General features: G+C 62.7%; 49 protein-coding genes (2 of these 49 running past the window's edge). 24 read left to right on the forward strand and 25 right to left on the reverse strand.

All coding sequences use genetic code 11. From position 1 onward, the window contains the following. From BLW08_RS17900 to BLW08_RS17930, 7 genes are all read left to right on the forward strand, one after another. Window positions 1-386: the 3' portion of a PTS mannitol transporter subunit IICBA gene (locus BLW08_RS17900; protein ID WP_091326814.1), read on the forward strand. It extends 1612 nt beyond the left edge of the window; 386 of the gene's 1998 nt are visible here — the last part of the coding sequence; its start codon lies beyond the left edge, outside the window; the stop codon is at window positions 384-386. Beyond that, window positions 386-1534: a mannitol-1-phosphate 5-dehydrogenase gene (locus tag BLW08_RS17905; RefSeq protein ID WP_091326817.1), complete on the forward strand. Its 1149-nt coding sequence runs from the start codon at window positions 386-388 to the stop codon at window positions 1532-1534. Before BLW08_RS17900 ends, BLW08_RS17905 begins: the two co-directional genes overlap by 1 nt. A gap of 450 nt (window positions 1535-1984) precedes the next feature. Beyond that, window positions 1985-2935 carry a siderophore ABC transporter substrate-binding protein gene (locus BLW08_RS17910; RefSeq protein ID WP_090824320.1) on the forward strand — a complete coding sequence of 317 codons (951 nt, stop codon included), beginning with the start codon at window positions 1985-1987 and terminating at the stop codon, window positions 2933-2935. A gap of 26 nt (window positions 2936-2961) precedes the next feature. After that, window positions 2962-3969 carry an ABC transporter permease gene (locus tag BLW08_RS17915; protein ID WP_091326820.1) on the forward strand — a complete coding sequence of 336 codons (1008 nt, stop codon included), beginning with the start codon at window positions 2962-2964 and terminating at the stop codon, window positions 3967-3969. Then, window positions 3962-5029, forward strand: coding sequence for an iron chelate uptake ABC transporter family permease subunit (locus BLW08_RS17920; protein WP_254779947.1), 1068 nt, complete (start codon window positions 3962-3964; stop codon window positions 5027-5029). The genes BLW08_RS17915 and BLW08_RS17920 overlap by 8 nt, the downstream gene beginning before the upstream one ends. Before the next feature lie 25 nt (window positions 5030-5054). After that, complete coding sequence (locus tag BLW08_RS17925) at window positions 5055-5813, forward strand: iron ABC transporter ATP-binding protein (RefSeq protein WP_090824324.1); 759 nt, start codon at window positions 5055-5057, stop codon at window positions 5811-5813. A 286-nt stretch (window positions 5814-6099) separates the two neighbouring features. Continuing rightward, on the forward strand, window positions 6100-9945 hold the full coding sequence (locus BLW08_RS17930; protein ID WP_254779948.1) for an LPXTG cell wall anchor domain-containing protein: 3846 nt from the start codon (window positions 6100-6102) through the stop codon (window positions 9943-9945). A gap of 183 nt (window positions 9946-10128) precedes the next feature. Here BLW08_RS17930 and cycA read toward each other — a convergent pair whose 3' ends face one another. From cycA to BLW08_RS17955, 5 genes are all read right to left on the reverse strand, one after another. Continuing rightward, on the reverse strand, window positions 10129-11589 hold the full coding sequence (gene cycA, locus BLW08_RS17935) for a D-serine/D-alanine/glycine transporter (protein WP_175538752.1): 1461 nt from the start codon (window positions 11587-11589) through the stop codon (window positions 10129-10131). Window positions 11590-11753: 164 nt separating this feature from the next. Further along, window positions 11754-12515 (reverse strand): ABC transporter permease, encoded by a 762-nt coding sequence (locus BLW08_RS17940; RefSeq protein ID WP_091326828.1) that lies wholly within the window; start codon window positions 12513-12515, stop codon window positions 11754-11756. Then, window positions 12512-13291 carry an ABC transporter ATP-binding protein gene (locus BLW08_RS17945; protein WP_091326831.1) on the reverse strand — a complete coding sequence of 260 codons (780 nt, stop codon included), beginning with the start codon at window positions 13289-13291 and terminating at the stop codon, window positions 12512-12514. The genes BLW08_RS17940 and BLW08_RS17945 overlap by 4 nt, the downstream gene beginning before the upstream one ends. Next, window positions 13288-13653, reverse strand: a complete 366-nt coding sequence (locus tag BLW08_RS17950) for a DUF1048 domain-containing protein (RefSeq protein WP_091326834.1) — start codon at window positions 13651-13653, stop codon at window positions 13288-13290. Before BLW08_RS17950 ends, BLW08_RS17945 begins: the two co-directional genes overlap by 4 nt. Before the next feature lies 1 nt (window position 13654). Next, window positions 13655-13984, reverse strand: coding sequence for a PadR family transcriptional regulator (locus BLW08_RS17955; RefSeq protein WP_090824336.1), 330 nt, complete (start codon window positions 13982-13984; stop codon window positions 13655-13657). Between the two features lie 139 nt (window positions 13985-14123). On the opposite strand from BLW08_RS17955, the gene BLW08_RS17960 reads away from it, so the two are divergent. The 3 genes from BLW08_RS17960 to BLW08_RS17970 all read left to right on the forward strand — a co-directional run bounded on the left by BLW08_RS17960 (window position 14124) and on the right by BLW08_RS17970 (window position 16382). Continuing rightward, window positions 14124-14594 carry a GNAT family N-acetyltransferase gene (locus BLW08_RS17960; RefSeq protein WP_091326836.1) on the forward strand — a complete coding sequence of 157 codons (471 nt, stop codon included), beginning with the start codon at window positions 14124-14126 and terminating at the stop codon, window positions 14592-14594. A gap of 72 nt (window positions 14595-14666) precedes the next feature. Next, the gene (locus tag BLW08_RS17965; protein ID WP_091326838.1) at window positions 14667-15110 is read left to right on the forward strand and encodes a MarR family winged helix-turn-helix transcriptional regulator; all 444 of its coding nucleotides are present in this window, start codon (window positions 14667-14669) and stop codon (window positions 15108-15110) included. 33 nt (window positions 15111-15143) lie between these two features. Next, window positions 15144-16382 (forward strand): MFS transporter, encoded by a 1239-nt coding sequence (locus tag BLW08_RS17970; RefSeq protein WP_091326840.1) that lies wholly within the window; start codon window positions 15144-15146, stop codon window positions 16380-16382. A 55-nt stretch (window positions 16383-16437) separates the two neighbouring features. Here the strand turns inward: BLW08_RS17970 and BLW08_RS17975 are convergent, their stop codons facing one another. Beyond that, window positions 16438-17907: a sugar porter family MFS transporter gene (locus BLW08_RS17975; protein ID WP_090824344.1), complete on the reverse strand. Its 1470-nt coding sequence runs from the start codon at window positions 17905-17907 to the stop codon at window positions 16438-16440. Window positions 17908-18321: 414 nt separating this feature from the next. Here BLW08_RS17975 and BLW08_RS17980 point away from each other — a divergent pair, with 414 nt between their 5' ends. From BLW08_RS17980 to BLW08_RS18010, 7 genes are all read left to right on the forward strand, one after another. Next, window positions 18322-19005, forward strand: coding sequence for an IclR family transcriptional regulator (locus BLW08_RS17980; RefSeq protein ID WP_090824346.1), 684 nt, complete (start codon window positions 18322-18324; stop codon window positions 19003-19005). Continuing rightward, complete coding sequence (locus BLW08_RS17985; protein ID WP_090824348.1) at window positions 19002-20108, forward strand: ATP-binding cassette domain-containing protein; 1107 nt, start codon at window positions 19002-19004, stop codon at window positions 20106-20108. The genes BLW08_RS17980 and BLW08_RS17985 overlap by 4 nt, the downstream gene beginning before the upstream one ends. Further along, window positions 20105-20755, forward strand: a complete 651-nt coding sequence (locus tag BLW08_RS17990; RefSeq protein ID WP_014923069.1) for an ABC transporter permease — start codon at window positions 20105-20107, stop codon at window positions 20753-20755. Before BLW08_RS17985 ends, BLW08_RS17990 begins: the two co-directional genes overlap by 4 nt. Beyond that, the gene (locus tag BLW08_RS17995; protein WP_254779949.1) at window positions 20716-21468 is read left to right on the forward strand and encodes an ABC transporter permease; all 753 of its coding nucleotides are present in this window, start codon (window positions 20716-20718) and stop codon (window positions 21466-21468) included. Before BLW08_RS17990 ends, BLW08_RS17995 begins: the two co-directional genes overlap by 40 nt. Window positions 21469-21545: 77 nt before the next feature. Further along, window positions 21546-22457, forward strand: coding sequence for an ABC transporter substrate-binding protein (locus BLW08_RS18000; RefSeq protein ID WP_090824350.1), 912 nt, complete (start codon window positions 21546-21548; stop codon window positions 22455-22457). Between the two features lie 41 nt (window positions 22458-22498). Beyond that, window positions 22499-24247 (forward strand): urocanate hydratase, encoded by a 1749-nt coding sequence (locus BLW08_RS18005; protein WP_091326843.1) that lies wholly within the window; start codon window positions 22499-22501, stop codon window positions 24245-24247. A gap of 305 nt (window positions 24248-24552) precedes the next feature. After that, complete coding sequence (locus BLW08_RS18010; RefSeq protein ID WP_091326846.1) at window positions 24553-26001, forward strand: aromatic amino acid lyase; 1449 nt, start codon at window positions 24553-24555, stop codon at window positions 25999-26001. A gap of 84 nt (window positions 26002-26085) precedes the next feature. Here BLW08_RS18010 and BLW08_RS18015 read toward each other — a convergent pair whose 3' ends face one another. Continuing rightward, window positions 26086-27738, reverse strand: a complete 1653-nt coding sequence (locus tag BLW08_RS18015) for an MDR family MFS transporter (protein ID WP_090824356.1) — start codon at window positions 27736-27738, stop codon at window positions 26086-26088. A gap of 132 nt (window positions 27739-27870) precedes the next feature. Then, complete coding sequence (gene rraA / locus BLW08_RS18020) at window positions 27871-28344, reverse strand: ribonuclease E activity regulator RraA (RefSeq protein ID WP_090824357.1); 474 nt, start codon at window positions 28342-28344, stop codon at window positions 27871-27873. A gap of 158 nt (window positions 28345-28502) precedes the next feature. Here rraA and BLW08_RS18025 point away from each other — a divergent pair, with 158 nt between their 5' ends. Further along, window positions 28503-29807, forward strand: coding sequence for an MFS transporter (locus BLW08_RS18025; protein WP_090824359.1), 1305 nt, complete (start codon window positions 28503-28505; stop codon window positions 29805-29807). A gap of 2 nt (window positions 29808-29809) precedes the next feature. Here the strand turns inward: BLW08_RS18025 and BLW08_RS18030 are convergent, their stop codons facing one another. From BLW08_RS18030 to BLW08_RS18045, 4 genes are all read right to left on the reverse strand, one after another. Beyond that, window positions 29810-30997, reverse strand: a complete 1188-nt coding sequence (locus BLW08_RS18030; RefSeq protein ID WP_139244930.1) for an FG-GAP repeat domain-containing protein — start codon at window positions 30995-30997, stop codon at window positions 29810-29812. A gap of 711 nt (window positions 30998-31708) precedes the next feature. Further along, window positions 31709-32899 (reverse strand): FG-GAP-like repeat-containing protein, encoded by a 1191-nt coding sequence (locus tag BLW08_RS18035; protein WP_254779951.1) that lies wholly within the window; start codon window positions 32897-32899, stop codon window positions 31709-31711. A gap of 167 nt (window positions 32900-33066) precedes the next feature. Further along, on the reverse strand, window positions 33067-34350 hold the full coding sequence (locus tag BLW08_RS18040; RefSeq protein WP_090824362.1) for an FG-GAP repeat domain-containing protein: 1284 nt from the start codon (window positions 34348-34350) through the stop codon (window positions 33067-33069). Window positions 34351-34493: 143 nt separating this feature from the next. After that, on the reverse strand, window positions 34494-36149 hold the full coding sequence (locus tag BLW08_RS18045; protein WP_175538753.1) for an FG-GAP-like repeat-containing protein: 1656 nt from the start codon (window positions 36147-36149) through the stop codon (window positions 34494-34496). 10 nt (window positions 36150-36159) lie between these two features. Here BLW08_RS18045 and BLW08_RS23940 point away from each other — a divergent pair, with 10 nt between their 5' ends. Then, on the forward strand, window positions 36160-36357 hold the full coding sequence (locus BLW08_RS23940) for a hypothetical protein (protein WP_091326855.1): 198 nt from the start codon (window positions 36160-36162) through the stop codon (window positions 36355-36357). Here BLW08_RS23940 and BLW08_RS18055 read toward each other — a convergent pair. After that, the gene (locus BLW08_RS18055) at window positions 36354-37502 is read right to left on the reverse strand and encodes an FG-GAP repeat domain-containing protein (RefSeq protein WP_090824365.1); all 1149 of its coding nucleotides are present in this window, start codon (window positions 37500-37502) and stop codon (window positions 36354-36356) included. The genes BLW08_RS23940 and BLW08_RS18055 overlap by 4 nt on opposite strands. A gap of 51 nt (window positions 37503-37553) precedes the next feature. Further along, complete coding sequence (locus tag BLW08_RS18060) at window positions 37554-38681, reverse strand: FG-GAP repeat domain-containing protein (protein ID WP_090824368.1); 1128 nt, start codon at window positions 38679-38681, stop codon at window positions 37554-37556. A gap of 205 nt (window positions 38682-38886) precedes the next feature. Here BLW08_RS18060 and BLW08_RS18065 point away from each other — a divergent pair, with 205 nt between their 5' ends. Further along, window positions 38887-39495, forward strand: a complete 609-nt coding sequence (locus BLW08_RS18065) for a TetR/AcrR family transcriptional regulator (protein WP_090824370.1) — start codon at window positions 38887-38889, stop codon at window positions 39493-39495. A 282-nt stretch (window positions 39496-39777) separates the two neighbouring features. Then, window positions 39778-40968: an NAD(P)-dependent malic enzyme gene (locus tag BLW08_RS18070; RefSeq protein ID WP_090824372.1), complete on the forward strand. Its 1191-nt coding sequence runs from the start codon at window positions 39778-39780 to the stop codon at window positions 40966-40968. An 82-nt stretch (window positions 40969-41050) separates the two neighbouring features. Here the strand turns inward: BLW08_RS18070 and BLW08_RS18075 are convergent, their stop codons facing one another. Next, complete coding sequence (locus BLW08_RS18075; RefSeq protein ID WP_091326859.1) at window positions 41051-41947, reverse strand: LysR family transcriptional regulator; 897 nt, start codon at window positions 41945-41947, stop codon at window positions 41051-41053. Window positions 41948-42065: 118 nt separating this feature from the next. Here BLW08_RS18075 and BLW08_RS18080 point away from each other — a divergent pair, with 118 nt between their 5' ends. Beyond that, a complete protein-coding gene (locus BLW08_RS18080; protein ID WP_091326862.1) occupies window positions 42066-42767 on the forward strand; it encodes a type 1 glutamine amidotransferase domain-containing protein in 702 nt (233 codons plus the stop codon). An 85-nt stretch (window positions 42768-42852) separates the two neighbouring features. On the opposite strand, the gene BLW08_RS18085 is transcribed toward BLW08_RS18080, so the two are convergent. After that, window positions 42853-44457 carry an alkaline phosphatase family protein gene (locus tag BLW08_RS18085; protein WP_254779952.1) on the reverse strand — a complete coding sequence of 535 codons (1605 nt, stop codon included), beginning with the start codon at window positions 44455-44457 and terminating at the stop codon, window positions 42853-42855. Between the two features lie 278 nt (window positions 44458-44735). Here BLW08_RS18085 and BLW08_RS18090 point away from each other — a divergent pair, with 278 nt between their 5' ends. Continuing rightward, window positions 44736-45239, forward strand: a complete 504-nt coding sequence (locus tag BLW08_RS18090; RefSeq protein WP_090824380.1) for a DUF456 domain-containing protein — start codon at window positions 44736-44738, stop codon at window positions 45237-45239. A 78-nt stretch (window positions 45240-45317) separates the two neighbouring features. Here BLW08_RS18090 and BLW08_RS18095 read toward each other — a convergent pair whose 3' ends face one another. Together BLW08_RS18095 and BLW08_RS18100 are read right to left on the reverse strand one after the other, a co-directional pair. Continuing rightward, a complete protein-coding gene (locus tag BLW08_RS18095; RefSeq protein WP_091326869.1) occupies window positions 45318-46274 on the reverse strand; it encodes a polysaccharide deacetylase family protein in 957 nt (318 codons plus the stop codon). After that, window positions 46271-47830, reverse strand: a complete 1560-nt coding sequence (locus tag BLW08_RS18100) for a purine-cytosine permease family protein (RefSeq protein ID WP_090824384.1) — start codon at window positions 47828-47830, stop codon at window positions 46271-46273. Before BLW08_RS18100 ends, BLW08_RS18095 begins: the two co-directional genes overlap by 4 nt. A gap of 108 nt (window positions 47831-47938) precedes the next feature. Between BLW08_RS18100 and BLW08_RS18105 the strand changes: the two genes are divergently transcribed. Beyond that, window positions 47939-49498 carry a PucR family transcriptional regulator gene (locus BLW08_RS18105; RefSeq protein ID WP_091326872.1) on the forward strand — a complete coding sequence of 520 codons (1560 nt, stop codon included), beginning with the start codon at window positions 47939-47941 and terminating at the stop codon, window positions 49496-49498. A 95-nt stretch (window positions 49499-49593) separates the two neighbouring features. Here BLW08_RS18105 and purU read toward each other — a convergent pair whose 3' ends face one another. The 7 genes in view from purU to glyA are tightly spaced (at most 17 nt apart) and all read right to left on the reverse strand, a layout consistent with a single transcriptional unit that may run on beyond the window. Continuing rightward, the gene (gene purU, locus BLW08_RS18110; RefSeq protein ID WP_090824388.1) at window positions 49594-50493 is read right to left on the reverse strand and encodes a formyltetrahydrofolate deformylase; all 900 of its coding nucleotides are present in this window, start codon (window positions 50491-50493) and stop codon (window positions 49594-49596) included. 2 nt (window positions 50494-50495) lie between these two features. Next, on the reverse strand, window positions 50496-51887 hold the full coding sequence (locus BLW08_RS18115; protein WP_090824390.1) for an L-serine ammonia-lyase: 1392 nt from the start codon (window positions 51885-51887) through the stop codon (window positions 50496-50498). Continuing rightward, window positions 51887-52531 carry a sarcosine oxidase subunit gamma gene (locus BLW08_RS18120; RefSeq protein WP_091326877.1) on the reverse strand — a complete coding sequence of 215 codons (645 nt, stop codon included), beginning with the start codon at window positions 52529-52531 and terminating at the stop codon, window positions 51887-51889. Before BLW08_RS18120 ends, BLW08_RS18115 begins: the two co-directional genes overlap by 1 nt. Continuing rightward, complete coding sequence (locus BLW08_RS18125) at window positions 52524-55469, reverse strand: sarcosine oxidase subunit alpha family protein (protein WP_091326880.1); 2946 nt, start codon at window positions 55467-55469, stop codon at window positions 52524-52526. The genes BLW08_RS18120 and BLW08_RS18125 overlap by 8 nt, the downstream gene beginning before the upstream one ends. 2 nt (window positions 55470-55471) lie before the next feature. After that, entirely contained in the window at window positions 55472-55924 is a 453-nt protein-coding gene (locus BLW08_RS18130) for a sarcosine oxidase subunit delta (protein ID WP_091326882.1), read from the reverse strand. Window positions 55925-55941: 17 nt separating this feature from the next. Then, the gene (locus tag BLW08_RS18135) at window positions 55942-57162 is read right to left on the reverse strand and encodes a sarcosine oxidase subunit beta family protein (protein ID WP_024818500.1); all 1221 of its coding nucleotides are present in this window, start codon (window positions 57160-57162) and stop codon (window positions 55942-55944) included. Then, window positions 57159-57671: the 3' end of a serine hydroxymethyltransferase gene (gene glyA, locus BLW08_RS18140; RefSeq protein ID WP_091326884.1), read on the reverse strand. The gene runs 891 nt beyond the window's last position; only the last 513 of its 1404 coding nucleotides appear in the window; its start codon lies off the right edge, out of view — the gene reads right to left on this strand; its stop codon occupies window positions 57159-57161. Before glyA ends, BLW08_RS18135 begins: the two co-directional genes overlap by 4 nt.

Below are 57671 nucleotides of genomic sequence, written 5' to 3' on the forward strand. Positions count from 1 at the left end.
GTGACCGTGACGCAGCGATCGACGAAGCTGGAAAGCTCCTGTTGGACCGTGGCGCCGTCGATGTCAGCTACGTCCACGCCATGCACGAGCGCGAGGAATCGGTGTCCACCTACATGGGCAGCTTCCTGGCGATCCCGCACGGCACCAACGACGCCAAGGAACACATCAACCACTCGGCAGTGTCCATCATCCGCTACCCCGAAGGCATTGACTGGGGCGGCAAGCAAGTGAAGTTCGTGGTGGGCGTGGCCGGCATCAACAACGAACACCTCCACATCCTGTCCTCGATCGCCAAGATCTTCACCAACAAGGCGCAGGTTGCCCAGTTGGAGGAAGCAACCACGGTTGATGAAGTCCTGGAGCTGTTCGGAAAGGTCAACTCATAGTGAAGGCAGTCCATTTTGGGGCAGGCAACATCGGGCGTGGCTTCGTGGGGCTGCTGCTCCACGAAGCCGGTTATGAGGTGGTGTTCGCGGACGTAGCGGACGCCCTCATCAGCCAGCTCGCCGGGGCAAGCAGCTACGACGTGCACGAGGTAGGCGAGAACCCCGCGGTGAAAACCGTGACCGGTTTCCGGGCCTTCAACTCCGCATCGCAGGAAGCCGCCGTAGTTGAGGAAATTTCGACGGCGGATGTGGTCACCACTGCTGTTGGGCCACACATCCTGAAGTTCGTGGCTCCGGTGATAGCCCGTGGTTTGGCAGCGCGCCCCGCATCGTTGCCGCCGCTCCAGGTGATGGCCTGCGAGAACGCCATCAACGCCACGGATCTTCTGCACACCGAGATTCAGGCGGCGTGGGACGACTCAGCAGGCGACCTCGACGCCGTCGCGGTTTTTGCCAACACGGCTGTGGACCGAATTGTGCCCAACCAGGCGCCAGGTCAGGGCCTGGATGTCACGGTGGAGACGTTCTTTGAGTGGGTCATTGACCGCACGCCGTTCGGCGACAACGTGCCGAACATTCCTGGTGCCACCTTTGTGGACGAGCTCGGCCCGTACATCGAACGCAAGCTGTTCACGGTGAACACCGGCCACGCGTCGGCGGCCTATTTCGGTTATCAGGCCGGACTGGAGAAGATCTCCGATGCTATGGCCGATCCCTCCGTGGCGGCGAAGGTCCGGGCTGTGCTGGAGGAAACCAAGGAGCTGTTGGTAGCCAAGCACGGGTTCGTGGAGGCGGAGCAGGAAGCGTATGTGCAGAAGATCCTGCAGCGCTTCACCAACCCGCACCTGCCGGACACCGTGAACCGTGTGGGCCGCGCGCCCTTGCGGAAACTCGGCCGGCACGAGCGTTTCGTCGGTCCCGCAGCTGAACTTGCCGAGCGTGGCATCACTCCCGTGGCGCTTCTTGAGGCAATGTCCGCAGCCCTCCGTTTCGACGACGGTGCCGACGATGAAGCCGTGGAGCTCGCCAGGATGCTGTCTGAGATGGACGCACCTGCCGCCGTCGAACGCATCACGGAACTGACGCCGGCGCACCCGCTGTTCCCGGCGCTGCAGAAGCTCGTGGAGGACCGGCAAGCCGAAGCCTAGACGCTCTCTCACCGTTCGGCCCGTTTGGTTGGACCCTCTCTCACCGTTCGGCCCGTTTGGCTGGACCCTCTCTCACCGTTCGGCCCGTTGGGCATAACCCTCTCTCACCGTTCGGCGTGTTTGGGTGGATGCTCTCTCACCGTTCGCAGGAAAGCCCGACGTCGGCACTCACCCGGGTGTCGACGTCGGGCTTTTCGCGTCGCTCGACCGCTTCGGCGGACCAGGGTGAGAGAGGGTTGGTGGGATGGGGGCGATAGGTGAGAGAGGGTCGGTGGAAAGGGGGCGATAGGTGAGAGAGGGTTTCGGTCTCCGGCGGGAGAAAAAAGGTGAGTTCGCTCACTTTTGACCACCGGAAGGCCTTTCGGTTTTGAAGTTAGCCTCACCTTACTAATAGAGTCAAAGCGCAATTAGGCAACACATCTATGACTTATTAGTGAGTGGAGTACCGGCGTGAAAAAGAGGCTGTCGAGCTACATTGGGGCACTGGCTGCAGGCGCTGCCTTGCTGACCGTTACGGCGTGTGGAGGCGGCGCCACCGCGTCCTCGCAGCCGGAAGAGGCAAGCACCATCACTATCGAGCACGCACAGGGCTCCACTTCCAACGTTCCCGTGAACCCGGCGAAGGTTGTCACGTTCGACCTCGGTGTTCTGGACACCATGAACGCGCTCGGCGTCGAGCCCACCGGTGTTCCCGAAGCCAGCTACCCGGAGGCGCTGAAGAAGTTCTCCGAAGCCAAGTACGCCAAGGTTGGCTCCCTCAAGGAGCCCGACTTCGAAGCCGTCAGCTCCGCAGCTCCGGACCTCATCATCATCTCCGGCCGCACCTCCGGCGCCTACGAAGAGTTGAGCAAGATCGCTCCCACCATCGACCTCTCCGTGGATGCCGCCAAGCCGATGGAAAGCTTCAAGGCCCAGACGGAGAAGCTCGGCAAGATCTTCAAGAAGGAAGACGAAGTCGCCTCCAAGCTCGCAGAGGTGGACAAGACGGTTGCCGACACCAAGGCCAAGGCAGCTACGGCCGGCAAGGGCTTGATCGTCCTCACCTCCGGTGGCGAAGTCACCGCGTACGGCGCCGGCTCCCGCTTCGGCATCATCCATGACGTCCTGGGCGTTCCGACGGCCGCTGAGGTCAAGTCCGAAGGCGCCCACGGCGAGGCCGTTTCCTTTGAGTACATCAAGGAAACCAACCCGGACATCCTCTACGTCATCAACCGCGACACTGCAATCGGCACTGCCGGCTCCACGGCCAACCCCATCCTGGATAACGAGCTCGTGAAGTCCACCAACGCCGCCAAGAACAACAAGATCGTCAACCTCGATCCCGCTGGCTGGTACATCGTGGGCTACGGTCTGAACAACGTCCAGGCCATGGTCACCGCAGTGGCCGACTCCGTCGCCTGACAGCCCGCATCATCTGAAATCCTGACGTGACAACTACAGCCGTGCGCCCCACGGCCGCAGCAAGCCGCAACCGGACTGGCGAAACCGCCCGCCTGGTTGCGGCTGCTGCCGTTGTGCTGGTGATCGCCGTGGGCAGCATTTTCGTAGGCGTCAGCGATGTCTCGCTGCCGGCGTTGTTGGCGAACGACGCCGGGGCCTGGGAAATCTTTTGGGTCTCCCGGGTGCCGCGCACCTTGGCTGTGGTGCTGGCCGGGATGGCCGTTGCCGTTGCCGGTCTGATCATGCAACTCATGGCCCGCAACCGCTTCGTGGAGCCCTCCACCGTGGGAACAGTGGAATCAGCGACCCTCGGAATCCTGGTAGTGACAGTGCTGGCCCCGGAGTCTCCGATCCTCACCAAGATGCTGGTGGCTTCCGTGTTCGCTGTGCTGGGAACCGCGCTCTTCCTGGCGATCCTGCGCCGCCTCCCTGCCCGCAACACCCTGCTCATCCCGCTGGTGGGCATCATGCTGGGCGGCGTGATCGCTGCCGTCACCACATTCTTTGCCTACCGCTTCGACCTCCTCCAGACGCTCAGTAACTGGATGATCGGCGACTTCTCCGGAGTGCTGCGCGGCCGGTACGAGCTCCTGTGGATCGTGGCCGTCCTGGTTCTTGTGGGCCTTCTTGCCGCGGACCGCTTCACTGTGGCCGGCATGGGACAGGACTTCACCACCAACCTCGGTCTCAATTACGCACGCACCATGCGGCTGGGTCTGATGATCGTCTCCCTGATCTCTGCCGTTGTTGTCACCACTGTGGGTGCCGTTCCGTTCCTGGGGCTGGTGGTCCCCAACATCGTGTCCCTGCTTTTCGGCGACAACCTCCGCCGGGCCGTTCCGTGGACCGCGTTGTTCGGTGCCGCGTTCGTGCTGGTCTGCGACATCATCGGCCGGACCATCCGATTCCCCTACGAGGTGCCGGTCGGCATGGTCATGTCAGTGCTGGGTGCCGTGCTGTTCCTCATCCTGCTCCTGAGGAAGCGCAATGCCTGAAACTCCTGTGACATCAACTCTGGCCTCGTCCGACACCCAGTTAACGCACGACGGCGGCAAGCCCGGCCGGCGGCTATGGTCGCCTTCACGCTGGCGCGATGCCATCCGCAGCACCCCACCGGGACTGGTGATCGGCATCCTGGCGATTGCCGCCGTCGTGCTTGTTGCTGTTTTCCTGACGATCGACCTCAAGGGAAACATCGCCTACATCCTGCCGCGCCGGGCCATCAAGGTGTCCGCCATGCTGTTGGTGGCCGTGGCGGTGGGAGTGTCCACGCTGCTGTTCCAGACCGTGACGGCCAACCGGATCCTGACACCGTCCATCATGGGCTTCGACTCGCTGTACATTCTGGTGCAGACGGCCCTGGCGTTCGTGGCCGGTGCCGCCACGCTGGCCACTGCGCCGTCAACGCTGAAGTTCGGGCTGGAGATCGTGCTGATGGTTGGCTTCAGCGCGTTCCTGTACCGCTGGATGTTCACCGGAGCCACACGCTCGCTGCACCTGCTGGTGCTCGTGGGAATCGTCCTGGGAACCCTGTTCCGTGGCTTTTCCTCTCTCCTGCAGCGGCTGATGGAACCCAGCGAATTCATTATTCTGCAGGACCTGTTCTTCGCCAGCTTCAACAATGTGGACCCGGCGCTCCTGGGTGTTTCCGCCTTGCTGGTGGCCCTGGTATGCGTCGGTGTGTGGCGCACGAGGCACACCCTGGACGTGCTGGCGCTGGGCCGCGAGGTAGCCATCAACGTTGGTGTCGACCACAAGCGCGTCGTGATGCGCGTCCTGTTGGCATGCTCGCTGCTCGTGGCCATTTCCACAGCGCTGGTGGGTCCGGTGACATTCTTCGGGCTTCTGGTGGTCAGCCTTGGCTACCAGTTATGCCGTGGATTCCGGCACGCGTGGCTGCTGCCAATCGTGGTGCTCATCGGTGCGATTGCGCTGGTGGGCGGACAGCTGCTCCTGGAGCGTGTGTTCGGCTTCGCCACCGCGCTGAGCGTCATCATCGAGTTCACCGGCGGCATCCTCTTCCTTTACCTGTTGCTGAAAGGCTCACTGAAATGACCGCTGAAATGAGCGGAGTCCGCCCATGATTACCGTCCGGAACGTCACCAAGCGCTACGGTGGCACCACCGTGCTGGACGACGTCAGCTGCGAGATCCCCCGCGGCGGCATCACGTCCATCATCGGCCCCAACGGCGCCGGCAAGTCCACACTGCTCTCCCTGATCAGCCGCCTGCAGCCCATGGACGCTGGGGGAGTATCCGTTGCCGGCTTGGACGTCACAGCGACGCCCAGCAGGGAACTGGCCAAGACGATGGCCATCCTTCGGCAGGAAAACCACCTGACCATGCGGTTGACCGTTCGCGATCTTGTGGCGTTTGGGCGTTTCCCGCACAGTGGCGGCCGGCCGACGGTTGAGGATCTAGTACATGTGGATCAAGCCATTGGTCAGCTTGATCTCACGTCCATGGCGGACAAGTTCGTGGACGAGCTATCCGGCGGGCAGCGCCAGCGCGCGTACATAGCGATGGTCCTGGCGCAGGACACCGAATACCTGCTACTCGATGAGCCACTCAACAATCTGGACATGAAGCATTCCGTGGAGATGATGCGGCTGCTGCGACGTCTGGCGGACGAGCTTGGCAAGACCATCGTTTTGGTGGTCCACGACATCAATTTTGCGTCCTGCTACTCGGATAACATCCTGGCCATGAAGGACGGCAGGCTCATACATCAGGGCGCACCCGCGGACATCATGCGCGCCGGAATGCTGCACGACGTTTACGACATCGACATCCGCATCGAGGAAATCGACGGCAACCGCATCGGTGTGTATTTCGCCTGACTGTTCACTCACTGTCGGCGCGTTTACCGTGTGCTTGCCTGAACGTCACGTTTCCGGGATCGCGCTCACTACCTAGGGGAAGGAGAGCGAAAGGGCTCTGCCTCAAAACCCCTGAATCGCCTCGTCTTTGAGAATGTCGGACGCAGCGACCCGGGACTGATCCTAGGAGCTTCACATGTTTGCTTTACAGTCATGGGGCCTTTCCGGCCCCGGGGAAAGGAGCCCCAATTCACGAAGGGACTCTCCATACGGGGGCCGCAGAACCCGATTGCGGTTGCCGTCAGCAATGCTTGCCACGGTGGTCGCAGCAGGAACACTCATGCTGGGCGTCTCCCCGGCCATGGCGTCCTCCGGGGATTTCACGATTTCGCTCTCTGCCCCTCAAACGGTCCCGCTGAGCCAAAACTACAATTACACTGCCACCATTGATTTTGACGGCGTTGATTCGTCGCATCCCGCAACTGGCGTGGCAATGACCACGACGCTTCCTGAAGGCACCACCTTCGCCGGACTCCCCACAGGTGACTCCTCGCCGGTGCTCAGCCACAACTACGAGCCCAGTACGCGGGCGCTCACCATGACTCTCAAGGACACTACAAAGGACCTTGTCAGCGTCGTGTACACGGTGTCCCAGGTGGATAACGAGCTTAAATATGAGGGCTATCCGCTTCGCACGGTGATGACTGGTACCGGCGGACCTGCCGGCCAAGTGACATCCGCGCCGGTCACCTCAACAATCACCGGTCCTCATGATTACCGGGCGCAGAAGACGGCCACCACGATCACGGGATCCACCCACCGCGAGGTGACGTACCGCTTCAACGTGTGCTCGGAGGAAAGCTACCTGAGTTTCTCCGCCTATGCCCAGAAACTTTCGGACGTCTTCCCCGCCGGCGCCGAGTTCGCGTCGGCCTCAACGGGCCTGGGCACCTGGGACACGAGCGCCTGGCCCCAAGCCACCTGGACCAATGACGAACGATACGACCACACGGGATATTGCCTGGACCGTACCAACACCGGCATTTGGCTGACCGTCCGGTACCCGGAGGCAGTTGTCGGCTGGGAAGACGGCCAGCGGCCACCGGCCAACACTGTGACGCTGGAGACCACGGACGCCCACGGTGTAGTGAGGGCAGGTACACCCGCAGCTGCACAGGGCCCTGCCTTCACTGATGCCGGTGGCGTGACAATGGCCATTGAGAAATCTTCAGGCGGCCAGACCTCCGCCGGCATGATCGCCAGAAGCACCTACGTGAATGCCTCTTACCTCGGGCCCCGGAACAGCCCCAGGGCCGACGACCTCGTTGTCACCGACAGCGGTGCAGCCGGTGGCCTGTCGGAGCAGTGGTTTCACCACAACGATGTCACCGCAATCAACGTGGCCTTTAGCCCGGTGTTGGCTACGGAAGATCTGCCATACACCATCGAGTACCAGACTGATCATTCCGATGCGTGGCAGACCTTCACAGGCGCAGGGTCCTCCACCGGTATCAATTTGGCGTTGACCGTCCAGAACACGGGTTCAAGTGGCTGGGAGACGTTCAACGGGAACAATACGCTCAACCTGCCGCCAGGCTCCGTTCTGACCGGGTGGCGCATCTCCGTTGCACCCGGCAATGAATCAGTGCCCGTCAGCTCGGAAGTGCGTGTCACTGTGGGAAGCGTGCCGGTCTTCCGCGACATCACCGAAGGTGTGCTGGCAACGAACAGCCCTGCAGGTGTTGCACCGGGACCCGTTAATAACACGGCCACACTCAAGGCAGGTGACCTGACGGGCGAGGCATCTGATGTCTTTACCCCGCTGGATTCCGTATACCTGACCACCAATGTCTCCGCTCCGTCGGTACTGAGCGTGGGTGATTCCGGCACCATCAGGGCCGGCATAGTGAACCAAAACCCATCGGAAACCTACAAGGACGCCACGATGTCTGTGGTGCTTCCCTGCGGCGTCCAGTATGACCCGGCGAAGACCATCACGCCGATCACGGACCTTGCTGTTGGAGTGGAGCCCATCCCAACCATAGGCAACGGAGTGAAGGTGGACTCCACCCAGCGGGTCACTGATGCCAGCGGTTGTGAACTGCAGGTCATCACCTTCGCTTTCGATCAGATCAGTCCAATGCGGGACTCCCTGGAAGCTTCTGACCGACGGGTTGAAAACAGTGGATGGCAGTACGACATTCCGGTCACAGTCCTTGCCAAGGCCTACCACCCTGCCGACTCTGCAATTCAGGTCGAATCCTATGCCTACGCGGGGGACGAACGATTCGTCGGCGTTGCTGACGGGGGCACTGCCGAGCAGACAGTGGCGATGACGGGCTACTACGCCTTCTTCGGCGAAGACATCTACAACTTCGATGCTGCCCGGGAAGCTGTTGCCAAAGCTACGGGCCGCGTATCGATTAATGTCGCCGGCGGTTTGCTGCTGGACAAGCTGTCCAGCTCCTCGGCAGAGGGCCCTTGGTCCCTGGATACCACCGTGGACGATGCTGCTTTCTGGCAGGTGTACGTCAGCAATGTCCTGCCCAACGCCGTGACCAGGACCACCTTCTTCGATCGTTTGCCGTCGGTGGCAACCGGTGACGATTTTGACGTCGTCCTGTCTGGTGCCGTAACCGGCGCACCGGCTGGTACAACCCTGGAATACTCGATCGATGCCACAGACGCCACGTCCGGTACCTGGTCCACGGACCCGGCCAACGCCACCGCTTTCCGTGTTGTTGTGGACACCTTGGCCTCAGGGGCTGACTTCACCCTGATGATTCCCACCCGTGTGGTGGGCGATCCGCGCTTCGGCGAGACGGCAACCAACGTCCTCACGGCGGCGGGAACGTACAACGGGCAAGCAGTACAGTTCGCCACCAACCAGGCCGCTGTGAATGTTGCTGGTTCCCCCTCGTTGGGAATCGTGAAGAAGACCAATGGAACTGCCTACACATCGGCTCCAGGTGCCATCGTCACCAAGGGTTCTGATGTTGCATGGACCTACGAAGTGACCAATACCGGCGACATTGCGCTCGCCAATGTGGCCGTCTCCGATGCGTTCACGGCAGGGGATGGAAGCAAGGGCATCTTGTCACCCACCTCGGGTGATACAGGATCGCTGGCCCCCGGAGATACCCGTATCTTCACAGCTGCTGGCTCTGCTGTTGAAGGTCAATATCACAACACGGCTACGGCAACGGCTACGGCAATTGACGCCGAAGGCACCCCGTTGGCCCAACAGCCCGCACCAGTCTCAGCCGAGTCCTGGTACCTCACCGGCCAAGCTGGGTTGTCTGTTGTAAAGACGACCAATGGTGAGGATGTTGGGTCTGCTCCGGGCCCGCAGTTGGTTCCCGGCAGTGACGTGAAGTGGGCGTACAAGGTGACCAACACCGGCAACCTTGCGTTGAAGGATGTTCTGGTTGTGGATAAGGACAGTGCCGGCAATACCGTGTTCTCCGATTCGATTCTCTCCTTGGCTCCGGGTGCCTCTGTTGAGTTGTCGGCTCAGGGGAAGGCCGTGGAGGGCCAGTACAAGAACACTGTGACGGCCTCGGCAGCGGATCCCAACGGCGGGTCCGATCTGAAGGCGTCTGATGATTCCTTCTACTTCGGTGCCGTTCCGGGATTGACGGTGGCCAAGCTCATCTCCACTACAGGAGACGGGCCGTGGAGTGAGAATGTCACCATCGGTTCCGGTGAATCCGTTTTCTGGAAAATCAGCGTGACCAACACCGGTAACACGGTGCTGACGGACGTTCGCTTCGATGACCCCGCCGTTGGGGCCATAGAGCCGGTTGCCACTCTCGCCCCGGGCGAGACAGCAAGCCGCGTCATCGAGCAGGCCGAGGTCACTGAGTCCTACGTCAACGTAGTGGCTGTCACCGCTATGGGTCCAGGCGGGAAAGCTCCTTCCAGAAGCGATTCGAGCGAGGTCATAGTCAAAGCTGTGGCGGTTTCACCTCCCGCTGCGAGCGCACCTCCGGCCCCAAGCGCACCTCCCGTCCCGAGCACACCTCCGGCCGCGAGCGAAGACTTACCGGAAACAGGGGCCACCGGGCTGATCGTCTCAGTGGTCGTTGCGTTGCTGCTTATGACCGCCGGAGGGTTGGCACTGGTAGCTGGCCGACGGCGCAAGGCGGCCTGACAAAGACCATGTCAGGCATCGCCGCTGACAGTTTCTGAGTAATGACGAAGGCCTGGTCTGCACCAGCTAAGTGCAGGCCAGGCCTTTGTCGCGCCACCAGCAGAGAGCGTGACGTTCCAAAAGCAGGGCCCGACGCCGGCACCCAAAGTGAGTGCCGGCGTCGGGCCTTACTTGCTTGAAGAGTCAGCGCGCTGCCGCGGTTTCCGCTTCCGACATCGCCTTCCATTCGGCCACGCGGGCCTGGTGCAGGGGCGACTTGCGGACAACTGCGTAGGCAATTGCGAGGATCGCGAACCAGATGGGTGTGACCAACAGGGCCGTGAGCGTATCAGGCTGGGTGGTGAGAGCCCAGACGAGGAACGCGAAGAATGCGAACACCACCCACACCATCGGAATACCACCGGGCATCTTGAACGGTGAGGCTGCGTGCTGCTCGGGCCGGCGCTTCCGGTACACCAGATAGCTGGCCAGGATGATGGACCAGACGAACATGAAGCAGACAGCGGACACTGTGGTGACCATGTCGAACGCCACCCCAACGTCTTTGCCCGCGTAGAGAAGGGCGACGCCGGCCAGCAAGAGAACGCATGAGAGGAACAGCGCGTTCTGGGGTACTTTGCGGCTGGAGAGCCTGCCGAAAAGTTTGGGTGCATCGCCGTCGTTGGCCAGGCCGTAGACCATGCGTGACGTCGAGTAGATGCCTGAGTTGGCCGAGGACATGGCCGAGGTGAGCACTACCAGGTTCACTACGGTTGCTGCCATGCCGAGGCCCGCCAAGGAGAACATGGCAATGAACGGGCTTTGCCCGGCCTTGAATTCAGTCCACGGGGTGACCGACATGAGGATGATCAAAGCGCCTACGTAGAAGAGCATCACGCGCAGGGGAATGGCATTGATGGCGCGGGGCAGGTTGTGCTCCGGATTCTTGGTTTCTGCGGCGGCGGTACCCACCAGTTCGATGCCCACGAACGCGAACACGGCAATCTGGAAGCCGGCTACGAAGCCCATGAATTCCTTGGGGAAGAAGCCGCCGTGGCTCCACAGGTTGGTGAAGCTCGCGGTGCCTGCGTTGGACTGGAAACCGGTGAAGATCATCACCAGGCCCACAACGATCAGCGCCACGATGGCGATGATCTTGATGAGGGCGAACCAGAACTCGGTTTCGCCGAAGGCCTTGACCGTGGGGAGGTTCAAGAGCAGAAGGATGATGATGGTGGCCAGGCCCGGGATCCAGAGCTGGATACCCGGCCACAGCTCATTGGCGTAGCCGGCGATCGCGATGACGTCCGCAACGCCGGTGACTACCCAGCAGAACCAGTAGGTCCAGCCGGTGAAGAAGCCAGCCCACGGGCCCAGAAGGTCGCCCGCGAAATCGCTGAAGGACTTGTAGTTCAGGTTGGACAGCAGGAGCTGCCCCATGGCCCTCATGACGAAGAAGAGCATGAAACCGATGATCATGTACACGAAGATGACGGAGGGGCCGGCAACCGAGATGGTCTTGCCGGAGCCCATGAAGAGGCCCGTTCCGATGGCGCCGCCGATGGCCAGGAGTTGGATGTGGCGGTTGCTGAGCGAGCGTGACAGGTGGGGCTCGCTGTCCCTGCTGGAGGCGCGGAGCTGCCCCTGTGTTGTCTGATCGGACATTAGTTCAAGAACCCTTCGGAAGAACCGACACAATAGTGACGGCCGTTACAAATCTGTCCGATAAAGCTATAGCTATTGTCTGACCAATGGCGAATCGGTCTGCATGGCGAAAGCTCCCCCGTGGATAAAGGGGAGCTTAGGCCTGTGTCCTTGGCTGATTGACGCTAGGCAATCTGGCGCTTGTAGGCGGCAGTGGCGAAGGCGTAGGAGACAACGAGGATCCCCAGGCACCAGGCCAGGGCCACCCAGATGTCGCTGCCCACCGGACGTTGAGCGAACAGGTCCTGGACGGTATTGACGATGGACGTGACCGGCTGATTTTCAGCAAACCAGCGAACCGGGCCCGGCATGGTCTCCGTAGGGACGAAGGCCGAGCTGATGAACGGCAGGAAGATCAGCGGGTAGGAGAACCCGCCTGCGCCGTCCACGGATTTTGCGGAGAGGCCGGCGATGATGGCGATCCAAGTGAGCGCCAGGGTGAACAGGGCCAGGATTCCCGCAACGGCGAGCCAGTCCAGCACGCTCGCGGAGGTGCGGAATCCCATCAGGAGTGCCACCAGGACGATGATCACCAAGGAAAGCCCATTGGCCACCAGGGACGTCAGGACGTGTGCCCACAACACCGATGATCGTGCGATGGGCATGGACTGGAACCGCTCGAAGATGCCGCTCTGCATGTCCGTGAACAACCGGACAGCCGTATACGCGATGCCGGAAGCGATGGCGATCAGCATGATGCCTGGGAGCAGATAGTTGACGTAGTTATCGGTATCGGTCCTGATGGCGCCGCCGAACACGTAGACGAACAGCAGCATCAGGGCGATCGGGGTGATCGCTGTGGTGATGATGGTGTCCACGCTGCGGAATATGTGCCGCATGGACCGCCCCAGCAGAACAGAGGTGTCTGCGAAGAAATGCGTGCTCATGACCTGTCCTTTACTGACTCGTTGTTACCTGTGCCAACCATGGCCAGGAAGATGTCCTCCAGGCTCGGTTGTTTCTCGACGTATTCGATCTTGGCTGGCGGCAGCAGTTGCTTGAGCTCTGCAAGAGTGCCATTGGCGATGATGCGGCCCTCATGAAGAATGGCGATGCGGTCCGCGAGTTGCTCGGCTTCGTCGAGGTACTGCGTGGTGAGGAGAACCGTGGTCCCTTCTGTGGCGAGCTTCTTGACGATGTGCCACACTTCCAGGCGGGCTTCGGGGTCCAGGCCAGTGGTGGGCTCGTCCAGGAAGATCACCTTCGGATTGCCAATCAGGCTCATGGCAATGTCCAGCCGGCGTCGCATGCCACCGGAGTAGGTGGCCACTTTTCGGGCGCCGGCATCGGTGAGGCTGAACTGTGCCAGCAACTCATCCGCGATCCGGCCCGGATTCTTGAGGTGGCGCAGCTTCGCCACCAGAATCAGGTTCTCCTTGCCGGTGAGGACCTCGTCCACTGCGGCAAACTGTCCGGTGAGGCTGATGGACTGCCGCACCTGGAGCGACTCCTTGGCAACATCAAAACCCTCGACGACGGCCGAACCGCCGTCCGCCTTGAGTAGCGTGGAGAGGATCTTCACCATGGTGGTTTTGCCAGCTCCATTGGAGCCGAGGAGGGCAAAGATGCTGCCCGATGCTACGTCGAAGTCCACCCCGCGGAGCACATGCAGGTCCTTGTAGGACTTCTCGATGCCCTGAACACGGATTGCGGTTGATGTCATGACTCTGCCTCTTTCGCCTTGTTGACCGCCTTTTCCAGGCGCTCGCGTTCCTTGTCGATCCAGCGCTTTCCGCCGTAGGCCTGTGCGAAGGCCTCGGCGAACTCCACAGGATCTTCGCCGACGATCCCGCTGACGGGTGTGCCGTCCAGGGCGGCGCGTTCCCACAGGTCTGCGAAGTCCGTGAACATCTGGACCATGGTGTCGCCCTCGGTGACGCCGCCGTAGTACATCAGGTACCTGTTGAAGGCGGTTGCCACGCTGAGGTAAGGCTCGGGCAGTGCGTCCAGCCGTGCCTTGGCCTGCTTGTACTGCTTCTTCTGTTCGAGCGATCCGGTGACCAGCTCGATCCATTTTGCTGCCATGTTATTTTCCTTCCGTGCGGAGCTGTTCGAGCCGTTCGGCCAAGAAGCTCCAAGTGGTCCAAAATTCGTCCAGTTCTGTTTTGCCCTGAGCGTTGAGCGTGTACACCTTGCGGGGCGGGCCCTTTTCGGACGGCCGCTTCTCCACGTCCACCAACCCCTTTTGTTCGATCCTGACCAGCAGCGCGTACACGGTGCCTTCAGCGATCTCGGTAAATCCCTGTGCGCGGAGCAGCGTTGTGATCTCGTATCCGTACGCCGCTTTTCCGGTCAGGAGGGCCAGAACGATGCCCTCCAATGTGCCTTTGAGCATCTCCGTCATTTGCTTGCCCATCGGACACCTCCTTCACTACTCGGTATTACTAGCTACCACTACATAGTAGAACTAAGTACCGGTACTTAGCAACACTAGGTTCCAAACAAAATGGCATGCTGGGTTGGTGACTACGGAATCTGGTGCCGCACCCGCGTTGATGACTGCCGCCGTCGAGCCTGGCACCTTCAGCCTTCGGCGCGCCCGCAAGGGTGACCTGCCGCGGATCCTCGCGTTGCTCGCGGACGACCAGTTGGGCGCCGCCCGCGAAAACGCTGACGATCTGGCGCCGTACGAGCGGGCTTTTGACGCGATCGACGGCGACCCGGCGCACCTTCTGGTGGTGGGTGAACTCGACGGCAACGTTGTGGCGACCTTTCAGCTCAGCTACATTCCAGGCTTGTCGCGCAAGGGGTCATGGCGCATGCAGATCGAGGCCGTGCGGGTTTCGAGGGTGCTGCGCGGGCAGGGCGTCGGTGCGCTGATGATCGAGTGGGCCATTGGGCAGGCGCGGGATCGCGGTTGCTCGCTGGTGCAGCTGACCACGGATAAGTCGCGGACTTCTGCGCACCGCTTTTATGAGCGGCTGGGGTTCGTCGCGAGTCACGAGGGTATGAAGCTCGTGTTATAGCGGGCTTTCCGCTGGGCATCTGCTCCAGCGCACCTTGACTATTAGGGTGCCTAACTATTAGGCTACCTAAATATGAACGATACTTTCGATCCCCGCCTCACCGGGCTTGCGCAGGAATTTCGTGAGGCATTGCGTTTGGGTGTCTACATGTTTCGTCGCCTGGACCCGGAGGGTGACCTGACGGCTGCGCAACTGAGCCTGCTCTCCATGGTGTCCGGCGGTGGCCTGCGCGTGGGGGACATCGCCAAAAACCTGGGAATCAAGGTCCCCAGCGCCACCGAGCAGATCATCAAACTCGAGCGCGCTGGCCTTGTGACGCGCCAGGCTGATCCCGACGATTCCCGCGCAGTCCAAGTAGCCATCACCCAAGCCGGGGCCGGCGCTGTCGAGTCCGCCAATCAGCGACGAAACGCCATGGTGGCCGAACTGCTTCAGGGCCTCAGCAACCAGGAGATCGAACACCTCGCCGCGGCGCTCCCCGTGATCGCCAAGCTCAACAGCTCATTCCAGAACTAACCAAGAATCAACGCACCGACAAGGAGCCATTGAATGTCACGCCAGCTGGCTGACGCTTCAGCAAGCGCCGAAACAACCATCGAAACCACCCTTGAAGCGGAGAAAGCTTCGCTGCTCAAACAACCCAAAGCAGTGTGGGCCACGGCTCTCGCAGCCGTTTTCGCCTTCATGGGCATCGGTCTGGTGGATCCGATCCTTCCGGCCATCGCCAAGAACCTGGAGGCGTCCACCAGTGAAGTGTCGCTGCTGTTCACCAGCTACTTCCTGGTGACCGCTGTGGCGATGTTGATCAGCGGTTTCGTGTCCTCAAGGATTGGCGGCAAAAAGACGCTGCTGATCGGCTTGGCGATCATCGTGGTGTTCGCCTCGTTGTCCGGTCTCTCCGGCAGTGTTGAGCAATTGGTGGGCTTCCGTGCAGGGTGGGGGCTTGGCAACGCGCTGTTCGTCGCCACCGCGTTGGCCGTGATTGTGGGTGTGGCCAGCGGTGGAACCGGTACGGCCATCATTCTCTACGAAGCAGCCCTCGGCCTGGGCATCTCTCTGGGCCCGCTGCTCGGCGCCCTGTTGGGTGGCTGGCAGTGGCGTGCGCCGTTCTTCGGAACCGCAGTCCTCATGGCCGCCGCGTTCATCGCGCTGTTGGCACTGCTTCCCAAGACACCAGCCCCGGCCAAAAAGTCCCGGCTCAGGGATCCCCTCCTTGCCCTCGGGCACAAGGGGCTCCGTACCACCGCAGCCAGCGCACTCTTCTATAACTACGGCTTCTTCACCATCCTCGCCTTCACCCCGTTCATCCTCGGCATGGATGCCTACGGAATCGGGGGAGTGTTCTTCGGCTGGGGTGTCGCCGTGGCTGTGTTCTCGGTATTCGTGGCCCCCGTGCTGCAGAAGCGTTTTGGCGCGGTGAAGGTTCTGACAGGCACGCTCGCCGTCCTCATGCTGGACTTGGTAGGGCTGGGACTGGCCGCGGGGCATTCTGTGACGGCCGTCGTCGTGCTTGTCATCGTGGCGGGCGCCCTGCTGGGCATCAACAACACGGTGTACACCGAACTGGCCATGGGCGTCTCTGATTCGCCGCGCCCGGTTGCTTCCGCCGGTTACAACTTCGTCCGGTGGATGGGTGGTGCGCTGGCTCCCTTCGCGGCAGCACAGCTCGGCGAGCACTTCGGCCCGCAGGTGCCGTTCTTCGCCGGTGCAGTGGCCATGGTGATCGCCATCCTCGTAGCCTTCGGTGGCCGCAGCTACCTTGCTTCGCACGAGCCCCACCTGGTCTAAAGCAATAGCCCAGAGAACAAACGAGCCCCGCGGTGATCCGCGGGGCTCGTTGGCGTTACTTGGGTTCGTCGGAGGTGACAGGCAGCGGAGCCACCGGTGCTCCCTTGGGGACGAACAGGGTTTCCGCCTGCTCCAGGGACATGCCGTTGGTCTCCGGAACCTTGAACATCACAAAGAAGAACGACGCCGCAGCGAACGCTGCGTACATGGCGTACGTCAACGGCAGCGAACCAGCCGCCATGATGGGGAAGCTGAGCGTGATGGCAAAGTTGGCGATCCACTGCGCAGCAGCCGCCAGGCCGAGCGCGCGGGCGCGAATGCGGGACGGGAAGATCTCGCCCAGCAGAACCCATACCAGCGGGCCCCAGGAGGCGCCGAAGCTGATGACAAACACGTTTGCTGCAACCAGGGCCACCGGACCCCATGCGCCGGGCAGTGTGATGTCCGAACCCGTTCCTGTGGCCGAGGAGAAGGCCAGTGCCATGGCGCCCAGGGAAACTGCCATGCCAATGGAGCCGGTCAGCAGGATGGGGCGGCGGCCAATGCGATCCACCAGGGCGATGGCCACAAGCGTGACCAGGATGTTGGTGACGGAGGTGGCTACGGAGATCGTCAGGGAGTCTTTTTCCTGGAAGCCGACCGCCTTCCACAATGTGGTGGAGTAGTAGAAGATCACGTTGATGCCGACGAACTGCTGCAGCACGGACAGGATGATGCCGATCCACACCACGGGCAGCAGGCCGAAGCGGTTACCGCGCAAAGAGCCCTTCTTGGTGGAGAGTTTTTCCTGCTGGATGGATTCGCGGATCTCGCGGATATGCCGTTCGATGTCGTCGCCGGGGATGAGCTTGTTGAAGATGGTGCGTGCCTGGTCCTCTTTGCCGTTGAGTACCAGGAAGTGCGGGGACTCGGGCAGGCGGAAGGCGATCCAGCCGTAGACGGCAGCGGGTACGGCGCAGGCGATGAACATCCAACGCCAGGCTTCGATGCCCAGCCACAACGTGCCATCGGCGCCGCCGGCTGAATTAGCCAGCACCGCATCGGAGAGCAGCGCTGCAAAGATACCGGTGGTGATGGCGAGTTGCTGGAGGGATGCCAAGCGGCCACGCACGTGCCTGGGGGAGATCTCGGAAATGTAGGCGGGGGCAATGACGGATGCCAGCCCGATGCCCAGGCCGCCCACCAGGCGCCAGAAGATGAGGTCCCAAACGCTGAACGCAAGGCCCGTTCCAATGGCACTCACCAGGAAGAGCAGCGCACCGATCTTCATGGCGGGGATGCGCCCGTAGCGGTCGGCCACCTTGCCCGCCAGGTAGGCGCCTGCGGCGCAACCCAGCAAGGCGACCGCGACGGCGAACCCGGTGAGGGCCTCGCTCATGACGAATTCGTCCGCCATTGCGTCCACGGCTCCGTTGACCACAGACGAATCGAAACCGAAGAGGAAGCCACCCACTGCCCCGGCAACGGCCAGGCCGATCACCTTCCGGGAGACTTGGGGTGCGCCTTCGGTGCTGGAACTGGACATGGGACTCCCTGGGGGATGGTTGTGTGGGATCGCGGTGCGGGACGTCGTCGGCTGTTCCGACGGGACGCCGGTGCACTCGCGCTACACAGTGTGGCACGTCATATCCGCCAAGTTCCAGTCAAGTGATCGACATGACATGCATTCATGTAATTAACGCAGTAAAGCCTGTCTGGGGGCTGGGAGCTGGCTGGGTGGCCGCTCCGCCAGATGCAGCACCACGAAAATCGGGGCATTTGGCGCAACAAATTGAACGCAACCTTCGACGGCGGCGGCTTGAGCCATGAGCCGTGGCCGAGTTCCGCCGTCGTCACCTTCGACGTAAAACAACGCCAGGCCATTGCCATTTAATGAAACTTGGTTTTTACTGAATGGCAAGAGAGTTGTGATCTGAACCACGGGAAGCGAAGGTGTGTGATGGCTGATTCCTCCACACGGACAGTAGAAAGGGCGCTCGCGCTCTTGGGAGCCGTTTGCGCTGAAGGAGCCATTGCACTGAGCGACGCGGCGAGGGTCGCGGACCTCTCGCCGAGCACCGCCCTTCGCCTTCTCCGCACCCTTGAAGGCAGCGGCTTTGTCTCAAGGGATGACGGTGGAAATTTCCGCCCGGGGGCCAGCATCATCCAGCTGGGTGCACTCGCGCTCGGCAAGGAGTCACTGGTCTCGTTGTGCACGCCGGCCATGAAACGCCTCGTCGCAGCAACGCGCGAATCCTGCTATCTGAGCATTCCCGGGGTTGGGGACACGGGAATCTACATCGCGATCGTTGAAGGCACTCATTCGATCAGGCACTCCAGCTGGGTCGGGCGGAGCATCCCGCTCGAAGGCACAGCTTCCGGCCAAGTACTCAAGGGTGAACAGCCCGAGCGTGGCTTTGCCGTGGTGCGCAGCGGTGTGGAGGACGACGTTACGGCCATTGCTGCACCCGTGGTGATGGGAGGACGGACGGTGGCTTCGCTCAGCGTCGTGGTTCCCAGCTACCGCGTGGATGAGCTGAAGGCCCTCAAGATCGGCCAGCAACTGGTGGAGGAAGCTGACAACATCCTCACCCTGACTACCGACAACCATGAGCTACCCCAGGAAAGCATGGAAGCAAAATGATCAAGTTTGAAAATGTCACCAAGGCCTACCCGGACGGTACTGTCGCCGTCGACGGCCTCAACCTGGAAGCCCCAACCGGAAAATTGACCATCCTGGTTGGGCCCTCGGGCTGCGGTAAGACCACCTCCCTGAGGATGATCAACCGCCTGATCGAGCCCACCAGCGGCACTATCTACCTGGACGATCAGCCCACGTCCGGCATGGACGCAGCGTTGCTCCGCCGCCGGATCGGCTACGTCATCCAGCACGCCGGACTCTTCCCGCACAAGACAATCGTGGACAACGTCTCCACCATGCCTGTTCTCCTCGGGGAAAGCCGCCAAAAGGCCCGCACCAAAGCCCTTGAGCTGATGGAGCGGGTGGGCCTCCCGGCGAGCTTCGCCAAGCGATACCCGTGGCAGCTGTCCGGTGGCCAGCAGCAGCGCGTCGGCGTGGCCCGTGCCCTTGCCTCGGATCCTGCCTTCATGCTGATGGATGAGCCCTTCAGCGCGGTGGATCCCGTGGTCCGGGCGCAGCTCCAGGAGGAATTCCTTCGCTTGCAGCGCGAGATCGGCAAAACCATCATCATGGTCACCCACGACATCGACGAGGCCCTTAAGCTCGGTGACCAAGTGGCCGTAATGCGGGTCGGTGGCAAGCTCGCGCAGATGGCCTCTCCTTCCGAGCTGCTCACGGCGCCGGCGGACGAGTTTGTGGCCGACTTTGTTGGCCGGGACCGCGGGTACCGTTCGCTCGGCTTCACCAAGACAGCAGGCACTGTTGCCATCGGCGAAGAGGCTGTGGTCCAGCTTGGTGCCTCGGTGGATGAGGCCCGCGCCAAGGCGTCGGGTGCTTGGGTGTTGGTGGTGGACGGCGGCAGGAAGCCTCTCGGCTGGGCTCAACCGGATCTTCTGGACGGTGAGGTGAAGCGCGGGAACCTGAACCTCAGCGGCATCCCGGCAGCTGCATCCGGGACCATGCGCCAACTGCTCGATGCCGCGCTTTCCTCGCCCAGCCGCCGCGGTGTGGTGGTCAACGAGCACGGCGAGCTGATCGGCACCGTGACTGCCACGGACGTGGTCAAGGCCATCGAAGCCGAACCTCACCTGGAGACGGCACGATGAACTTCGAGTGGCTCGGCCGCCAATTCGACAATATTGTCTTCCTGCTCGGCTGGCACGTCCTGTTGGCCGTCACCCCGCTGATTCTAGGGCTGCTGATCGCACTGCCCCTGGGCTGGTGGGCACACCGGAGCCGCCGTATCTACCCGCTTCTGGTGGGCGTGGCAGGGTTGCTCTACACAGTCCCGTCCCTGGCGCTCTTCGTTTTGCTGCCGCTGGTCCTGGGTACCAAAATCCTGGACCCGCTCAACATCGTTGCCGCCCTCACCATCTACACCGTTGCCCTGCTGGTCCGTGTGGTGGCGGATGCGCTGGACTCCGTTCCCGAGGACACCGTCCAAGCGGCAAAGGCCATGGGGTACCGCGGCTATCAGAGCCTCCTGAAAGTTGAACTGCCCGTGGGCGTTCCGGTGATTTGCGCCGGCTTGCGCGTTGCCGCCGTCTCCAATGTGAGTCTCGTTTCCGTCGCTGCGCTGCTGGGCATTCCGCAGCTTGGCTCGCTCTTCACGCAGGGCTTCCAGCTCCGTTTCTACACGCCGATTATCGCGGGCATCGTGCTCTGCGTAGTACTGGCCATGATCCTGGACGGGCTGATCATCCTCATCAACCGGTGGCTGACACCGTGGACCCCCAAGGTGGTGGCATCGTGAACTACTTGTTCGACCCCGCACACTGGAGCGGCGCCGACGGCATCCCAACACTGATCGCCGAGCATCTCCTGTACTCGCTCATCGCCTTGGCCGTAGCTGCCGTCATCGCCGTACCTCTGGGTATCTACATCGGAGTGACAGGCAAAGGCGTGTTCATGATCGCAGGGCTCGCCAACGCCCTCCGGGCTCTTCCCAGCGTTGGCCTCCTGATCCTGTTGGTCCTGCTCATCTCGCCGGCGTTCCCGTCACGCATGGGGTACATCCTGCCGAGCCTCATCGTGCTGGTGCTGCTGGCGGTGCCGCCCATCCTGACCAACACCTATGCCGGCGTACGCGCAGTGGATGCTGCCGCCGTCGACGCCGCCAAAGGCATGGGCTTCCGCACCATGAAGATCCTCACCGATGTTCAGCTGCCGTGCTCCCTTCCGCTGGTTTTGTCCGGTATCCGCAGCGCATTGCTGCAAATCATCTCGACGGCGACTATCGCCGCGTACATTTCGCTCGGCGGCTTGGGCCGCCTCCTGATCGACGGCAAAGCCCAGAATGACTACAGCCAAATGGTTGCTGGCGCAGTCCTCGTCGCATTGCTGGCCCTGTTCTTCGACCAGCTCCTTGCCTTCATCACCCGCCGCGTTGTCTCACCCGGACTGACACGGCGCACCATCAAGTCGGCTCCCGCAGCCGAGCCCGTGAAGACCCCCGTCACGGTCTAGTCACCACCCATTTGCACCTCCACCCACCCCCACCTGGCCGCTGCATGCCCTGCAGCGCCCGTTCCAGGAGAGTTGACATGAAGAAGTACCTCACAGGTTTCACCCTCGCGGCCGTTGCCGCCATCACCCTGAGCGCCTGCGGCGGCGGGGACCCCCTGAGCTCCTCCAACACAGCGGCCGGAGCCTCGGGCGACAGCATCATCGTCGGTTCCGCGGACTTCCCCGAAAGCCAGCTGATCGCCAAGATCTACGCCGAAGCCCTCAAAGCGAAGGGCGTCGAGGTCACCGAGAAGCCGAGCATTGGCAGCCGCGAGGTCACCATCCCGGCGCTCAAGGACGGATCGATTGACCTCATGCCTGAGTACGGCGGAGCGCTCCTGCAGTACCTCGACTCCGCCACCAAGGCTGTTTCCTCTCAGGACGTTGCCAAGGAACTGGCCACCAAGATCCCGGCTGGCCTCACGGTCCTCACGGCGTCCGAAGCGGAGGACAAGGATGTCCTGGCCGTCAAGAAGGACATCGCCGATCAGCACAACCTGAAAACCATCGAGGACCTCCAGCCCGTTGCCAAGGATCTTGTCCTCGGCGGCCCGCCGGAGTGGAAGACCCGCCTCAATGGCGTGGCCGGCCTGAAGTCCGTCTACAACCTTGAGTTCAAGGAATTCTCAGCGCTCGACGCCGGTGGGCCGCTCACGCTGAACGCCCTCCTTTCGGGCCAGGTACAGGTAGCTGACCTGTTCAGTACGGATCCAGCACTGGCGGAGAACAACCTCGTAGCGCTCGAAGACAACAAGAACCTCTTCCTGTCCGAGAACATCGTCCCCGTCATCAACCAGAAGAAGTCCACTGACGCCGTCAAGGAAACGCTGGACAAGGTCTCTGCTGCGCTGACTACAGAGGACCTGATCACGATGAACGGCCGGGTGGCCAAATTTGAGGACATCGGCCAGATCGCCAAGGAATGGCTCAAGACCAAGAACCTGGGCTAAGTCCGCTTGTCCGCGGATTCCCTGCTTTATAGGAGTAAAGAATGACTGCCGATTTCACTTCTGGTGCCCGTCCGGTTAAGGCCGCGCGGGGTACTGAGCTTACTGCCAAGTCGTGGCAGACCGAGGCGCCGTTGCGCATGTTGATGAATAACCTGGATCCGGAGGTCGCTGAGCGTCCGGATGATTTGGTGGTTTATGGTGGCACGGGCCGTGCTGTGCGTTCCTGGGCTGCGTTTGATGCGATTACCCGGACGTTGGAGTCCATGGAGAAGGACGAGACCCTGTTGGTTCAGTCGGGCAAGCCGGTGGGTGTGTTCCGCACTCATGAGTGGGCTCCCCGGGTGTTGCTGGCCAACTCGAATCTGGTGGGGGACTGGGCGACGTGGCCTGAGTTCCGCCGGCTCGAGGCTGAGGGTTTGATGATGTATGGGCAGATGACGGCCGGGTCCTGGATCTACATCGGCACCCAAGGCATCCTGCAGGGCACGTACGAGACCTTCGCCGCGGTGGGGAACAAACTCGCTGCTGAGGGCCGTCACCCGGCACCGGCTGCCGAGGGCTCCGCCGAGGGCCCGCTGGCGGGGACCCTGACGTTGACGGGTGGGTGTGGTGGCATGGGCGGGGCCCAGCCACTGGCGGTGACCCTGAATGATGGTGCGTGCTTGATTGTGGACGTCGATGAGACCCGTCTGCGCCGCCGGGCCGGGAAGCGGTACCTGGACGAGGTCGAAACCGACCTTGACGCCGCGATCGCGAAGGTCCAGAAGGCGAAGGATGAGCGTCGTGGCTGGTCCGTGGGGTATGTGGGCAACGCCGCCGAAGTGTTCCCGGAACTCCTGGCCCGCCATAAGGCTGGGGAGATCACTTTTGATGTGGTCACTGACCAGACCAGTGCGCATGATCCGTTGTCTTACCTGCCGGAGGGCATCACGGTGGCGCAGTGGCATACCGAGGCTGAGGCGGATCCGGAAGGGTTCACCAAGAAGGCCCAGGCCTCGATGGCACGCCACGTGCAGGCCATGGTGGAGTTCCAGGACGCCGGGGCTGAGGTGTTCGATTACGGCAACTCGATCCGTGATGAGGCGCGTAAGGGCGGGTACACCCGGGCGTTTGAGTTCCCCGGTTTCGTTCCGGCGTACATCCGTCCGCTGTTCTGTGAGGGTCTGGGCCCGTTCCGTTGGGTTGCCTTGTCCGGGGATCCGGAAGACATCGCCGTGACCGATGCAGCGATCAAGGAGTTGTTCCCGGAGAACAAGCACCTGCACAAGTGGCTGGACGCTGCGGCGGAGCGGGTGGAGTTCGAGGGCTTGCCGGCGCGTATTTGCTGGCTCGGGTACGGCGAACGGGCCAAGGCCGGGTTGTTGTTCAACCAGCTCGTGAAGGAGGGCAAGGTCAAGGCCCCGATCGTGATCGGTCGTGACCACCTGGATTCGGGTTCGGTCGCGTCCCCGTACCGGGAGACCGAGGCCATGGCGGATGGTTCGGATGCGATTGCTGACTGGCCGTTGCTCAACGCCCTGATTAACACTTCCTCGGGTGCTACCTGGGTGTCCATCCATCACGGCGGCGGGGTGGGTATCGGCCGGTCCCTGCACGCCGGGCAGGTCTCCGTCGCTGACGGCACCGACCTCGCCGCGGAAAAGCTCGAACGGCTGTTGACCAACGACCCCGGCATGGGCGTGATCCGCCACGTCGACGCCGGCTACGACCGCGCCGTCGAAGTCGCCAACGAACGCGGCGTCCGCATCCCCATGAACGAAACCGCAGGTTTGCAGAGGGAAACTCCGTGACTGTGTCCACGAACCCCCAGCCCTGGCACATCTCCAGAGACCCCGAGTCTGAACGGACAGGGCTTGCGCAGGTGGGAAGCGCGCAGGCGGGACGCGTGCCGGCCGGAACTGGTTCACGGGCCGAAACGGCACCGTGCCCAAGGATCCCGGTCCGGCTGCCCCAGAAAACCTGGAACCCTGTCCGCTTCGCTCCGGAAACCGACTAGTTGGCGGGTGTGGTGGTTGTGAGTCTGATGATCCGCAGCCACTACACCTTGCCGCCTGGCAGGGAACATTTAGTCGACGACGGATGAAAGGATCGGTCCATGATCGAGATCGATGGCCGGAACCTGGGCTTGGCAGATATCGCAGCGGTTGCCGACGGCGCTTCCGTCCAGCTGGTCCCCGAGGCATTGAAACGCATTGGTGCCTCGCAGGAGTCAGCGGTTGCCACAGCCTCGCGGCGGCCCGTGTACGGCAGGTCAACCGGGGTGGGCGCCAACAGGGCCGTAGCTTTGGCCGAATCCGAAGGGGCCGACACCCATGGCCTGAAACTGCTGCGGAGCCATGCCGTGGATGCCGGCAGGACGCTGGACCGAAGGACAGTCCGGGCCATGTTGGTGGTCCGCCTTTCACAGTTGGCTGCCGGTGGATCCGGGATCAGCCCAACTATTGCGGTAGCCCTCGCTGAGCTGATCAACTCGGATGTTGTTCCTGAAATCCGGGAGTTCGGCGGCACCGGCACGGCAGATCTACAGGCCCTGGCTGGTACTGCGCTGACGATGCTCGGGGAGCGCGCGCCTTTGGGAGGGGGAAGCCAGGTCCGTCTTTTGCAGAACTGGGCTACCGCCGATGCTTTGCCCTTCATCAGTTCCAGCGCCTTGACCATTGCCCAGGCTGTTCTTGCCCATCAGGATTTAACGAGGCTTCTGGACAACGCTGCGTCTGTTGCCGCGTTGTCCTTCGTGGCGATGTCCGGCAACGCCGAAGCACTCAGCCCGGCAGTGGCCGCGGCGGCGGACACCCCTGCCGTGGCAGAAGCGGCGGACACCCTGCGTGGTTTGGTGGAGGGGAGCGGAGAGCCGGCCCGGATTCAGGATCCATATTGCCTGCGTACGCTCCCACAGAATTTCGGGTCCCAAGTGGAGGAACTCGGGGCCTTGGGTGTTTTGTTGAGCCGCCTGGTGACAGCAGGCAATGAGAACCCCCTGGTCCATGGATCGATGTCCGATGGCTCCAACGACGTTTCCCATCACGGACTCTTCCAGATGACCAACCTTTCCCGCCGCGCGGATACGTTGCAGCTGGCCATTGGCGCTGCGTGCGCAACCCATCTTCGAAGGATTGATCTGCTCTGCGACCCCAATTACACGGGCTTGCATCCCTTCTTGGCTGAAGATGCCACCGGCCAGTCCGGAGTCATGATGCTGGAGTACGTGGCCGCGGCTGCAGCAGCACGAATCCGTGCGAATGGTCAGCCGGCAAGCTTGCAGACCGTCGTGTTGTCATTGGGGGCAGAGGAAGACGCAAGCTTCGCCAGCCTGGCCACCGCCCAGTTGCAGTCCACTGCCGAAGCCTTGGCGACTGTCACCGCCGTCGAACTGGTGTGTGCCTCACGTGCCCTGCGTCTCCAGGGGCGACAGCCCGGGGAGTTCAGCAGCTCTCGATTGCAGGCCATGATGGAGGCTGGATTCAGCTTGCCGTCCGGCCTTGTGGACCGCGATCTGCGTGGCGACGTTGAGCTGGCGCAAGAGCTCGTCAGGACCGCGCACTAATCTCCGCTGCAGGGCAAAAGAAACGGCAGGCAGTCCGCGGACCGCCTGCCGTTCTTGTGGTGTTCTGTTGGAGCGATTCTCTGCCTAGTGTGCCGGCACGGATTCCTTGGCAGCGGCCTTGGGATCCGTCAGCTTCTTGTTGGGCAACGCGAAGCTGATCAGGAATGCAATGATCATCAGCCCTGCAGCGGTAAGCATGACGACGTCGATCGCCTGGGCAAAGCCCTCGGTGATGGGCCTGGTCAGGGTGCTGTTGGCTGAGTGGAGCCAGCTGGTGTCATTCAAGGACTCGTTGTTGGCGCCGTTTTTGAAGAAGTCGAAGAGCTTGGCGTTGGCGGGGTCCGAAGCCACGGCGGGATCCCGCATGACAGCTTGGTAGTCCGGGCTGGCTGCGGCAGTCTTCATGCCGTCGGCGATCTTGTCAGCTGCAGTACTGAACAGCATGGAGATGAACACTGCTGTGCCCACGGCACCACCCATGGAGCGGAAGAATGCCGCCGTGGAGGTTCCCACGCCCATGTCCTTGGGAGGAACGGAAACCTGCATGGCAAGGGTCAAAGGCTGCATGCAGAAGCCCAGGCCGACGCCGAAGAACACGGCAATCAGGCCAGGAACCCACAGCCCGGTGTCGACTCCCAGCACAAGGCCCATGACCGTTGCCGCGGCAGCCAGCACAGCGGTACCCATGATGGGGAAGATCCGGTAGACGCCGGATGAGGAGATGGTGCGTCCTGCCGAGATGGAACCGAAGAGGATGCCCACGGTGAAGGTGATCATCATCAGGCCAGCCTCGGTGGGCGTAAGGCCCTTGACCAGCTGCAGGTACATGGGCAGCATGGCGATGGCGCCGAACATGCCGATGCCAATGATGAAGTTCAGCAGTGACGACAACCCGAACGTCATGTTCTTGAACAGACGCAAAGGAATCAGTGCGTAGTCTCCGGCACGCTTCTCAGCCAGCAGGAAGGCCACAATACCGATGACCCCGAGTCCGTAGCAGAGCCATGACCCGGCGGAAGACCAGCCCCACGTGCGGCCCTGTTCGGCAACCAGCAGCAACGGAACAATGGCCAAGGTGATGGCAGCGGCGCCCCAGTAGTCGATCTTCTGCTTCACGTGCCGGGCCGGAAGATGCAGGTACATAAAGACCACCACAAGGGCGGCGAGCCCGATGGGCAAGTTGATGAAGAAGACCCAGCGCCAGCCGTCGAAGCCGAGAATGTTGGCTGAACCGGCAAATGCGCCGCCAATGACCGGCCCGAGGACGGAGGAGATGCCGAATACGGACATGAAATAGCCCTGGTACTTGGCCCTGTCCTTCAGAGCCACAATGTCACCGATGATGGTGAGCGCCAACGCCAGCAAGCCACCGGCTCCGAGGCCCTGGATGCCGCGGGCAATGGCGAGTTCGGTCATGGAATGGACCGATCCGGCATACAGCGAGCCGGCCAGGAAGATCACGATGGCCACCAAGTACAGCGGGCGTCGTCCGAAGATGTCGCTGAGTTTGCCGTACAGCGGGGTGCTCACGGTCGATGTGATGAGGTAAGCGGTGGTGGCCCAGGCTTGGAGCGAAAGGCCGTCGAGGTCGTTGGCGATGGTGTAGATGGACGTGGACACAATGGTCTGGTCCAGCGAGGACAGGAACATGCCGAGCATGAGTCCCACCATGACGGTGAGGGTCTGACGATGCGTCAGAACCTCACCGGCGGCCCGAACGGGCGTGGTTTTGGACATATCTTCTCCAGAGGTGGCAGAAAAGTGAATTAAGCAGGATAGTTGCTTTCAGTAACTATCTTACTGCCCGGTTGATTCCCGGCGGGAGAATATTTCTTCCACTTTCCCTCTAAGTCGTCTCCGACGGAAGGGTCAGCGCTCCACCAGGATCCCGTCCGGGTCGCAGTAGATCATCACTCCGGGTTGGATGCGGACGCGATCGATCACCAGCTGAACGTCCACTTCGCCGACGCCGGTCTTGGCGCTCTTCTTGGGGTTGCTGCCCAGGGCCTTGACGCCCAGCGGTAGCCGGGCAATGGCCTCACGGTCCCGGATAGCTCCGTTGATCACCACGCCCGACCAGCCATTGGCCACCGCGCTTTCGGCAATCATGTCTCCCATCAGGGCAGTCCGCAGGGATGCCTGCCCGTCAATGACCAGAACGGCTCCCTCGCCGGGAGTGTTCAGGACAGTCTTCACCAGCGCGTTGTCTTCAAAGCACCGTATGGTCCGGACGGGTCCACTGAAGTGCGTAGTGCCGCCCAGGTTCTGGAATTGGACGGCTATGGACTCCAATTCATCGCCGCGTTCGTCGTAGAGATCGGCGGTGTTTATTTGCTCGCTCACAGTGCTTCTCCTCTGTCGGTTTGAGGCCACACTAACGCGTGCGTCAGGGCTACGGCAGCGTGTGCTGAGGCTTATGTGTATAAACGGTCGGACGGCGTTTCAGTGTCGCTCCGCCACGCTAGGCTGAATCCAAACAATGAAAATAGGGGGAACCTGCCATGAGCCTGTCCGACCTGCCGGGTCCGGTGCCGGATCCTGCTGTCGTCCGTGGCGGCACTGCCACGGCACTCGCCGAGCCAGTTACCCGTGTACGGCCGATCTGGGTCACCGGCGTAGTACTGGTCAACCTGGGCATCAACGCAGCTTTCTTTGGTCCCCTGCAAGTGCTGTTGGGCCAGCAGGCAGCTCATTTCGACGAAGGGCAGAAGGAAGCGATCCTGGCTTTGGTCACTGGCTGTGGCGCCGCCGTTTCCATGGTGGCAAACCCCTTGTTCGGCGCCTTCAGTGATCGCACCACCTCCCGGTTTGGACGGCGCGTTCCCTGGGTCCTGATGGGCGCAATCCTTGGAGCTGTTGCCATGGTTGCCCTGGCCGGCGCCCCCAACGTAGCCGTGATGACTGTGCTGTGGTGCCTCGTCCAGGCCGGAGCCAACGCCATGTACGCCGCTATCACGGCGGCAATCCCTGACCGCGTTCCCGTACAACAGAGGGGAACCGTGGGCGGTCTCGCAGCGATGGGCCAGACCGTCGGCATTCTCATCGGCGCAATCATCGCCGCCGTCGTTGCCGGAAATTTCGCAGCGGGTTACTGGCTGTGCGCCGCTGCGCTGCTCGCCGGCGTCGTGCTTTATCTGTTCAAGAACGACGACCAACAGCTGGTTTCCAGCGAACGTCCTCCGTTCAACTTGGCGGAGTTCCTCAAGGGTTTTTGGGTTTCGCCCAAACGGTACCCGGACTTTGCATGGGCTTGGCTGACACGGCTTTTGGTAAGTACGGGCAACCACATGGTCACTCTGTATCTACTTTTCTTCCTCAGCGACGCCGTCCGTCTAAAGGAGACTGAAGGCATCGACCCCTCGTTCGGGGTGCTCATTCTTACCGGGCTGTACGCCGTCACCGTGATCATCACCAGTGTTCTGGGCGGGCGGCTGAGCGACAAAATGGGCAAGCGAAAGCCGCTGGTGATTGCTTCGTCCGTCATCATCGCTGTGGCGTCCTTGATCCTGGCCTTTGCGCCTACGTGGATCGGTGGACTTGCCGGCGCTGTGGTGCTGGGGATCGGGTTCGGGGCCTACCTCGCCGTGGACTTCGCGCTGATCACGCAGGTTCTTCCCACCGGGCTGGATCGGGGCAGGGACTTGGGTGTCATCAATATCGCCAATTCTCTGCCGCAGGTGATCGCACCCCTGATTGCCGCCCCGTTTGTCACACTATGGGGCGGCTACGTCTCCCTGTACGTAGCCGCCGCAGTGATTGGGCTGCTGGGCGCTGTGTTCGTGGTGAAGATCAAGAGCGTCGATTAGGCCTAGAACACGGCTGTGAAGCCACCCCAGCCCCAGCCGACGACGGAGGACCCTCTCCAGCCACCGGCCCCGTTTCCGTAGTACATGTGCATTCGGCCGGAATAGTCGATGCCATAAACGTCCTGGTGACCGTCTGCGTTGAAATCGCCGGCGGCTCCAACTCTGGCCATGACCTGCCACCCAACACCGATGACCTGGCGTTGATCGATCTTGTCACCATTCAGCCGGTAGCTGTAGAGCAGTCCGGAGGGTGTTCGGCCCATCAGGTCCTCGACGCCATCGCCGTTGAAGTCGCCGGCAGGGAAGACTGTGTTGAACATGTTCCAGCCAGTTCCCACCGGGTACCCTCCGTAAGTCAGGCCACCACCGCTGTAACTGGCGAAATGCCAGAGAGTTCCGTTGGCGTCGCGGCCGTAGATGCCGCTGTGACCACCGTCGATGGTCGTGCTGGTGGCCGAGAAAACGGTGTTGAAGACATTCCAGCCAGTGCCGATTTGCCGCTGCTGCAGCCAGCCGCCTTGGCCGTTTCCCGGGTATAGGATTAGGCGGCCCGCGGCGTCCCTGGCCACGACATCGTTCTTGCCATCGCGGTCAAGATCGCCTGCCTTGAATATGGACGTCATCTCAGACCATCCCTGCCCGATCGCCCGCGGCGCCTGCCATCCGCCCTGAACTGATGTGGGGTACAGGCTTAGTATTCCGGACCGGTCGCGGGTCAGGACATCCGTCGTTCCATCGCCATCGAAACCACTGGACCAGTGGGAGTCCTTGATATTTTCCTTCCATTCGCTGGTTACCAGCCGCAAGGTGTCCCAGCCAGAGGAAACGGTGACCTCGGCGGCGACGTAGTGCTCGGAGTAGCCGTGCGCTTGGTCCTGTGGGGTTGGCCGATACGTCGCGCCGCCCGGGCGCTCCGCATACGGAGGTCCTACCCAACGGTGTTTGACAACTGCGGTAGCCCCAGACGGAACAGCAACTTCGGCAAGGCTGAAGTCAGTTCGGAGAATAGAACCAACTGCTCCTTCGCCCAGTACTTTCGGCCTACGTGGCTGAATGATGGGCCCCACCGCTTTTGAAACAATCGCTGTGGGCAGGTAGTCGGATGCATACACCACTGCTCTGAAGGAAATCAGCGAGCCAACGTCAAACGAGGAAAAGTCATAGTCATAGGTCTTTCGTTCGTGGTCCACGCCATCACGTACCCACTGATAATCAGCATGTGATACTCCCCCTTTCCACGAGCCAAGGTTGGCTCTCGCCCAAATACCGGTTTCGGGGGAACCCTCAACGTAAGCGGGGGTTAGGTTAACATTTGGCTGAAGTCTCAGGGCTGGGTTAGTGACGTCAAAAGCAGCTTTAGGAAAGTCATCCGTTGCCGGTGAGCTGGCTCCGAATTTCTTTGGCCGTATCGTGGCGTTTGAACCGTCGGCGAAGTAAACGGTGGCTTCCCGCAGTGTGTACTTTCCTTCTGCGTCGCTTGCCTGGACAGAACGCACCGCAGACCCGGACACCTGTGGTTCTCCGCCAACAGGCTGCTTCCAAGATAGGAATCTTTCAGTCACTTGCGATGCATCGACCAGCACTATTTGCACACGGGTCGCCGGACGAGCAACCGTGAAGTTCATGCGCATCTCGCCTGAGACCGGAATTGTGGCAGTGGTTGCTGCTGCCATGCTCAGGAAAGCCGGATCGGGTGGCCAAACGTAGGATTCCACGGCTAACGATTGAGCCTCTGACGGTAATGCCACAGCCGCCGGGCTGTGCAGAAGAAGGCCTGCCAGCATGGCCGTTAGTACTGCTGCCAGAATACGCAGATGGCGGCCTGGGGATAGGGTTGAATACTTCGTCATGTCCGAGTCTCCTCAAGATAAGCAAATGTTTCCGGCCCGGTAGGATTCGGCCTAGAAGACGGCGGTGAATCCGCCCCAGCCCCAGCCGACCGTTGGGGAACCCTTCCAACGGAAACCGGCGATGCCCCGCTGCCGGAAGCCTGACGTGTCGCCCAAATACATGGTGAGTCGTCCGCTACGGTCGATTCCGTAGACGTCTGAATCTCCGTCTCCGTTGAAGTCACCGGCCATGCCGAAGCGCGCCATGGAATCCCAACCCCAGCCGATGGTTCCGGCGTAGCTTCCGGGGACGCCGTACTCTTCAAAATAGCCATTGCGATTGGAGGTGCGCGCTTGAAGGTCGCCCCAGAATGACTTGGACAACGTAACAACGCTGGAATAGGCGAGGAAATGACCGGCCCCTACGGAGTCCATACCCTGCCATCCCTGGCCTATCCAGCGAGACGAGAGCCATCCGCCGCGACCGTTTCCCGGATAGAGGAACAGGTTGCCTGCGTTGTCTACGGCAAGGATGTCGTTGCTGCCGTCACCGTTGAAATCTCCGGCTGCACTTAGCTCCCTGAAGCCTTGCCACCCCTGGCCTATCTGGAGTGCCTTCTTCCAGCCACCAGAACCGTTTCCTTGGTACAGGAAGAGGCGTCCCTGACCGTCACGGGCCAGAACATCCACCGTGCCGTCGCCGTCGAAGTCACCAGGTGAGACCAACAGGGTGAAGTTGTTCCAACCCCACCCGATCACCTGGGTTGGCTGCCAGTTACCGCGCCCGTCGGTGGGGTACAGCAGGAGTCGGCCCGAGGCGTCGCGCGCAAAGATGTCCAGGGTACCGTCGCCGTTGAATCCGCGGGCGCGGGGAGCTGCCGCGATGCGCAGCGGGTGGGAGGCTTGAACCGTCGTTGTGGAGTCCGCGTCATAGGTGATCGTGACGGAAGCGGCTACGACTCGACCCAAGTCAGCTGACGTTGCGCGGTATGTAGTTCCAATTGCGCCAGGGATTACAGCTCCGTCACGTGTCCAAGCGAATGAAACGGCCGGAGTCCCTCCCTCGGGTGACACGTGGGCAAATGTGTTTGAGATGTCCATTACCAGCAGGCCTCCGACGGTTGCATCGCCGCCCAGTTGGGGTTGGCTGCTGACATAGACCAAGCGCGCAGGCACTCCAATCGCAGGCACAGAGGCCTCCGCAGGCAGCGCCGAGGCGACGAGCAGAGCTGCCACCACGGACGCGGCAAGGACTGAAAACAAGCGCCGTCGCTTGCGCGCAACGGTAGGCAAAGGAGTGCTGGTCTCCAAAGGTTTCCTCCAGGAAAGAGGCTGCCTGATTCGGGCAGCTGTAGATAAATTGGGAAATTCTCCTGCGGGCCCCGCCCGAATGGCTACGGACGAGGCCCAGCCAACAGCCGTGGACGCGGCTAGAAGACAGCGTTGAAGCCGCCCCAGCCCGAACCGACCACTGCCGAGGTCTTCCAACCGCCTGAGCCGTTGCCGTAGTACATCCGCATCTGGCTCGACGTGTCGATGCCCCAGACATCATTGGAGCCATCTCCGTCGAAGTCGCCTGCGCCGCCCAGCTTGGTGATCGCGTTCCAACCTTGGCCGATCACACCGCTGGTAGTCCATCCCCCGTGGCCGTTGCCTCCGTAGAAGCGAAGGTTTCCAGCGGCGTCGCGGGCCAAAACGTCTGGCTTGTGATCGCCGTTGAAGTCCCCGGGAGAGAAGACGGACGTCATGCCGCCCCAACCCCATCCGACTGTCGAGGCCGCCAGGAAGCCGCCATGTCCGTTGCCCGGATAGAGGACGAGCTCACCGGAAGATTTGCGTGCTAGGAGGTCGTTGTTCCCGTCGCCGCTGAAGTCGCCGGCGGCAAAGATGGAGTTGAAGATTCCCCAGCCCCAGCCGATCTGCTGCCTTGCATGCCAGCCACCGCCGCCATTGGATGGATAGAGAAAGAGCGATCCGGCGCTGTCACGGGCGATCACATCATTTTCACCGTCGTTGTTGAAGTCGCCGGCCGAGAACATGGTGTTGAAGATGTTCCAACCCGAGCCGACCTCGTAGGCCTGCTGCCAGGTGCCGTTGCCGCCTGTCGGATACAGGCCGAGCCGGCCGCCGGAGTCCCGGATGAACAAGCTCATGGTGTACGGATCCCAGTACTCGGCACGATAGAAGCCCGACGTGTGCGGACGATCAATGTCCACGGGAGTCACGTAGTTAAAATCCAAGGGCTCCAAGGACACCGCCGCTGTCCCCGACGCGGGGAGGTTGCCCGGGTTGTGGATCAACGAACCGTCACGCCAGTAGCCGATTTCCTGGCCGGCGGCAGTCTGAATCTGCATGTACTGTGCGACGTAGGTGCCGGGAGGTGTGCCCTGCGCGAAGAAGACGTCGAAGGCATACGTCGAATCGGCGGCGCTGAACGAGCCCTGCGTCATCTGCGTGTGGAGTTTTCCGGTGGCTGTGTTCCGGAACAGGACGTAAACGTTAGTGATGGGACCGGAGGCCTGGACGGTAACCCTGGATGTTGCTTGTCCTCCTGCAGCAATCGAATCCGGCGTCGTTGAGACGGCCACCGGAACAGGCGCGAAGGTGTCATCGGCATGAGCTGCCGGGGCGAAACCCAGCCCTCCGACCAAAACGATGCTGCCCACAAAAGCGGACAGCCAGCTGCGCACACGGCGCAGAGGCGTGCTCCCCATGGTTCCCCCAATTCAGGGCCGGTCCCAGATGGCCGGCGGGTGTAAGTGAATTGAGAGTACATTGGCCGAACCGCAGTCCGGGAATTTGCTGGCAAAAATTCGGGATAAAGACAAGTCAAACCCAAAACTCAACCGAAATCGGCTTAGAACACCGCCGTGAATCCGCCCCAGCCCCAGCCAACCACGCCTGCGCCTTTCCAACCGCCGCTGCCGTTGCCGTAGTACAGGTTCAGTTGGCCGGCGGAGTCGATGGCCCAGACGTCGTTGAAGCCGTCGCCGTTGAAATCGCCTGCGCCGCCGATGCGCGACATGACATTCCAACCGGTGCCGATGGCCTTGGCGGTGGTCCACCCACCCTTGCCGTTGCCGCCGTAGAGCCGGAGGTTCCCTGCACCATCGCGGCCCATGACATCGGGGTTGCCGTCGCCGTCGAAATCACCGGGCGAGAAGACCTGGCTCAGGGCATCCCAACCCTGGCCAACGGCGCCGGGGGAGCGGAAGCCGCCGGCCCCGTTGCCGGGATACAGCACCAGGGCGCCTGAGGGTGTCCGGGCCAGGAGGTCGTTGTTGCCGTCTCCTGAGAAGTCACCTGCGGCAAAGACGGAGTCGAAGACGTCCCAGCCCCAGCCGACTTCCTTGCGCGGCAGCCAGCCCCCGGTCCCGTTGCCCGGGTAGAGGAACAGAGTGCCGGCATCGTCGCGCGCCAGAACGTCGTTATAGCCGTCGCCGTTGAAGTCGCCGGCGTTGAAAACGAGATCGAAACCACCCCAGCCGAACCCGATGGTCTTTACTGCTTGCCAGCGTCCGGCGCCGTCAGTGGGGTACAGGAGGAGGTTCGCCGCCGCGTTCCGGGCGAACAAGTCCAAGGAGGTTCCGGCGTCGAACCCTGATGTGTGGGCCTTGTTCCGCACCACCGTTCGGCTGTACACGGTAAACGGCCGCGTTGCCGTGGCAGGATTGCCTGCCTGGACTATCGCACGGAAGCCGACGACGGCGCCACGGTCCGCCGTTGTCAGCGTGTAAGTTTTGGCGGTGGCCCCGTTACTCGGGGTACCGTTCCGCACCCATTCGTACTTGACGCTGACGGCGCCGCCGGCTGTGCCCGTGGCCACGCTGCCCTCGTTGAAGACACCGGTGAGCTTCTCGCCAACAGTCAGCTTGCCTTGGAGGGTGGGGGCCGTGGCTGTGATGGGCGATGTAGGAGTGAGCGGCAGCGACGATGCGGACACAGCCCGGTATCCTGCCTTCGTGGCCGTGACCCTCACAGACAGGGTCTGGTCCAGGTCCGCTTCAGCTACCCGGTAGTTATTGAGGGTGGCGCCGCTGATCGGCTGGCCGTTGCGGAGCCACTGATAGGCGAATCCGGTGGGTGGGGATGTCCACGTGCCGTTGTCCGTGGTCAACATCTGGTCATAGCGCGCCACACCGGACACGACGGGGGCCTTGGTGTTGGGGTTGTCCACCAAAGGGAAATTGGGGTTGTTGACGGCGAAATCCACGCCGTCCAGTGCCCCGGGGCGCTGCGTCGGTGCTTCCAGGCCCGGGCTGAGGAAGAGGATGTTGCCGTCGCGGCCATAGCGCACGGAGCCCTGCCCGGAAACCAGCACTATGCCAACGCTGAGGAGCTTGTACCGGCCCGTCCTTTTGAAGGTGCTGCCGTTGACGGGCACTGTGGCTTGCGCGCTGTACGGTCCGGGCGCTTGGCTGGTGGGCCCGTAGAGCGTGGCCTGCTCCAGGGTGTCCTCGTTGACGTAGGTGAACCCCACTTCTTGGGCGGGACCACTCAGGGTGAATGACAAAGAGATTGTATTGCCCGGCACTACCGTGGCCGGAGAAGTCCGCGTCACTACGGTGGGCAGCGGCACGTCCGGTCCTGCGGCCGTGGCGCGCGGGGGCGGAACTGCGATTGCCAGGGCGGCGCACAAGAGGGTGGCCATCAGGATGCGAAAACCCGTGCCCGCGGACCTCGCGGAAGAAAGCATTGTCAAGATCTCCCCCAAACCCTAGAAAACGGCGTTGAACCCGCCCCAGCCCCAGCCGATGGCACCGGCGCCGTTCCAGCCGCCGTCGCCATCGCCGTAGTACGCCAGCAGTTGGCCGGAGCCGTCCACCGCGTAAACATCAGCATTGCCGTTGCCGTCAATGTCGCCAGCCGCACCAATGGTGGTCATGCCGCCCCAGCCCTGGCCAACTACGGCCATGCCGGCCCAGCCACCTGCCCCGTTGCCGCGGTACAGGCGCAAGGCACCTGCGGTGTCACGGGCCAGGATGTCTACGTTGTTGTCGCCGTTGAAGTCGCCGGGGGTAATGATTTTGTTGACAACATTCCAGCCGCTGCCCACGACGGATCGGGTGAGCCAGCCGCCGTCGCCGTTGCCCGGGTAGAGGTACAGGATGCCGCTGGCGTCCCGGGCGAGGACGTCGTTGTGTCCGTCGCCGTTGAAGTCGCCTGGGGAGACGATGGAATTAAAGGCATTCCAGCCGCTGCCCACCTGGCGTCCTGCGAAGAAACCGCCATCGCCCTTTCCTGCGTAGAGGAAAAGGTTTCCGGCCGCGTCTTTGGCCAGGATGTCATTGGTGCCATCGGAGTTGAAGTCGCCGGGGGAGACCACCGTGCCGAAGCCGTTCCAGCCCGGTCCAACGGTTCTGGCAGATTCCCAGGCGTTGTTGAGCCGTGGATACAACATGAGCGTGCCGTCGGAACGGCGGGCAAGCATTTCGTAGGCGCCGCGGCTGGTGAACCCGTTGGCGCGGTTGGAGGCAGAGATGGGAGCGGTTTCTTCGCTGGAGACTTCCAGCGGCTCGCACCCGTTCTGGCTGGCCACTACGTGGGCAGCAATGGTTTTGTCGCGATCTGATTCATCGAGCGTGTAAGTCCACCAAGCCCAGTGATCGTCGGCACGGACGCCGTCGCGGGTCCAATAGATCTGGTAGTCCGGGCCAGCAGCAGCGCCGCAGCCACTGAACGACGCAGGATCGATTTCAAGCGTGAGCGTGGAGCCAACAAACGGCGCACCATGAACCACCGGATCCGAGGGATCCATGGTTGCCATGGCGGGGGCAGGCGCAAAAGCCACCGCGGCAACCACAGCCGCCGCTATCCCAGCCACCACTCGGCGCACACCTGACGTAGGGCGTGTTGGTGCGTTCATGATGTCCTCCCCAGACTTTATGGGGCCAATTCTACCGCGGCTGGGATTTCTCTAGAAGATCGCTGTGAAATTGCCCCAGCCGTTCCCTGCTGCCTCGGACCCGCGCCACCCCGTGCGGCCGTTGCCGTAGTAGATGACCAGCCGGCCCTGCTGATCTACGCCATACACATCGTTGAAGCCGTCGTTGTCATAGTCGCCGGCTGCGCCAGCGGCTTTCAATGCGTTCCATCCGACGCCGATCAGCCATGACCTCGTCCAGCCGCCGGCCCCGTTGCCCCCGTAGAAGTAGAGGTAGCCGCTGCGGTCCCTGGCCAGGACGTCCACGTTGCCGTCGCCGTTGAAGTCGCCCGGTGTCAGCAGCGCATCCATCACTTGCCAGCCCTGCCCGACGGCGGTCCTCGCCAACCAGCCTCCGGAACCATTGCCCGGGTACAGGTAGAGGGCGCCGCCCGGTTCGCGGGCAAGGACGTCGTTGGTGCCATCGCCATTGAAGTCACCCGGGCTGACGATCTGATCAAAAATGTTCCAGCCTTTGCCGATGGTCTGGGCGGGTTTCCAGCCGCCGGCGCCATCCCCTGCGTAGAGGTACAGGGTCCCCGCGGCATCTCTGGCGATCACGTCGCCTTTGCCGTCGCCGTTGAAATCTCCTGGTGAGAGCACCAGGTTGAAGATGTTCCAGCCCCAGCCAACGGTGCGGGGAGCCTCCCAGGCATTGCCTTTGCGTCCGTACAACTGCAACGCCCCGTCGTTGGCGCGGGTGAGCAATTCGAAGCTGCGTCCGGTGAAGCCCGCTGCGCGGTTGGCTGCTCCGACGGGCTTGGTTTCGTCACTGTGCAGTGATTCGCCACCGCAGGCCGTTTTGCTGGCAGTGACGTGAACGGCCATCCGGGCTCCGGTGTCATCCGGTCCCAGGACATAGCTCTGGGCTGTTTCGCCCGCCACCAGGAAGCCATCCCGGGTCCAGTACACGGTGAAGTCCGGACCCTTCCCGCCGCCGCAGCCGTAGAAGGTGTACGGACCGATGTCCGTTGTCAGCTTCTGGCCGACGAATGCTGCACCGTTGAGTATAGGGTCCGGCCCACTGCTGGTAGCGGCCGACGCCGGCAGGGGGCCAAGTGCCACAGCCGCCACAGCGGCGGCCAACAGCGTTGCTGCCATCCGGCGTCGAAATGTCCCCATGTGTTCCTCCCAAGCAGCGGCTCAAACCTTCATGAAGTGTATGTGGGCCGGGCGACAATAGCCGGGAGCGGCATGCGTCCGTCCACGTGAGGCGAGCTCTCAGGAAACGGTCATTTAGCTCCCGTATCATTGATGCGATCGGCCAGCCACGGGTCCTTGACCCTGCCGGCCGTTTCCTTGTCAGCCTGCCAAGAGATCGCCGGAAATGCCCGTATCAAACTCACTGGAACCGTACTCCCTTGACCTGACCACGGGGTTGCCCCGTATGGCTGCCGCACCCACCACACCGCGGCAGCAGCTGCGCTATGCCCGCATCCTGAAAACGGCGGCAGGATTCGCGCAACGGCAGTTCGATACGTTGAGCCTTTCCGACGTCGCGGCCAGGGCTGACATCCCGCTGGGAACCCTGTACCGCTACTTCCCCTCCACGGCGCACCTCATGTTGGCCGTTTACCGGCAGCAACTGCGGGAGCTCCGGGACGGTGTCCGCCTGCGCGAAGGCAAGGGACATGCGCTTGCGGGCTTGATGATGGAGATCTTCCACCTCCGCGTGATGCAGCCGGGAGTGGAACACTGCCTGATCCGGCCCGCCGGCAAGGATGATGACACGGCGCAGCTCCTGCGTGAGATCGATGCGCTCTCCGAGGAAGTAGTGGGCTCGCTGAGCAAGGACACCGGTAAGGATGCCGTCAGGGCCCGGATTCTGCTGCACCTTGTGAGCGGCCTGGTCCAAGCCGTTCGCTGCCGCCGGTTGTCCTTGTTTGAGGCAGAGAAGGATCTCAAGAGGGCATGCACGCTGCTCACGGGTGAGTGACCAAATGTGCCTGCTGGTCTAGACCGCAGGAGCCAAAGAATGCGGTTTTAGGCATGACGTGGGTCACATTCAGCGGTGGTTGAACGTTTTACTCTCGAATCGTCTCTGTTGGTATTGAATCTTGTACCCTCCACGCTTCCCTAGGCTGGAAACACCGAAGCGGCTAGCAGCCCCCTATCTGCAGAAGCAACGCCGGGCCAGACACCCTTGGCCCGCCACAGCAGTTCTGTTCCTGCCCTATACCGTGCCGTGGGTCCACGGCTAGCCTGAGGAGACAAAGACGTGTCCATCGAGACAATTGCTACAGACAACGACGCCCTGGTACTGACCGAAGAAGAGATCTTCGCAGCCCACGAAGGCGGCAAGCTGACCATTTCCAGCACCGTTCCGTTGAACAACAAACGTGACCTTTCCATTGCTTACACCCCCGGAGTTGCGCAGGTCAGCCGCGCAATCCACGCCAACCCCGGGCTTGCCCGTACGCACACCTGGGCCGAACGCCTGGTTGTTGTGGTCAGCGATGGCACCGCAGTCCTGGGCCTGGGCAACATCGGCCCCAGTGCCTCCTTGCCCGTCATGGAAGGCAAGTCCGCACTTTTCAAGTCCTTCGGCGACCTCGACTCCATCCCGCTGGTGCTCAACACCACCGACGTTGACGAGATCATTGAGACCCTGGTCCGCCTCCGCCCCAGCTTCGGCGCCGTGAACCTCGAGGACATCTCGGCCCCGCGCTGCTTCGAACTCGAAGAGCGCCTCATTGAAGCCCTCGATTGCCCCGTCATGCACGATGACCAGCACGGCACCGCCGTCGTGGTTCTTGCAGCCCTGACCAACGCCGCCAAGGTGACCAAGCGCGAACTCGAAGGCCTCAAGGTTGTGGTTTCGGGTGCCGGTGCCGCAGGCATCGCCATCGCCGAGATCCTCCTGGCCGTTGGCATCAAGGACGTCATCCTGCTCGATTCCAAGGGCGTGGTCAACGCTGACCGTGCCGACCTCGCGGCCGACCCCGGCAGCGTCAAAGCCCGCATGGCCAAGCGCACCAACCCCCGCGGCATTTCCGGCGGCCCCGGTGAAGGCCTGACCGGCGCCGACGTCTTTGTGGGCGTCTCCTCCTCCAAGCTGGACGAAGAGCACCTGAAGCTCATGAACGATCAGTCGATCGTGTTCGCCCTGTCCAACCCGGACCCCGAAGTCCTGCCCGAGGTCGCCCAGCAGTACGCAGCCGTTGTGGCCACCGGCCGCAGCGACTTCCCGAACCAGATCAACAACGTTCTGGCCTTCCCGGGCATCTTCCGCGGCGCACTGGATGCCGGCGCCCGCCGCATCACGCCCGCCATGAAGATCGCCGCCGCCAACGCCATCGCTGAGCTGGCCGCTGAGGACCTCTCCGCCGATTACATCGTGCCGAGCCCGCTGGATGCCCGCGTGGCACCGGCGGTCACCGCCGCCGTTGCGGCTGCCGTCACCGAGTAGCGGTTACCAACGCAAGACCGACGACGGCGACGCCTCCCGTGCTGGGGAGCGTCGCCGTCGTTCTTGATTAAGGAGCTGCGGCTCAGAATCCTGCCAGCCGCTGGATTGCGGAGACCAAGGCTCGCAGCTGACGATTTCGGTCAAGGTCCCCGGTGCGGGTGGCCAGATATACCGTGTTCAGGGGTGCCAACCCGGGAGTGTGCAAGGTGATGAGTGCCCCGTCTGCGAGGTCCACTTCCACCAGATATCTGGGCAGGACGGACATCCCGGCGCCCGCAATGACCGCCGCACGCACGCCGCGAAGATCAGGCACGATGCAGTTGGCCCGGAGGTCGTCGGGGCGCCGTTCAAAGACCGTCCGCCAGTACCGGCGAACAATGGGCAGATTCTCGGCATAAGCCACCACCGGAATGGTGGCCAACTCCACATCGGCGGGTGTTTTGCCGGGAAGGTTTTCCTTCCAGGCCGGAGCGGCCACCAGCACAAATTCCTCATCGATGAGGGGAATCCCGGTGACCCCCTGGACCCGTGGCCGGACAGCACTGACTACGAGGTCCAAGTCGCCGGACCGCAGCTCCTCCAGCAATGCGTCCACCAGCCCAAACCGGATCCGCAGCCCTGCCCCGGTAACCTCCGTCAGCTCCGGAGTGTGGGGCAGGAGCACGGTGGTAATGAACTCCGCGGGACCGCCCACATGGATTGACCCGTTGGCGCCGGACTGCCCGGATAGGACAGCGAGGTCTTCCAGGGCGTCAATGTGCGGGCCGACGTCCCGGGCCAGGCTGTCGGCCTTGGGAGTGGGCGTGACGCCCGTCGGACTACGCTCAAAGAGACGCAGGCCAAGGTTCTGCTCCAGGGAATGAACATGGGTGGATGCTGTGGGCTGCGAAATTCCGAGCATCCTTGCGGCCTCGGTCAGGGACCCCACACGATACGCCGTGAGGAAGGTCCGCAAATGCTCCAGGTTGTGAGTGGCCATCGGTGCAATCCTCGCACGGCGCGGGTCAAGGATTTCCGATGGGGGCCACAGCTTTTTCCATGAGGTCCAAGCGCATCACCGGGGCACCATCGTATGACCACCCCTCGAAAGGAAACCCATGCCCCGCATTCTCATGGTTGTATCAGCAGCCGACTCTCTTGAACTCGCCGACGGCAGCCAGCATCCCACAGGGGTCTGGGCCGAGGAACTGGTGGTGGCCCACCGCGCCCTCAAAGCCTCCGGCGCAGACATGACCATCGCCAGCCCGGGCGGAAAAAAGCCAACAATAGACCCAGGCTCATTGAACCCGGAGATCGTTGGAGATGAGGACAAGGTCCAGGAGTTCAAGCAATACCTTGCGGACATCGCCGCAGAACTGGATGAACCGGAGTCCTTGAATTCCGTGACCATTGCCCACTTTGACGCTGTTGTCCTCCCCGGCGGACACGGCCCTATGGCGGATCTCGCCAAGGACGCCGATCTGGGCGCCCTGCTGATTCAGGCCAATGACTCCGGCAAGATCATCGCTCCCTTCTGCCATGGGCCGGCGGCCCTGCTCAGTGCCACCACCCCCGACGGCAGCTTCGCCTTCGCCGGCCGCCAACTAACGGTGTTCACGGACGAAGAAGAACTCACCGGGGGCACTGGGGAGAACACCCCGTGGCTGGTGGCCACCACCCTTGCCGATCGCGGCGCCATCGTGAAGGCCGGCCCGGCGTGGAGCAGCTACGTAGTCCGCGATGGCAACCTCATCAGCGGCCAGAACCCGCAGTCCAGTGAGGCAGTAGCGGCGGCTGTCGTGTCGGCGCTCGCCGAGTAGGCGTCCCGCTGGGTACATCGACGACGGCGACGCCTCCCGCGCTGGGAAGCGTCGCCGTCGGTCTTTGCTCAGTGTGCGTTACGCGTCAGCGGTCCAGCGTGACCTGATCCACCGTCCAGAACGCGCTGTTGGTCCCGGTGTAGCGGAAGCTGACCTTTGCCTTCTTGGCGCCCTTGGGGACGTCCAGTGCCAGGGATTCGAAGCCATTGAAGTTGGCGGAGTAGGCCTTCACCAGCTGCGGTGCGCCGCCGTCATAGCTGACGAACACCTCGCCGCTCTGCGGTCCGTCGATCCTGTAGTTGGACGCGAAGGAGAGTGTTGCGGTTTTGCCGCCCTTCACCTTGAAGTCGGGGCTGATGAGGGTGGAGTCGAACTGCCCGGGTGCGTGTGCCTTGTCGTCCCATTCGTCGGAGTCCGCTACTGCGAAGACGTTGCGGTTCCGGACGGACGTTTCGCGGCCCTGGTTACGGTCGGTGTTGGTCCAGAACTCGTCAGTGGCGAACGACCAGCCACGCCATTCGGTCATACCACCGGCCGGCATGGCGGAGTTGTCGATTGTCCAGCCAGCTGGCGCAGTGGTGGTCCAACCCTTCACATCGGCCGCAGGTGCGGTTTCGTCGGCGCGGGTCCGCAGGCTCTCGCGGAGAGAGTCGAAGGCGTCAGCTTCGATTTCAGAGAAAGCTTTTCCGTCAAGATTCCAGGCTGCCTCGGCCGTGACGCCCTCATGCTTGAGGACTGCCGGTGCGATGTCCGTGATCTTGATGTCGTTGCGGACAGTTCCGGGCTTGATGCCTTTGCCTTGGGCGATGACGAAGGTCTGGCGTTCAGCGGGGGTGCTGCCGCCGTGGCCGCCGGCGGCGGTGTGGCCGTGGTCGGCGGTGAGGACCACCAGCCAATCCTCGGACTTGTAGCTGGGGCGGTTCTTCACAGCGTTCAGGATCTCGCCCACTTGGCCGTCCACTGAGCGGAGCGCAGCGAGGTATTCCGGCCGCTCCGTACCGTACGAGTGGCCAGCGCCGTCCACTTCATCGAGGTGGACGAACGTGCTGTCCGGATTCCCCGTGGCCAGGTAGTCCACTGCCTTGGCCGTGGTTCCGGCGTCGTTCCCGCCGGCGAGCCTAAGGTCCACCTTTTGGCCGAACACCGTCTGGGGGATGGGCGACCAGGTGCCCACAACCAGCGTGGAGGCCTGAGGCTGGGCCGATTCGAGGCGGCTCAAGTAATCCGGGTACTGGCTGTAGTTGGGTGCCGTGAAGTTGTTGTCCACCACGTTGTGCTTGTCCGGCCACACTCCCGTGGCGATGCTCGACCAGCCAGCGCCGGACACCGTGGGCGCCATGGGGTTGGCGAACAGATTGCTTGTGGCGGTCATCCCGTTGTTCATGAGGCTCTGGACGTTTGGCATGCCCGCAGCTCCAAACTTTGCGATTGCTGCGCCGTCGAGGCCAATCACCAAGGTCTTCTGACGCTTGCTGCCATGGGGGAGGCCCGCGTAGCCGGTGTTCGTGGAGCGTCCGGTGTGGCTCACCTCCTGGGTCTCCTGAGTTGCCTGAGTTGCCTGGGTGTCCTGTGTTGCCTGAGTGTCCGGTGCGGCAGGTGCCGCAATAGCCACGGAAGGAAGCACGACGGCGGCAGCGAGCATTAGTGCGGCGGTTGCCAGGGTGGTGCGAAGGGGACGGGGGTTGTCCAAGGTTCTCTCCATTTTTTGGGTCCGGATAAGCTGCCGGCGCAGTTGTTGCCGACAGGCTGACCCCTCAACCCTGCCGCGCGAAAATAGGGTAATCAAGGAAAATCGCACGTTGTATAGACAAGTTGGATTGCCGTTAATCTCCTGTTTTCCTGGGCATACTCAGCGGCTCCAAACCTGGCTGTAACTATTGGTCAGCAGTTGTGAATACAGCTCTGCGATCAGGCAGGGCCAGCGTGGAGGGCGCGTGCTCCTGGTGGGCCGGACCTAGACTGAGGGGCATGAACGCCGAACTCATCGTGACCATCCTCTGCGGCCTGGCCATTGCAGTTGGCGTGGCCGGAACCATCATTCCCGTACTTCCCGGCAGCATCCTCATCGGCGTGAGCCTGCTGGCATGGGCCATCTGGGGTGGTGCCGGTCCGCTCGGCTGGGTGATCTTCGCCGTCGGAATGCTCTTTGTGGTGGCGGGCATGGCCGCCAGTGCGGTGTTGACGGGGCGCAAGCTGAAGCAGCACGGCATCCCTAACAGGTCCGTGCTGATCGGTGTGGTGCTGGGCGTGGTGGGAATGTTCGTCATCCCCGTGGTGGGGCTCTTTATTGGGTTCGCGCTGGGGCTTCTGCTCAGCGAAGTCCAGCGGACGCGCAACTTCCCCGCTGCCCTGAAGTCCAGTGGTGCCGCGCTCAAGGCGACAGGTATTGGCATTCTGGTGGAATTTGGCCTGGCCTGTGCAGCGGCAAGCACCTGGATCATTGGAGTGTGGATCAACGCCGTGAACGGCTGAACACCCGCGCCGGGACCGCAAAGATGACAAGCGCAGGGCGTGTCATTCTTCGCCATCCCGGCGGAGGGCGATGGGTGGTTAGGGCACGGGGACCCTGGCTGGCATCTGGACTCCGGCCGGGCGGAAGGTTGCGCCGGCGCCGGGGTACAGGGGGACGTCGATTCGTGCGTGGGTGTGGATTTCGTGAACCGTCGACTTGGTGTGCCGGGCGATCTCGGACAGGGTTGCCACCCACATTCCGTCAAGGTCCTTGACTCGCTCGATCAACTGCTCCAAGGCCACAGCGCGGGATGGCCGTCCGGAGATGAACGGGTGGTTGGTGAGGACGAAGCAGCTGCCCTGTGCGTGGTGTGCTTGGGCCTCCAGTGTCCACATTTCCAGGGCCTTCGAGGGACTCTCGATCACTCCGCTGCCCGTGACGCCGGGGTAGAACCCGTATTGCTCCCAATCGTCCAACGCCCAATCGACGGGGATCTCCACGATGTCCCGGGAGTCGCCCTCGGCCACGGCCATGCGGTAGGGGGCATCGCCGTCGAGCAGGCTTGAATCGTAAAGGAAACCGCGGTCCGCGAGCAGAGCCGGCGATTGCCAATTCAACTCCCACCAAGGGGCCCGGTAACCCACCGGGCGGATCCCCGCCACGGTGGCGAGTGCCTCCAGGCCGCGGTCCAGGTAGCTGGCCTCGGTGGCTGCGTCGATTCCCTGCATGGGCTCGTGCAGGTAGCCGTGGTGGGCAATCTCGTGGCCGGCATCCGCGATCCTGCGCACCACATCCGGGTAGCTTTCGGCAGTGAAGCCAGGGATGAAGAAGGTTCCCTTGATGTCCTGGCGGTCCAATATCTGGAGCAGCCGCGGAACGGCGATCTTGGGGCCGTACGACTGGTGGCTCATGAGGGACATGCGCCGCGTGCTGGAAGGATCGTGCGCGATGGTGCAGGACTCGGCGTCGACGTCGAAGGTGAACGATGCTGCGGCTTGGTAACCCTCGGGCCAGGTGATCTGGTGGAGCGAATCGGCGAAAGCGGGCTGGTTCATGCTGTGGTCCTTTCAACAGCCGGGGCAGGCGCTGGCTGCGTGAGTAAGACGTGATGGGAAGCCGCAAGGACGAACTTCTTGTGGGCCCGGGGTCCGAGGATTGCGTAGGCGGCTGCGCTGGTGAGGCCGCCCGCCAGCCAGGAGAGGTCCCAGCCGCCGAGGGCCACTGCGATGGGGCCCTGCATGGCGGGAACCAGCCCGTACATGAACAGCCAGGTGGAGAAGATGCCCACCAGCAGGGACGCAATGCCGGCCCAGTTGATAACGGGCAAACGGTGCGTTCCCACGGGGTCGAAGAGGCGATCCACCTTGGCCGGCCAGCGCTTTTCGAGCCAGAAGTAGTGCACCAGCATGACCCCACCCCAGGCGGCCACCCAAGCGACCAATCCGATCAGCCAGGCATCGAGTACTGCGGCGAAGTCCTCCTGGAAGATGAAGAAGACCACAGCGATCAAGGAGAAGACGCCAACGAACAAGTTCAGCTTGCGGCGGCTGATGTTGATGTCCAAGGCCTGCGTGGCAACGGAGAAGGTGTAGATGTTCAGGATGTTGGTGGCGATGGGGCCGTGCAGCACCATGAGCAGGACGGGCAGGGCGAGGACGCCGAAGTTCTGGACGATCAGTTTGCCGGGGTCGATCTCGCCGCTGTTGGTGGCCAGGCTTGCGCCGAGCACACCCAGCCACACCACGGGGATGAACTGTCCGAGGACTGAAGCGAGGTAGACCTTGCGCTTGGGAACCGAGGTGCTGACGAAGCGGGAGTAGTCGGCGGCGTAGGTGAACCAGGTGATTCCCCAGCCGATGCCGATGGCTGTCATCACTGCGCTCATGGCGGCGATGCGCTCCGAACCTTCAAGGATGTTGCCTGCCGGGCCTGCGTAGCCCCAGTCGATCTTCATGCCGAACCAGGCAACGCAGGACATGACGGCCAGGATGATGATGGTGGGCGGCACGGTCCATTTTTCAAAGGCCGCGATGGCCTTATAGCCGAACCAGGCGATGGCCACCTGTGCCGCCATGATGGCCGTGGCCACACCGATCTTCCACGCGTAGTTCTTGGCATCGGGATCCACCCAGCCGAGAGTTCCGAACAGGGCCATGACCAGGTCCAGGATGATCCATGTGTTGACTGCACACCAGCCGATCACCAGCAGGGCCTGGATGGCTGCGGGGAGGTAGTTGCCGCGGCGACCGAAGGCGGCGCGGGCCAGGACCATGCCAGTGGCACCGGTCTTCTGGCCGAGGAGGACAAAGCAGCCAAACAGCAGCATGCCGATCAGGTTTCCCAGGACCAGCACAATCACGGTGTCAGCGAAACCGAGGCCAAGGTGGATGCCAAGGGCGCCAAGCACCCAGTTGATAGGAGCAAGATTGGCGCCTGCCCAGATCCAGAACTGTCCGGAAACTTTGCGGGTACGGTCTGACTCGGGAATGGGCTGGAGCCAGGCTTCACTGTCGTGGGCCGGCGCCGTTGCCGGAACTGACGAGGGTGTGCCCGGCTGCGGGGAGCCTGACTGCGCTGAATTGGAACGCGAAGGAGAGAGGTTGTCTTGCATGGGGAGAGCCTCCGTGTGTGAAAGGGACTCTCTCAGGTTATGTGCGCCAGATCACAGCAACAAGATACTATGTGTCTAAAGAAAATCGCTTAGACGTTACGGAGTGTCATGTCCATGCTGCTGGGCGAGGCCCTTGAATTCCAGAGTCTCAAATCTGCAGGGCCAAAGCTGCTCAACGACGTACCGGAGGCTCTCTTCCGACCCGTCCGATGGGTGCACTCCAGCGAGGTTCTGGACATCGCGCCCCTTCTCAGCGGTGGCGAACTTCTGCTCAGCGGGGGGCAGGCGCTCGCCGGGGTCACTGCGGAGCGTCAGGCCGAGTACGTCCGTGAACTCGCCGCCCGCGGCATCGCTGCGCTGGCACTGGAGACGGGTCCCGCTTTGCCCTTCGTGCCGGCCGCCATGCTGGACGTCGCCCAGGCCGCCGGCTTGCCGGTGATCGAGCTCAGCCAGGTAGTCCCGTTCGTTGGCGTGATGCAGGAAATCAACTCAATCCTGGTCAGCGAGTCCGTGGAGCATCTCCAGCGCGGTGACCAGGCAAGCCACGCCATGGCTGCTGAACTGGCCCACGGTGGCGGGCTCGATCAACTCCTTGCCGTGTTGGCCGAAAGGACAGGCGCCAGCGTGCGGCTGGTCTCGCCGTCGGGCCTGACGCTAGGGGCCGCCGGCGGCGCGTTCCCCGCGGACGGCACGGCAACGGAGGGCAGTGCCTCGGCGCGCGAACCCGCTTTTACGGCAAACTCCACTCCTACAGCGGACGACGGCGGTAGCGTCACCATGGTGGACGTCCCGGTGCGGGGCGTCCTGGCGGCGCGTCTGGAACTTCACCTGCCCGACGGCGGCGACGGTTCCCTTGCGCGGGTGGCCGGGGAACGGTCCGTGGACATCCTCGGCCTGGCGTTGCTGCAGCGCATGCCGCCGGGGCTTAAGGAACTGGCGGGTATTGAACTCATGCGTGCCATCAATTCGGGAGGCCAGCACTGGCAACTTCATCAGCTGGGACCGGCGTCGGGCTTCCCCGTGGACGGTCACGTGGCCGCGGTGGTGATCCGGTCAACCGGTTCAGGTCACTTGCGACCAGCTGTGGACGCTTTGCTCCGGGAGCATGTGGCGCACAGCGCGAGCTACGCCAACAACGCTGAACTGATTGCCTTGGCTTCCTTGAGCGACGGCGCTGCGCTGAGCGACGGCGCTGCGACCCGTCGCGCATTGATGGAGGCACTGAGGAACCTGGAGGTACCGGCAGGATCCGTGATTGCGGTGGGGCCGCTGGGCCGCGGTATTGCTGAGGCGCCCTGGTCTCTGTCCGAAGCGCGCAGGGCACTTGATCTAACCCCGGCCGGCAAAGGTGTGGTGGATGCAGACACGCTTGCTGTGGAGCTCCTTGCGCAGGAGGCGCTGGACCCGGCCACCCGTGAAGGGTTCGTGCAGCGGCAGCTGGGTGCCGTCGTCGAGCATGATCGCCTGAAGAAGTCAGAACTCATGAGGACGCTGTCCGTCTGGCTGGATACCGGCTGCAACACGGCCCAGGCTGCCCGTGAGCTGCACCTGGAACGGCAGTCCCTGCACCACCGGCTCCAACGCATCTTCGAGCTATGCGGAGGGGATCCGCGGGGGAACGGTCGGCTGGCAGCGCTGCATCTGGCGACGAGGCTGGCCCGGGTGTAACTCCTGTTAAACGCCACTTCGATGGTTCCCTGCACACAGTGCCATTCGCAACAGCGTATGCGCAGGGAACCATCGAAATGGGTGCTTGCAGAGCCCTACTTCAACACGATCGTCCTATTCCCATTCAGGATGATCCGCCCCTCGCAGTGCCAGCGAACGGCGTTGCTGAGGGCCTTGCATTCAGTGTCCCGACCGGCGGCTACGAGATCGTCCGGTCCGAACGTGTGGTCCACTTCCACTACCTGCTGGGCGATGATGGGACCTTCGTCCAACTCGCCGTTCACGTAGTGGGCGGTGGCACCCACAGTTTTCACGCCACGCGCATAGGCCTGGTGGTACGGCTTTGCACCCTTGAAGCTCGGCAGGAACGAGTGGTGGATGTTGATGGCGCGGCCGTCCAGCTTGCGGGCAAGATCGTCGCTGAGCACCTGCATGTAGCGGGCCAGCACAATGAGTTCCACGTCCAGTTCATCAATGATTTCCAGCAGGCGTCCCTCCGCGGCGGGCTTGGTGGCGGCCGTGACAGGGATGTGGAAGAACGGGATCCCGTGCCACTCAGCCAGGCCTTGATGATCGGTGTGGTTGGACACCACGCCCACTACATCAATGGGCAGCTCGCCGATCCTTGCGCGGAACAGGAGGTCGTTCAGGCAGTGCCCAAACTTGGAGACCATGATCAGGACGCGCCGCTTGTAGCCCTGACGCTGCAGTTGCCAGTTCATGCCGTACTTTTCACCCACCGGGGCAAAGGCCTCCCGCAGCGCTTCCACGGTGGATTCATCGCCGTCGGACGCGAAGTGCACCCGCATGAAGAAGTGGCCCTCGGCGCGATCACCGAACTGCTTGTTGTCGATGATGTCGCATCCGTGGTTCAACAGGAATCCGGACACAGCGTGCACAATTCCGGGACCTTCGGGGCAGTCGAGGGTGAGGACATGTTCCACAGTGGTCTCCGTTGTGGAGACGGCAGTGGTTTCGGTTTGGATGGCAGTCATGGCTAGCACTCCACTACGTTGACGGCGAGGCCCCCACGGGAGGTCTCTTTGTACTTGGATTTCATGTCTGCGCCTGTCTCGCGCATGGTTTTGATGGCTTTGTCGAGGGAAACTTTGTGGCTGCCGTCGCCGTGCAGGGCAAGGCGGGCGGCGTTGATGGCTTTGACGCTGGCGATCGCGTTGCGTTCGATGCAGGGGATCTGCACCAGCCCGCCCACGGGATCGCAGGTGAGGCCCAAGTTGTGTTCAATGCCAACTTCGGCGGCATTTTCCACTTGCTCGGGCGTTCCACCCAGGACTTCGCAGAGGCCGGCCGCAGCCATGGAGCAGGCGGAACCTACCTCACCCTGACAGCCCACCTCGGCACCGGAAATGGACGCGTTGATTTTGAACAGGATTCCGACGGCGGCCGCCGCCAGCAGGAAGCGCACGACGCCGTCGTCGTTGGCTCCCGGAACAAACTTGGTGTAATAGTGCAGCACTGCCGGGACAATTCCGGCGGCGCCATTGGTGGGCGCGGTGACGATCCTGCCGCCCGCAGCGTTTTCCTCGTTCACAGCCAAGGCGAAGAGGTTGACCCATTCCATGGCCAGGAGCGGGTCCGCTGAGGCACTACCGTTCAGGTCCGCGTCGGTGTCGGAAAGCTTTTTGAACAACGACGGCGCCCGTCGCCTGACCTTCAGGCCTCCGGGGAGGATTCCCTCGGCAGAGCAGCCGTTGTCCACGCATTCCTGCATGACAGCCCAGATGCCCAACAACTTCTCACGCAGTTCCTCCTCGGAGCGCCACACGAGTTCGTTGGCCAGCATGATGTCCGAGATGGACTTGCCCTCGCGGAGGCAGATGGCAAGGAGTTCGTCCGCAGTGGTGAAGGGGTAGGGGAGAACGGTGTCGTCGGCTACCACTTTGTCTGCGCCGGAGACGTCACCGTCCACCACGAAGCCGCCACCGATGGAGTAGTAGCTGCGTTCCCGGAGCACGCCGCCCGTGTGGTCCAACGCGCGGAACGTCATGCCGTTGGGGTGGGCCGGCAGCGACTTGCGGCGGTGGAGCACCACGTCCTCGTCCCAGTTGAAGTCCACCCGATGGTTGCCGCCCAGACGCAGTTCAGCGTCCAGCGCCGCTGCCGCAACCTGGTCGTCAGCCGTGGTGGTGTCCACGGTTTCGGGGGAGTGGCCTTGCAGCCCCAGCACCACTGCCTTGTCTGAGCCGTGGCCCCGGCCGGTGGCGCCCAGTGAGCCGAAAAGCTCAGCCTGGACGCGCACCGTGGCCGGAAGCTGGCCCGACGATTCAAGACCGTCCGTGAACTGCTTTGCCGCGCGCATGGGACCCACCGTGTGTGAGGACGACGGCCCGATGCCAACAGAAAACAGGTCAAGCACACTCAGTGCCATTAGGGGACCTCAGGGGAGGCGTACTCCCGCATGGCGTCAAGGAGCCAGCGTCCCAGGAAGTCGGCAAACGAGGCCCGGGGAAAGATCCGGTAGCTCTCCTCCGAGGTCTTCCAGAGCATCACGGGGATGTGCGCAAGCTCAGTGGAGACAGCCGTGCCGGCTTTGAAGACGCGCGGGTGAAGGTCCAAGGAGCAGGTCTTCTCCAGCACTGCGCGGGCGTGGCTGCCGGAGAGCTCGAACGTGGTGCGGTTGGCGGACAAGTCCACCACCTGGCCCGCGTCGTTGCCCAGCGCCGTGGTCAGATCTCTGACCAGGGAGCCGCCCAGTGAATCGTGGGCTTCCTCGGGTGCCACCACCATGAACTCGGTGGGGCCGAGCCAGAGGGTGTGAACGGAACCGGTCCCCGTTACTTGACCGCAAGCGGCAGGCAAGCCACCGGTCACGGACGCAACGCGGGCACCGGCGTCGGACGTTCGGTCAACCCGAATCCCCACCATGGCTTGGTACGGAATCTCGGTGATAGTCACCGTTCCCGGCACGGAGCCGGAAGTGAAGGCGTCAGCCAAGTGCTCGGCCGGGCTGCGGCGGGCGCCCCGGACACGGTCGACGTGTGCGGTTTCTGCTGGTGTTGCTGTTTCAGCCATCTTTGCGGGTCCCTTCAGCATCGAAAAGTACGGTTTCGCCAACAACCACGTCCACCAATTGGTCTCCCAGCGAGGCCACCAAGGTCTCGCCGATGCGGTTGCGGCCGTTTTGAATGAGAGCCAGGGCGAAGGAACGGCCCAGCGCGGCGCTGTGGTAGCTGGAGGTCACGAAGCCCTCCATGGGGACGGGTCCGTTGGCCGGGTTGACCGGGATGCCCTTTTCCACCAGCTGCGTGCCTTCGGGCAAACGGAGCGAGTGATCCACGGGGAGGACGCTCACCAAGTGCTTGCGGTCCTCGCGGCTTGCATCCTGCCGGAGGTAGGAGCGCTTGCCGATGAAGTCCTTGGCCTTGGAAACGATCCAGTCCATGCCGGCGTCCTGCGGGGTGACCGTGCCGTCGGTGTCCTGCCCCACGATCGGGTAGCCCTTTTCGGCGCGGAGCACGTGCATGGTTTCCGTGCCGTATGGGGTGATGTTGAACTCGGCACCCGCGGCAGCAACTGCTTCCCAGGTGTTGAGTCCGTACCAGGACGGGATGTTGATTTCGTAAGCGAGTTCGCCGGAGAAGGAGATGCGGCAAACGCGTGCCTGCACTCCGGAGGCCAGTGTGGTTTCGCGGAACGTCATGAACGGGAAGTTTTCTGCCTCCAGGCCACCGTTTTCGGCGAGCTGGGGTGCAACCTTGGCGATCACTGCACGGGACTTCGGGCCAACTACGGCGATGGTGCTCCACTGTTCCGTGACGGATGTGCAGACCACGTCGAGTTCCGGCCACTCTGTCTGGTGCCACTCTTCCAGCCAGTCCAGCACCTTGGCTGCGCCGCCGGTGGTGGTGGTCATGAAGTAGCGGTCATCGTCCAGGCGCAGGGTCACGCCGTCGTCGAAGATCATGCCGTCCAAGGTGCACATCACGCCGTAGCGGGCGGATCCCGGGGCGAGTTTCTTGAACGCGTTGGTGTACACGCGGTTCAGGAATTCGCCCGCGTCCTTGCCGCGGATCTCGATCTTGCCCAGCGTGGTGGCGTCCATGAAGCCCACGGAATCGCGGACGGCGGCACATTCACGCAGGACGGCCGTGTCCATGTCTTCACCGCCCTGCGGGTAGTACCAGGGGCGCTTCCACTGTCCAACATCTTCGAACAGTGCGCCTTGGGCCACGTGCCACGGGTGAATGGAGGTGACTCGGGCGGGGTCGAACAGTTCCCCGCGCTGGCGGCCTGCCAGGGCTGCGAAGGCAACGGGGGTAAACGGTGCGCGGTACGCCGTGGTGCCGATCTCGCCGACGCCCGGGATGCTCTCGGCGCCGCCGAACTTCAGTGCTGCGGCGATGACGCCAATTGCGTTGACGCCGGACGTCTTGCCCTGATCGTTGGCCGTGCTGATGGAGGTGTACCGCTTGACGTGTTCCACGGACCGCATGCCTGCCCCGGTGGAGCGGAGGACGTCCGCCACGGACTGATCGCGCTGGAAGTCGACGAAGTGGTGGTGCCATTCGCCCGGCTCGCCGCTCTGGCCGGGAACCAGCCACAGCTGACGGCTCGGAGCGCTGGCTACGGGAGCCTGCAGTTCCACGGGGGTAGTTTCGGAATCGAACCCGGCAGCGATGGATGCTGCCGCTCCTGCCGAGATGCCCTCTGCCAGGCAGTCCTGGAGTTCGTAGCTGCCACGTCCTGCGCCAACAACCTGCTGGTCGCGGACCGGTTTGGTGGGGATGAAGGCAGCGAGCTCGTCATCCCAACGCAGCTTGCCCTGGCGCTGGCTGTGGAGGTGGACCACCGGGCTCCAGCCGCCGGAAACTGCGAGCAGATCGGCAGCCAGCTGCTCGACGCCCGAGGTGAGTTCGCCGTCGTCGTTAATGCTGCGGACGGTGACGCCATCCAGGCGGCCATTGTCATCCGCGGAGGTGTCAGCAACAGCACTGCCGATGAGCACCCGGATACCGGACTCGACGGCGGCAGCGGCCTTCGCGCTGATCTGCGGACGGGCATCGACGACGGCGGCAACCGCCACGCCTGCCGCCTTCAGATCCGCGGCAAGAGCGTAAGCGGAATCGTTGGTGGTGCTGATGACCACGCGGGATCCTGCTGCCACTGCATAACGGTTCAGGTAGGTGCGGGCTGCCGAGGCGAGCATGATGCCCGGACGGTCGTTGTTCTCGAAGACCAGCGGACGCTCGTGGGCACCCGGAGCCAGGACAACCTGCTTGGCACGGATGTGCCAAATACGCTGGCGGGAGACACCCGATGCTGCCGGAACACTCAAATGGTCCGTGCGGTTCTGGGCTGCGATGAAGTAGTTGGAGTCGTAGGAGCCGAAAGCGGTGGTGCGGTTCAGCACCGTGCATTCTGCAGCGGAAACCAGTTCGGCCTCCACGTCAGCGACCCATTCCAAGGCCGGCTTGCCTTCGATCTGCTCGGCCAGTTCCGGGGCGGTGGAACCGGAGAGCAAGGAGCCACCAAGTTCGGGCTGATCGTCAATGAGGATGACGCGGGCACCCGTGCGGACAGCTTCGCGGGCCGCTGCAAGGCCTGCGATACCGCCGCCGACCACCAGGACGTCCGTGTGGACGTACTTCTTGTCGTATTCAGCCTTATCCTCGTTGGGATCGAGCTTGCCCAGGCCGGACAGGAGTTCAATGTTCATGCCATCAACCAGCGATACAGCGGTGGCGGGAAGCATGGACTCGGCAACGTGACCACGGAACCGGGGGGCGATCTTGACCAGGGCGTTGGACTCTTCCACGCCGGCGGCCATGATGCCGCGGGGGCGGTCCTCGTAGAGGGAGTTCCCGGCGTTGATGTGGCCATTGGCCAGCAGCGCCGAAGCGATGGTGTCACCCGGGTGGCCGGTGAATTCCTGGCCGTCCACGGTGAAGCGCCAAGAGATGCTGCGATCGATGCGTCCGCCGGTGGCGAGGCGTGCGTTCTTGCTGGTCACTTCTAGACTCCTTCCGAGGAGATGGGGGTGGTGGCCGTGGGTGAGGCGGCGCCTGTTGTTGGAGCTCCGGGGGCGAGGCCTGGTTCGCCGGCCTGTCCGTAGTCACCGGCTTGGCTGAACTCGCCGGGCTGGTCCGGTTCGGTCTTCTGGCTGCTTCCCGTTCCGACGGCGGCGCTCGCCGAGAGGTCCGGCCGGGGCTGGCCCATCGCGTAGATGGAGTGGATGTCGTAGCTCACGGTGTCGCGGAGCATGTTGAACCACTGACGGCAACCGGTGCTGTGGACCCAGCGCTCGGCGAAGGTGCCCTTGGTGTTCTCCCGGTAGAACAGGTATTCAGCCCATTGGCGGTCCGTGAGGTCATTCGGGCTCTCCGGGTAGGCGATGTGTGCCTGGCCGCCGTAGTGGAATTCGGTTTCGTCGCGTGGCCCGCAGTTGGGGCATGAAATGAGGAGCATGTCTTGTCCTGTCCTGGCTAGTGGGCTACGGCTGCGGCGCCGTGTTCGTCGATCAAGGCGCCGGTCTCGAAGCGTTCCAGTGCGAAGGGCTTGTTCAGCTGGTGCGGTGCGCCGGTGGCGATGGTGTGCGCGAAGGTCAGGCCGGCTGCAGGAGTTCCCTTGAATCCGCCGGTTCCCCAACCACAGTTGACGAACATGTTCTCCACCGGGGAGAGGCCAACAATCGGAGATGCATCCAACGTGGTGTCCACAATGCCGCCCCAGGTCCGGAGCACGTGTGCCCGGGCGAAGATCGGGAAGAGTTCCACGGCGGCAGCCATCTGTTCCTCGATCACGTGGAACGAGCCGCGCTGGCCGTAGCCGTTGTAGGAGTCCACGCCTGCGCCCATCACCAGTTCGCCCTTGTGGGCCTGGGAGACATACACATGGACGTGGTTGGACATGACCACAGTGGGGTGGACGGGTTCGTGCAGTTCGGACACCAGTGCCTGCAACGGGTGGGACTGAATCGGCAAGCGGAAGCCAGCCATTTCTGCCAGGACCGAGCTGTGGCCAGCGGCGCAGAGACCAACCTTTTCGGTGTTGATGGTGCCGCGGGTGGTCTGGACGCCGGTCACCCGGTTGCCGTCCTTGATGAAGCCGGTGACTTCGCAATTCTGGATGATGTCCACGCCCAGTTCATCGCACTTGCGGGCGAAGGCCCATGCCACATGGTCGTGCTTGGCGATGCCTGCTCGCGGCTGGTACGTGGCGCCCATGACGGGGTAGCGGATGTTGTCGCTGATGTTCAGGATGGGGCAGAGTTCCTTGACCTGCTGCGGGTCAAGCCATTCAGCGTCCACGCCGTTGAGCCTGTTGGCGCCCACACGGCGAACGCTTTCGCGGACATCGCCCAAGGTGTGGGCGAGGTTCATGACGCCGCGCTGGCTGAAGAGGAAGTCGTACTCAAGTTCCTCGGGCAGGATTTCCCACAGCTTCAGCGCATGCTCGTAGATGGCTGCGCTTTCGTCCCAGAGGTAGTTGGAACGGATGATGGTGGTGTTGCGGGCCATGTTTCCACCGGCCAGCCAGCCCTTTTCCAGGATGGCGATGTTGGTCATGCCGTGGTTCTTGGCCAGGAAGTACGCGGTGGCCAGGCCGTGCCCGCCGCCGCCGACGATCACGGCGTCGTAGCTTTTCTTCGGGTCCGGGTTGCGCCAGAGGAAGTCCGGGTGTTCGGGGAGGTGGTCTGCACTCACTGGGCTGCTCCAATCAGTTCTGCTTCGGTTGCGGTTGCGGCGCCATTGCCGTTATTGGACAGGTTCGGGTAGAGGGGGAACTTGTCCGCCAGTGCGGTGACGCGGCGGCGGAGTTCGACGGCGGTGGCGTCGTCCAGGGTCACGTCATCTTCGGCGCCGGCTTCAGTTCCTGCTGCGGTGCCGCTGTCCTGGGTGCCGCTGTTCACTGCGGCGATCAACGCCGTCGCAATGATGTCCGACACTTCAGTGAAGTCCTCAGCCTTGAAACCGCGTGCGGCGAGGGCGGGGGTACCGATGCGCAGGCCGGAGGAAACCATCGGCGGGCGGGGGTCGAAGGGGACGGCGTTGCGGTTGACCGTGATGCCGATGCGGTGCAGGGTGTCTTCAGCCTGCTGGCCGTTAAGTACTGAGTGGCGGAGGTCGGCGAGCACCAGGTGGACATCGGTCCCACCGCTGACAACGGAGATGCCGGCTGCGGCCACGTCTTCTTGGAGGAGACGCTGGGCGAG

Source organism: Arthrobacter sp. cf158 (genome assembly GCF_900106835.1).
GTDB lineage: Bacteria > Actinomycetota > Actinomycetes > Actinomycetales > Micrococcaceae > Arthrobacter.

Bases quoted from the DNA above. Each gene is read 5' to 3' on its own strand.
- BLW08_RS17920 (WP_254779947.1), top strand. From the start codon at position 3,962: ATGCCTGAAACTCCTGTGACATCAACTCTGGCCTCGTCCGACACCCAG.
- BLW08_RS17925 (WP_090824324.1), top strand. From the start codon at position 5,055: ATGATTACCGTCCGGAACGTCACCAAGCGCTACGGTGGCACCACCGTG.
- BLW08_RS17930 (WP_254779948.1), top strand. From the start codon at position 6,100: ATGCTTGCCACGGTGGTCGCAGCAGGAACACTCATGCTGGGCGTCTCC.
- cycA (WP_175538752.1), bottom strand. From the start codon at position 11,589: ATGTCCGATCAGACAACACAGGGGCAGCTCCGCGCCTCCAGCAGGGAC.
- BLW08_RS17940 (WP_091326828.1), bottom strand. From the start codon at position 12,515: ATGAGCACGCATTTCTTCGCAGACACCTCTGTTCTGCTGGGGCGGTCC.
- BLW08_RS17945 (WP_091326831.1), bottom strand. From the start codon at position 13,291: ATGACATCAACCGCAATCCGTGTTCAGGGCATCGAGAAGTCCTACAAG.
- BLW08_RS17950 (WP_091326834.1), bottom strand. From the start codon at position 13,653: ATGGCAGCAAAATGGATCGAGCTGGTCACCGGATCGCTCGAACAGAAG.
- BLW08_RS17955 (WP_090824336.1), bottom strand. From the start codon at position 13,984: ATGGGCAAGCAAATGACGGAGATGCTCAAAGGCACATTGGAGGGCATC.
- BLW08_RS17960 (WP_091326836.1), top strand. From the start codon at position 14,124: ATGACTGCCGCCGTCGAGCCTGGCACCTTCAGCCTTCGGCGCGCCCGC.
- BLW08_RS17965 (WP_091326838.1), top strand. From the start codon at position 14,667: ATGAACGATACTTTCGATCCCCGCCTCACCGGGCTTGCGCAGGAATTT.
- BLW08_RS17970 (WP_091326840.1), top strand. From the start codon at position 15,144: ATGTCACGCCAGCTGGCTGACGCTTCAGCAAGCGCCGAAACAACCATC.
- BLW08_RS17975 (WP_090824344.1), bottom strand. From the start codon at position 17,907: ATGTCCAGTTCCAGCACCGAAGGCGCACCCCAAGTCTCCCGGAAGGTG.
- BLW08_RS17980 (WP_090824346.1), top strand. From the start codon at position 18,322: ATGGCTGATTCCTCCACACGGACAGTAGAAAGGGCGCTCGCGCTCTTG.
- BLW08_RS17985 (WP_090824348.1), top strand. From the start codon at position 19,002: ATGATCAAGTTTGAAAATGTCACCAAGGCCTACCCGGACGGTACTGTC.
- BLW08_RS17990 (WP_014923069.1), top strand. From the start codon at position 20,105: ATGAACTTCGAGTGGCTCGGCCGCCAATTCGACAATATTGTCTTCCTG.
- BLW08_RS18000 (WP_090824350.1), top strand. From the start codon at position 21,546: ATGAAGAAGTACCTCACAGGTTTCACCCTCGCGGCCGTTGCCGCCATC.
- BLW08_RS18005 (WP_091326843.1), top strand. From the start codon at position 22,499: ATGACTGCCGATTTCACTTCTGGTGCCCGTCCGGTTAAGGCCGCGCGG.
- BLW08_RS18010 (WP_091326846.1), top strand. From the start codon at position 24,553: ATGATCGAGATCGATGGCCGGAACCTGGGCTTGGCAGATATCGCAGCG.
- BLW08_RS18015 (WP_090824356.1), bottom strand. From the start codon at position 27,738: ATGTCCAAAACCACGCCCGTTCGGGCCGCCGGTGAGGTTCTGACGCAT.
- BLW08_RS18025 (WP_090824359.1), top strand. From the start codon at position 28,503: ATGAGCCTGTCCGACCTGCCGGGTCCGGTGCCGGATCCTGCTGTCGTC.
- BLW08_RS18040 (WP_090824362.1), bottom strand. From the start codon at position 34,350: ATGGGGAGCACGCCTCTGCGCCGTGTGCGCAGCTGGCTGTCCGCTTTT.
- BLW08_RS18055 (WP_090824365.1), bottom strand. From the start codon at position 37,502: ATGAACGCACCAACACGCCCTACGTCAGGTGTGCGCCGAGTGGTGGCT.
- BLW08_RS18060 (WP_090824368.1), bottom strand. From the start codon at position 38,681: ATGGGGACATTTCGACGCCGGATGGCAGCAACGCTGTTGGCCGCCGCT.
- BLW08_RS18065 (WP_090824370.1), top strand. From the start codon at position 38,887: ATGCCCGTATCAAACTCACTGGAACCGTACTCCCTTGACCTGACCACG.
- BLW08_RS18075 (WP_091326859.1), bottom strand. From the start codon at position 41,947: ATGGCCACTCACAACCTGGAGCATTTGCGGACCTTCCTCACGGCGTAT.
- BLW08_RS18080 (WP_091326862.1), top strand. From the start codon at position 42,066: ATGCCCCGCATTCTCATGGTTGTATCAGCAGCCGACTCTCTTGAACTC.
- BLW08_RS18090 (WP_090824380.1), top strand. From the start codon at position 44,736: ATGAACGCCGAACTCATCGTGACCATCCTCTGCGGCCTGGCCATTGCA.
- BLW08_RS18095 (WP_091326869.1), bottom strand. From the start codon at position 46,274: ATGAACCAGCCCGCTTTCGCCGATTCGCTCCACCAGATCACCTGGCCC.
- BLW08_RS18100 (WP_090824384.1), bottom strand. From the start codon at position 47,830: ATGCAAGACAACCTCTCTCCTTCGCGTTCCAATTCAGCGCAGTCAGGC.
- BLW08_RS18105 (WP_091326872.1), top strand. From the start codon at position 47,939: ATGTCCATGCTGCTGGGCGAGGCCCTTGAATTCCAGAGTCTCAAATCT.
- purU (WP_090824388.1), bottom strand. From the start codon at position 50,493: ATGACTGCCATCCAAACCGAAACCACTGCCGTCTCCACAACGGAGACC.
- BLW08_RS18115 (WP_090824390.1), bottom strand. From the start codon at position 51,887: ATGGCACTGAGTGTGCTTGACCTGTTTTCTGTTGGCATCGGGCCGTCG.
- BLW08_RS18120 (WP_091326877.1), bottom strand. From the start codon at position 52,531: ATGGCTGAAACAGCAACACCAGCAGAAACCGCACACGTCGACCGTGTC.
- BLW08_RS18130 (WP_091326882.1), bottom strand. From the start codon at position 55,924: ATGCTCCTCATTTCATGCCCCAACTGCGGGCCACGCGACGAAACCGAA.